General features: G+C 66.1%; 59 protein-coding genes (1 of these 59 cut by a window edge). 23 read left to right on the top strand and 36 right to left on the bottom strand.

Annotated elements, in window-relative coordinates:
• On the top strand, positions 1-1,016 hold the 3' portion of the coding sequence (locus METUNV1_RS10325) for an HD domain-containing phosphohydrolase (RefSeq protein ID WP_008061450.1). 22 nt of this gene lie to the left of the window's left edge; 1,016 of the gene's 1,038 nt are visible here — the last part of the coding sequence; its start codon lies off the left edge, out of view; the stop codon is at positions 1,014-1,016.
• 3 nt (positions 1,017-1,019) lie between these two features.
• Positions 1,020-4,148 carry a hybrid sensor histidine kinase/response regulator gene (locus METUNV1_RS10320; RefSeq protein WP_008061447.1) on the top strand — a complete coding sequence of 1,043 codons (3,129 nt, stop codon included), beginning with the start codon at positions 1,020-1,022 and terminating at the stop codon, positions 4,146-4,148.
• On the opposite strand, the gene METUNV1_RS10315 is transcribed toward METUNV1_RS10320, so the two are convergent.
• The 14 genes from METUNV1_RS10315 to METUNV1_RS10250 all read right to left on the bottom strand — a co-directional run bounded on the left by METUNV1_RS10315 (position 4,149) and on the right by METUNV1_RS10250 (position 16,554).
• Positions 4,149-4,805 (bottom strand): laminin B domain-containing protein, encoded by a 657-nt coding sequence (locus tag METUNV1_RS10315; protein ID WP_008061445.1) that lies wholly within the window; start codon positions 4,803-4,805, stop codon positions 4,149-4,151.
• A gap of 98 nt (positions 4,806-4,903) precedes the next feature.
• The gene (gene gloA, locus METUNV1_RS10310) at positions 4,904-5,302 is read right to left on the bottom strand and encodes a lactoylglutathione lyase (protein ID WP_008061439.1); all 399 of its coding nucleotides are present in this window, start codon (positions 5,300-5,302) and stop codon (positions 4,904-4,906) included.
• A 14-nt stretch (positions 5,303-5,316) separates the two neighbouring features.
• Positions 5,317-6,093 (bottom strand): M48 family metallopeptidase, encoded by a 777-nt coding sequence (locus tag METUNV1_RS10305; protein WP_008061437.1) that lies wholly within the window; start codon positions 6,091-6,093, stop codon positions 5,317-5,319.
• Entirely contained in the window at positions 6,062-6,805 is a 744-nt protein-coding gene (locus tag METUNV1_RS10300) for a lysophospholipid acyltransferase family protein (protein WP_008061435.1), read from the bottom strand. The genes METUNV1_RS10305 and METUNV1_RS10300 overlap by 32 nt, the downstream gene beginning before the upstream one ends.
• Positions 6,805-7,347 carry a D-glycero-beta-D-manno-heptose 1,7-bisphosphate 7-phosphatase gene (gmhB, locus tag METUNV1_RS10295; RefSeq protein WP_043359667.1) on the bottom strand — a complete coding sequence of 181 codons (543 nt, stop codon included), beginning with the start codon at positions 7,345-7,347 and terminating at the stop codon, positions 6,805-6,807. Before gmhB ends, METUNV1_RS10300 begins: the two co-directional genes overlap by 1 nt.
• A 22-nt stretch (positions 7,348-7,369) precedes the next feature.
• Entirely contained in the window at positions 7,370-9,475 is a 2,106-nt protein-coding gene (gene glyS, locus METUNV1_RS10290) for a glycine--tRNA ligase subunit beta (protein WP_043359665.1), read from the bottom strand.
• A 70-nt stretch (positions 9,476-9,545) separates the two neighbouring features.
• Positions 9,546-10,496 (bottom strand): glycine--tRNA ligase subunit alpha, encoded by a 951-nt coding sequence (glyQ, locus tag METUNV1_RS10285; protein ID WP_008061432.1) that lies wholly within the window; start codon positions 10,494-10,496, stop codon positions 9,546-9,548.
• Between the two features lie 38 nt (positions 10,497-10,534).
• Positions 10,535-11,995, bottom strand: coding sequence for an apolipoprotein N-acyltransferase (gene lnt / locus METUNV1_RS10280; RefSeq protein ID WP_008061431.1), 1,461 nt, complete (start codon positions 11,993-11,995; stop codon positions 10,535-10,537).
• Positions 11,992-12,849 carry an HlyC/CorC family transporter gene (locus METUNV1_RS10275; protein WP_043359663.1) on the bottom strand — a complete coding sequence of 286 codons (858 nt, stop codon included), beginning with the start codon at positions 12,847-12,849 and terminating at the stop codon, positions 11,992-11,994. Before METUNV1_RS10275 ends, lnt begins: the two co-directional genes overlap by 4 nt.
• A 91-nt stretch (positions 12,850-12,940) precedes the next feature.
• Positions 12,941-13,423: an OmpA family protein gene (locus tag METUNV1_RS10270; RefSeq protein ID WP_043359660.1), complete on the bottom strand. Its 483-nt coding sequence runs from the start codon at positions 13,421-13,423 to the stop codon at positions 12,941-12,943.
• 1 nt (position 13,424) lies between these two features.
• The gene (gene ybeY / locus METUNV1_RS10265; protein WP_008061428.1) at positions 13,425-13,898 is read right to left on the bottom strand and encodes an rRNA maturation RNase YbeY; all 474 of its coding nucleotides are present in this window, start codon (positions 13,896-13,898) and stop codon (positions 13,425-13,427) included.
• Positions 13,898-14,881, bottom strand: a complete 984-nt coding sequence (locus METUNV1_RS10260; protein ID WP_008061427.1) for a PhoH family protein — start codon at positions 14,879-14,881, stop codon at positions 13,898-13,900. The genes ybeY and METUNV1_RS10260 overlap by 1 nt, the downstream gene beginning before the upstream one ends.
• Entirely contained in the window at positions 14,878-16,227 is a 1,350-nt protein-coding gene (gene miaB, locus METUNV1_RS10255; RefSeq protein WP_008061426.1) for a tRNA (N6-isopentenyl adenosine(37)-C2)-methylthiotransferase MiaB, read from the bottom strand. The genes METUNV1_RS10260 and miaB overlap by 4 nt, the downstream gene beginning before the upstream one ends.
• A gap of 15 nt (positions 16,228-16,242) precedes the next feature.
• Positions 16,243-16,554 (bottom strand): hypothetical protein, encoded by a 312-nt coding sequence (locus tag METUNV1_RS10250; protein ID WP_008061424.1) that lies wholly within the window; start codon positions 16,552-16,554, stop codon positions 16,243-16,245.
• A gap of 229 nt (positions 16,555-16,783) precedes the next feature.
• On the opposite strand from METUNV1_RS10250, the gene METUNV1_RS10245 reads away from it, so the two are divergent.
• Positions 16,784-17,839, top strand: a complete 1,056-nt coding sequence (locus METUNV1_RS10245) for an NAD(P)-dependent alcohol dehydrogenase (RefSeq protein WP_008061423.1) — start codon at positions 16,784-16,786, stop codon at positions 17,837-17,839.
• Between the two features lie 118 nt (positions 17,840-17,957).
• Positions 17,958-18,845, top strand: a complete 888-nt coding sequence (gene rpoH, locus METUNV1_RS10240; RefSeq protein WP_008061421.1) for an RNA polymerase sigma factor RpoH — start codon at positions 17,958-17,960, stop codon at positions 18,843-18,845.
• 68 nt (positions 18,846-18,913) lie between these two features.
• Here rpoH and METUNV1_RS10235 read toward each other — a convergent pair whose 3' ends face one another.
• The 5 genes from METUNV1_RS10235 to METUNV1_RS10215 are packed head-to-tail and all read right to left on the bottom strand — an operon-like array spanning position 18,914 to position 22,679.
• Positions 18,914-19,510 (bottom strand): SCO family protein, encoded by a 597-nt coding sequence (locus METUNV1_RS10235; RefSeq protein WP_008061419.1) that lies wholly within the window; start codon positions 19,508-19,510, stop codon positions 18,914-18,916.
• Entirely contained in the window at positions 19,507-20,406 is a 900-nt protein-coding gene (gene cyoE / locus METUNV1_RS10230; protein WP_008061417.1) for a heme o synthase, read from the bottom strand. The genes METUNV1_RS10235 and cyoE overlap by 4 nt, the downstream gene beginning before the upstream one ends.
• Before the next feature lie 16 nt (positions 20,407-20,422).
• Positions 20,423-21,403: a COX15/CtaA family protein gene (locus METUNV1_RS10225; protein ID WP_008061415.1), complete on the bottom strand. Its 981-nt coding sequence runs from the start codon at positions 21,401-21,403 to the stop codon at positions 20,423-20,425.
• A complete protein-coding gene (locus METUNV1_RS10220) occupies positions 21,403-21,960 on the bottom strand; it encodes an SCO family protein (protein ID WP_008061414.1) in 558 nt (185 codons plus the stop codon). Before METUNV1_RS10220 ends, METUNV1_RS10225 begins: the two co-directional genes overlap by 1 nt.
• The gene (locus METUNV1_RS10215) at positions 21,957-22,679 is read right to left on the bottom strand and encodes an SURF1 family protein (RefSeq protein ID WP_008061412.1); all 723 of its coding nucleotides are present in this window, start codon (positions 22,677-22,679) and stop codon (positions 21,957-21,959) included. Before METUNV1_RS10215 ends, METUNV1_RS10220 begins: the two co-directional genes overlap by 4 nt.
• Positions 22,680-22,732: 53 nt before the next feature.
• Between METUNV1_RS10215 and METUNV1_RS10210 the strand changes: the two genes are divergently transcribed.
• Positions 22,733-22,927, top strand: coding sequence for a twin transmembrane helix small protein (locus METUNV1_RS10210; protein WP_008061410.1), 195 nt, complete (start codon positions 22,733-22,735; stop codon positions 22,925-22,927).
• Between the two features lie 256 nt (positions 22,928-23,183).
• Here METUNV1_RS10210 and METUNV1_RS10205 read toward each other — a convergent pair whose 3' ends face one another.
• From METUNV1_RS10205 to mpl, 8 genes are all read right to left on the bottom strand, one after another.
• Positions 23,184-24,053 carry a cytochrome c oxidase subunit 3 gene (locus METUNV1_RS10205; protein ID WP_008061407.1) on the bottom strand — a complete coding sequence of 290 codons (870 nt, stop codon included), beginning with the start codon at positions 24,051-24,053 and terminating at the stop codon, positions 23,184-23,186.
• Positions 24,054-24,078: 25 nt separating this feature from the next.
• Positions 24,079-24,267 (bottom strand): DUF2970 domain-containing protein, encoded by a 189-nt coding sequence (locus tag METUNV1_RS10200; RefSeq protein ID WP_043359658.1) that lies wholly within the window; start codon positions 24,265-24,267, stop codon positions 24,079-24,081.
• Positions 24,268-24,270: 3 nt separating this feature from the next.
• Positions 24,271-24,855 carry a cytochrome c oxidase assembly protein gene (locus tag METUNV1_RS10195; RefSeq protein ID WP_008061406.1) on the bottom strand — a complete coding sequence of 195 codons (585 nt, stop codon included), beginning with the start codon at positions 24,853-24,855 and terminating at the stop codon, positions 24,271-24,273.
• On the bottom strand, positions 24,852-24,962 hold the full coding sequence (locus tag METUNV1_RS19975; RefSeq protein WP_008061405.1) for a cytochrome oxidase small assembly protein: 111 nt from the start codon (positions 24,960-24,962) through the stop codon (positions 24,852-24,854). The genes METUNV1_RS10195 and METUNV1_RS19975 overlap by 4 nt, the downstream gene beginning before the upstream one ends.
• 17 nt (positions 24,963-24,979) lie before the next feature.
• Positions 24,980-26,569, bottom strand: coding sequence for a cytochrome c oxidase subunit I (gene ctaD, locus METUNV1_RS10190; RefSeq protein WP_008061404.1), 1,590 nt, complete (start codon positions 26,567-26,569; stop codon positions 24,980-24,982).
• 48 nt (positions 26,570-26,617) lie between these two features.
• On the bottom strand, positions 26,618-27,670 hold the full coding sequence (coxB, locus tag METUNV1_RS10185; RefSeq protein WP_008061403.1) for a cytochrome c oxidase subunit II: 1,053 nt from the start codon (positions 27,668-27,670) through the stop codon (positions 26,618-26,620).
• A gap of 136 nt (positions 27,671-27,806) precedes the next feature.
• Entirely contained in the window at positions 27,807-28,277 is a 471-nt protein-coding gene (locus METUNV1_RS10180) for a DUF2244 domain-containing protein (protein ID WP_232416328.1), read from the bottom strand.
• A 118-nt stretch (positions 28,278-28,395) separates the two neighbouring features.
• Entirely contained in the window at positions 28,396-29,745 is a 1,350-nt protein-coding gene (gene mpl / locus METUNV1_RS10175) for a UDP-N-acetylmuramate:L-alanyl-gamma-D-glutamyl-meso-diaminopimelate ligase (RefSeq protein ID WP_008061401.1), read from the bottom strand.
• Between the two features lie 19 nt (positions 29,746-29,764).
• On the opposite strand from mpl, the gene METUNV1_RS10170 reads away from it, so the two are divergent.
• The 11 genes from METUNV1_RS10170 (at position 29,765) to METUNV1_RS10120 (ending at position 39,051) form a co-directional block, all read left to right on the top strand.
• On the top strand, positions 29,765-30,388 hold the full coding sequence (locus tag METUNV1_RS10170) for a hypothetical protein (RefSeq protein ID WP_008061400.1): 624 nt from the start codon (positions 29,765-29,767) through the stop codon (positions 30,386-30,388).
• Positions 30,385-30,921: a TlpA family protein disulfide reductase gene (locus tag METUNV1_RS10165; RefSeq protein ID WP_008061399.1), complete on the top strand. Its 537-nt coding sequence runs from the start codon at positions 30,385-30,387 to the stop codon at positions 30,919-30,921. Before METUNV1_RS10170 ends, METUNV1_RS10165 begins: the two co-directional genes overlap by 4 nt.
• Positions 30,922-31,078: 157 nt before the next feature.
• On the top strand, positions 31,079-31,597 hold the full coding sequence (gene aroQ, locus METUNV1_RS10160) for a type II 3-dehydroquinate dehydratase (RefSeq protein ID WP_008061393.1): 519 nt from the start codon (positions 31,079-31,081) through the stop codon (positions 31,595-31,597).
• Positions 31,598-31,640: 43 nt separating this feature from the next.
• On the top strand, positions 31,641-32,096 hold the full coding sequence (gene accB, locus METUNV1_RS10155; RefSeq protein WP_008061392.1) for an acetyl-CoA carboxylase biotin carboxyl carrier protein: 456 nt from the start codon (positions 31,641-31,643) through the stop codon (positions 32,094-32,096).
• A gap of 11 nt (positions 32,097-32,107) precedes the next feature.
• A complete protein-coding gene (gene accC / locus METUNV1_RS10150; RefSeq protein ID WP_008061391.1) occupies positions 32,108-33,469 on the top strand; it encodes an acetyl-CoA carboxylase biotin carboxylase subunit in 1,362 nt (453 codons plus the stop codon).
• Between the two features lie 21 nt (positions 33,470-33,490).
• Positions 33,491-34,405 (top strand): 50S ribosomal protein L11 methyltransferase, encoded by a 915-nt coding sequence (prmA, locus tag METUNV1_RS10145; RefSeq protein ID WP_008061389.1) that lies wholly within the window; start codon positions 33,491-33,493, stop codon positions 34,403-34,405.
• The gene (locus tag METUNV1_RS10140; protein WP_008061387.1) at positions 34,405-35,739 is read left to right on the top strand and encodes a DUF3426 domain-containing protein; all 1,335 of its coding nucleotides are present in this window, start codon (positions 34,405-34,407) and stop codon (positions 35,737-35,739) included. Before prmA ends, METUNV1_RS10140 begins: the two co-directional genes overlap by 1 nt.
• A 71-nt stretch (positions 35,740-35,810) precedes the next feature.
• A complete protein-coding gene (gene tpx / locus METUNV1_RS10135) occupies positions 35,811-36,314 on the top strand; it encodes a thiol peroxidase (RefSeq protein WP_008061385.1) in 504 nt (167 codons plus the stop codon).
• A gap of 58 nt (positions 36,315-36,372) precedes the next feature.
• Complete coding sequence (locus METUNV1_RS10130) at positions 36,373-36,750, top strand: diacylglycerol kinase (RefSeq protein ID WP_008061383.1); 378 nt, start codon at positions 36,373-36,375, stop codon at positions 36,748-36,750.
• A gap of 257 nt (positions 36,751-37,007) precedes the next feature.
• Complete coding sequence (locus METUNV1_RS10125; RefSeq protein WP_232416327.1) at positions 37,008-38,420, top strand: PAS domain S-box protein; 1,413 nt, start codon at positions 37,008-37,010, stop codon at positions 38,418-38,420.
• Positions 38,421-38,433: 13 nt separating this feature from the next.
• Positions 38,434-39,051, top strand: a complete 618-nt coding sequence (locus METUNV1_RS10120) for an ANTAR domain-containing response regulator (RefSeq protein ID WP_008061379.1) — start codon at positions 38,434-38,436, stop codon at positions 39,049-39,051.
• 429 nt (positions 39,052-39,480) lie between these two features.
• Here METUNV1_RS10120 and METUNV1_RS10115 read toward each other — a convergent pair whose 3' ends face one another.
• Both METUNV1_RS10115 and METUNV1_RS10110 read right to left on the bottom strand, forming a co-directional pair.
• Positions 39,481-41,187: an APC family permease gene (locus tag METUNV1_RS10115; protein ID WP_008061377.1), complete on the bottom strand. Its 1,707-nt coding sequence runs from the start codon at positions 41,185-41,187 to the stop codon at positions 39,481-39,483.
• Positions 41,188-41,243: 56 nt separating this feature from the next.
• The gene (locus METUNV1_RS10110) at positions 41,244-42,005 is read right to left on the bottom strand and encodes a TorF family putative porin (RefSeq protein WP_332309051.1); all 762 of its coding nucleotides are present in this window, start codon (positions 42,003-42,005) and stop codon (positions 41,244-41,246) included.
• 734 nt (positions 42,006-42,739) lie between these two features.
• On the opposite strand from METUNV1_RS10110, the gene METUNV1_RS10105 reads away from it, so the two are divergent.
• Together METUNV1_RS10105 and METUNV1_RS10100 are read left to right on the top strand one after the other, a co-directional pair.
• The gene (locus METUNV1_RS10105; protein WP_008061373.1) at positions 42,740-44,101 is read left to right on the top strand and encodes a flavin-containing monooxygenase; all 1,362 of its coding nucleotides are present in this window, start codon (positions 42,740-42,742) and stop codon (positions 44,099-44,101) included.
• Between the two features lie 110 nt (positions 44,102-44,211).
• Positions 44,212-46,500, top strand: coding sequence for a trimethylamine N-oxide demethylase (locus METUNV1_RS10100; RefSeq protein ID WP_008061365.1), 2,289 nt, complete (start codon positions 44,212-44,214; stop codon positions 46,498-46,500).
• 116 nt (positions 46,501-46,616) lie between these two features.
• Here the strand turns inward: METUNV1_RS10100 and METUNV1_RS10095 are convergent, their stop codons facing one another.
• Complete coding sequence (locus METUNV1_RS10095) at positions 46,617-47,015, bottom strand: GFA family protein (RefSeq protein WP_043359653.1); 399 nt, start codon at positions 47,013-47,015, stop codon at positions 46,617-46,619.
• 171 nt (positions 47,016-47,186) lie between these two features.
• On the opposite strand from METUNV1_RS10095, the gene METUNV1_RS10090 reads away from it, so the two are divergent.
• From METUNV1_RS10090 to METUNV1_RS10070, 5 genes are all read left to right on the top strand, one after another.
• On the top strand, positions 47,187-48,305 hold the full coding sequence (locus METUNV1_RS10090) for an aminomethyl transferase family protein (RefSeq protein WP_008061353.1): 1,119 nt from the start codon (positions 47,187-47,189) through the stop codon (positions 48,303-48,305).
• Between the two features lie 73 nt (positions 48,306-48,378).
• Positions 48,379-48,972: a C1 domain-containing protein gene (locus METUNV1_RS10085; protein ID WP_008061352.1), complete on the top strand. Its 594-nt coding sequence runs from the start codon at positions 48,379-48,381 to the stop codon at positions 48,970-48,972.
• Positions 48,969-49,928, top strand: coding sequence for a PDR/VanB family oxidoreductase (locus METUNV1_RS10080; protein ID WP_008061351.1), 960 nt, complete (start codon positions 48,969-48,971; stop codon positions 49,926-49,928). The genes METUNV1_RS10085 and METUNV1_RS10080 overlap by 4 nt, the downstream gene beginning before the upstream one ends.
• A 13-nt stretch (positions 49,929-49,941) precedes the next feature.
• Positions 49,942-50,985, top strand: a complete 1,044-nt coding sequence (locus METUNV1_RS10075) for a heme-dependent oxidative N-demethylase family protein (RefSeq protein ID WP_008061350.1) — start codon at positions 49,942-49,944, stop codon at positions 50,983-50,985.
• A gap of 291 nt (positions 50,986-51,276) precedes the next feature.
• Complete coding sequence (locus METUNV1_RS10070) at positions 51,277-52,251, top strand: PEPxxWA-CTERM sorting domain-containing protein (protein WP_008061349.1); 975 nt, start codon at positions 51,277-51,279, stop codon at positions 52,249-52,251.
• A 22-nt stretch (positions 52,252-52,273) separates the two neighbouring features.
• Here METUNV1_RS10070 and msrA read toward each other — a convergent pair whose 3' ends face one another.
• The 6 genes from msrA to METUNV1_RS10040 form a co-directional block, all read right to left on the bottom strand.
• Entirely contained in the window at positions 52,274-52,783 is a 510-nt protein-coding gene (gene msrA / locus METUNV1_RS10065; protein ID WP_008061348.1) for a peptide-methionine (S)-S-oxide reductase MsrA, read from the bottom strand.
• Positions 52,780-53,229 (bottom strand): peptide-methionine (R)-S-oxide reductase MsrB, encoded by a 450-nt coding sequence (gene msrB, locus METUNV1_RS10060; protein WP_008061347.1) that lies wholly within the window; start codon positions 53,227-53,229, stop codon positions 52,780-52,782. The genes msrA and msrB overlap by 4 nt, the downstream gene beginning before the upstream one ends.
• A gap of 150 nt (positions 53,230-53,379) precedes the next feature.
• Entirely contained in the window at positions 53,380-53,790 is a 411-nt protein-coding gene (locus METUNV1_RS10055; protein WP_008061346.1) for a low affinity iron permease family protein, read from the bottom strand.
• Between the two features lie 113 nt (positions 53,791-53,903).
• On the bottom strand, positions 53,904-54,428 hold the full coding sequence (locus METUNV1_RS10050) for a GNAT family N-acetyltransferase (RefSeq protein ID WP_232416326.1): 525 nt from the start codon (positions 54,426-54,428) through the stop codon (positions 53,904-53,906).
• A gap of 277 nt (positions 54,429-54,705) precedes the next feature.
• Complete coding sequence (locus tag METUNV1_RS10045; protein WP_008061344.1) at positions 54,706-54,951, bottom strand: hypothetical protein; 246 nt, start codon at positions 54,949-54,951, stop codon at positions 54,706-54,708.
• A 187-nt stretch (positions 54,952-55,138) separates the two neighbouring features.
• Positions 55,139-55,576, bottom strand: a 438-nt coding sequence (locus METUNV1_RS10040; RefSeq protein WP_193374309.1) for a transposase, incomplete at its 5' end; no start/stop codon positions are given.

Below are 55,576 nucleotides of genomic sequence, written 5' to 3'. Positions count from 1 at the left end.
ACGCGCAGGTCAATCTGGTACTGATGTCGGCCCTGCTCGGCAAGCTCCCGGACGTGGACTCGACCACTTTCCAGGTGCCGGCCGAAGCGCTGGAGCACTGCATCCGCACCGATCCGGATCTGGTCATCGTCGATTACATGATGCCGGACATGGACGGCATCGAATTCATCCGCCGCTTCCGCGCCCATCCGGCGCGCGCACAGACACCGCTGCTCATGGTGACCGCCGACCACGAGAAGGAAGTGCGCTACCGCGCGCTTGAATCGGGCGCCAACGATTTCCTGACCAAGCCGGTCGACCGCATCGAATTCACCTCGCGCGTACGCAACATGCTGTCGCTGCGCGCCGGTCAGGTCGCGCTGTCCAATCACGCGCGCACCCTCGCCGCCGAAGTGCGGCGTGCGACCGCCGAAATTTTCGAACGCGAACGGGAAACGCTGAACAAGCTGGCGCGCGCCGCCGAATTCCGCGACCCGGAAACCGGCGCCCATATCCTGCGCATGGCCCACTTCTCGGCACTGATCGCCAACCGGATGGGCCTGGACGCCGACACCCAGGAATCGCTGCTGATCGCCGCCCCGATGCACGACGTGGGCAAGCTGGGCACACCGGATCACATCCTGCTCAAGCCGGGGAAGCTCACGCCGGAAGAGTTCGACATCATGAAGCAGCACGCATCCATCGGTTACGAAATCCTCAAGGGCTCGGCTTCGCCCTACATGCAGCTGGCGGCGACCATCGCGCTCAGCCACCACGAGAAGTTCGACGGCAGCGGCTATCCCAAAGGTCTGGCCGGCGAGGACATTCCGCTGTTCGGCCGCATCGTGGCGGTGGCCGACGTGTTCGACGCGCTCACCTCGGCCCGGCCCTACAAGCCGGCCTGGGAACTGGAGCGTGCGCGCCAGTTCCTGGCGGACGGCCGCGGCAGCCATTTCGATCCGCTGTGCGCCGACGCGCTGCTGGACAGCTGGAACGACGTTCTCGACATCCGCGCCACCTATCGCGACGAAAGCTGAGCGATGCAGCTTCCATTCCCTCGTCCGCGCCGGCTGCTGCACCGGATCACGCTGCTGTTCGCGCTGGTGTTCGGCGTAGGCGCAGCCGGGAATGCGCTGTACACGGCACAGGAGCAGGCCGAGGAAACCCTGCAGCTGCTGGAACGGGTCAGCCTTGCCGAGACGCGCAGCATCGCCACCGGCCTGATGAGCGATGTGGCGCACGACAGCGACGCGGTACTCAGCCTGCGCGCCCGGCTGCCGGAAAACATCGAGTTGCAGGCGGCGGCGCTGATCGATCCGGACGGACGCATCCTGTCGGCACTGGAACATGACGCCAGCGGCCGCTGGCTCACCGCACGCCGCCTGCCGTCAGACCTGCCGCCCGCCGCACTGATCGGACGCGCGCGCGCCGGCTCCACCGGCCCGGACGGGCGGCGCATCATCGTCAGCTGGGTCCCGATCACCGGTGGCGACCGGATCACCTGGCTGCGGACCGAACACGACACGCCGGAAACGCGCGAGGTGCACGCGCACATCCTGGAAGACAGCCTGCTGCACGGGCTGATCGCGCTGCTGCTGGGCGTCGCGCTGCTGTACGGGCTGCTGCGGCGCCCGCTGGCCGCGCTCAATGAATGCACCGACTTCGCCGAGCGGCTCGACCACTCGATGGGCGACACCCTGCCCGCCACCACCAGCGCCCATGAAACCGACCGTCTGGCGCAGGCGCTGAACTGGGCCTCGCTGAGCCTGTACAACCAGCGCAGCGCGCTGGAGGAAAGCGAAGCACGCACCGGTGCCATCCTCGGCGCGGCGCTGGATGCGGTGATCACTTTCGACAGCTTCGGCAACGTGATCGAGTACAACCCGGCGGCCGAGCGCATGCTGGGCTGGACACAGGCCGAAGCGATGCAGCATCCGGTGATCGAGCTGCTGGTGCATGCGGACGAGCGCCAGCCGGGCGAACACGACCTACTGCAGTGGCTGGGCCGCCGCTACGACGCGGTGATCGGCCACCATCTCGACCTCCAGGTGAGCACCCGCAGCGGTCGGCGCTTCCCGGCCCAGATCGCGATCACCTCCACCCACATGAAGGGGCGGGCGCTGTTCACCGCCTTCCTGTCGGACATCGGCGAGCGCAAGGCGGCGGAAGAACAGATGATGGCCGCGCGCGACGCGGCCGAAGCGGCCAACCGGGCAAAGAGCGACTTCCTGGCGAACATGAGCCACGAAATCCGCACCCCGATGAACGCCATCATGGGCATGACCGAACTGGCACTGGACACCGACCTGAGTGCGGAGCAGCGCGAATATCTGTCGCTGGTGAAACAGTCGTCGGAAGCACTGCTGACGCTGATCGACGAGATTCTCGATTTCTCCAAGATCGAGGCCGGACGGCTGGATTTCGAACACATTCCGTTCAGCCTGCGCGACGTGGTCGGCGCCATCGTGCGTACGCTGGCGCCCAAGCCAGGCAAGCCGGTTCAGCTGGGTTGCCGCATCGATCCGTCGGTGGCCGACGGCGTGATCGGCGACCCCACGCGCATCCGTCAGGTGCTGACCAATCTGATCGGCAACGCGCTCAAGTTCACCGAGCGCGGCAATGTCGATGTGACCGTCACGCTCGAGCACAGCGACGAGGACACCCAGCAGCTGAGGTTCGCGGTGCGCGACACCGGCATCGGCATTCCGGAGGACAAGCAGGGCCTCATCTTCGAAGCCTTCTCGCAGGCCGACAGTTCCACCACCCGCAAATTCGGCGGCACCGGTCTGGGTCTGGCCATCTGCACCCGGCTGGTCCGCCGCATGGGCGGCACGCTGGGCGTGACCAGCCGCCTGGGTCACGGCGCCACCTTCCATTTCAGCGTACCGCTGACGCGCGCCCGCGGCGGCGCCCTGACCACGATGTCACCCAGCACGCTGGAAGGACTGCCCCTGCTGGTGATCGAACCGGACAGCACATCTCGCCAGCAGATCGCGGCCCAGCTCGCGCAGTGGCAGGTGAATGCACGGCTGTGTGCCGACCTCGACGAAGGCATCGGCGCCATCGTGTCGGCGGAGGCCGAGGCGCAGTGCTTCCGGGCGCTGCTGGTGGCCGAGGATCTGGCAGCCCGCGACGGCTGGGCGCTGGTGCATACGCTGGCCGGACAGAGCGCGGCGGAACTGCCCATCATCCTTCTGCACGACGGCGCGGCGCCCACCGTCGGCCTGCCGCCTTCGATCAACGGCGTGGTGGCGCGGCCGGTCCAGACCGCGCCGCTGCTGGACGCGCTGATCACCGCCACCGGGGCGGGCAGCGCGCGCTGCGCGTCCGGCGCGTCCGCCCTGTCGCCCAGCGAGCACCGCCCGCTGACGCTGCTGCTGGCCGAGGACAACCCGGTCAATCAGACACTGGCGGTGCGACTGCTGGAACGGCTGGGGCACCGGGTGGACGTGGTCGACAACGGCCTGTCGGCCGTATCGAAAGCGGCCGAACAGCGTTACGACGCCATCCTGATGGATCTGCAGATGCCACAGATGGGCGGCTTCGAAGCCACCCGCCACATCCGCGCGCAGGACGGCGAACGGCACACGCCCATCATCGCGATGACCGCCCATGCGATGGCCGGTGACCGGGAAAAGTGCTTCGCCGCCGGCATGGACGCCTATGTATCCAAGCCGGTGCAGGTGGCTGCGCTGATCCGGGCGCTGGAGGAGGCGCTGAAACCGTCGCCTGCACCGCAGGCAGGCAGCGCCGCGGAAGCGGACCGCCCGGCGCTCCCCGCCGAAAGCCGGGCTGCCGCACCCGCACCGGACAACCGGCCGCTGTTCGACCGCAATTTCACTCTCGGCAATCTGGGCGGCGACGAAACCCTGATGCGCGACATCATCGTGCTGTTCCTGCGCGACTACCGCGGCATGCTGGCGCAACTGCGCACCGCCGCCGCCGGATCGCGCGAAGCGCTGGCCGAACAGGCGCATGCGGTGAAGGGCACGGTGCGCAATTTCGGCGCCAGCCACGCGGCGGGTCTGGCCGGGCGGCTGGAGCGCACCGGCGACAGGGCACCGGACGAAGCCACCGTCGCTGCGCTGCTCGACCAGCTCGACGCCGCGCTGGAAAGTCTGGCCGACGAGCTGCGCAGCGAAATGAAGGCGAACCGGGTCGCCGCCTGATCAGGCGCGACGCCGGCGCACTCTCGCCGACAGCAGGCCGGCGCCGGCCAGCATGAAGGCCCACGAGGCCGGTTCCGGCACCGCGCTGATCGACACATTGTCGAGCGCGGTGGTTTCGATCACGCCGGATATGTACTCCCCGCGAATGCGCAGCCGCTGCAGATCGCCGAGCACCGCCTGCATCTGCGCGGCGGTGGCGAAACTGCCGTCCAGCGTGCCGACACGCCAGCCCCCCGCGCTCAGCGACACCTCGAAACCGGTCCAGTCCGTGCCCGGCTGATTGACGTTCTGATAGACCAGCACCAGCCCGCTGCCATTGACCAGCACCACGTCCGGATCGTCACGCCAGGGCGGCGTCTGCACCGACAGCGTCTGGCTGTAGCGCAGCACGCCGCCGTAATAGGCGGACAGGTCGCCGAGGAAGGATTCCGGCGCCTCGAAGAAGAAGCTCATCGACGACGGATCGGTAAAGCGGATGAACTGCCCCGCCTCGTCATAGTCCGGCGTGAACGAGCCGCCGAAGGAATCGAAGGGCTGGTTGGTGTCGGACACCGTCCAGCCGTCGTTGCCGGCATCGAAGGTGCTCGACGGTGCGGCCTGCACGACCTGGACGGCGCCCAGTGTCAGCAGTGCCAGTGCGATGAGGGATGAACGCATGGGCCGGCCTCCTTGCGGATGATGGAAGCTGGCAACGTAATCCTGCAGGGCGCGCACGCCACGTGAATATCTCACGGACGTGCGCGGCAGACCGCGGCTCAGCCGGCCATCTGGGTACCGCGCTGGATGAACTCGATCTTGTAGCCGTCCGGGTCCTCGACGAAGGCAATCACGGTCGAGCCGTGCTTCATCGGGCCCGCTTCACGCACCACCTTGCCGCCGCGCGCCTTCACCTGTTCACAGGTGGCGTAGGCGTCGTCCACTTCGAGCGCGATGTGGCCGTAGGCATTGCCCAGGTCGTACTTCTCGGTGCCCCAGTTGTAGGTCAGTTCCAGCACCGCCCCGTCGGCTTCGTCCTGATAGCCGACGAAAGCCAGCGTGAACTGGCCGTCCGGATAGTCCTTGCGGCGCAGTTCGCGCATGCCGAGAACCTGGGTGTAGAAATCGATCGAGCGGTCGAGATTGCCGACACGCAGCATGGTGTGGAGGATGCGCATGGAATGTCCTTTCGTCAGGGGGCAACGATGCGGCCCGGATGGTAGGCGCGCAGTTCACGGCGGGCGTCCTCGAAGCCGGGCAGGATGGCCGCCACGGTGTCCCAGAACGCGCGGGAATGATTCAGTTCCTTCAGGTGCGCCAGTTCGTGCGCGATCACGTAGTCGATCACCGCGGGCGAGAAATGGATGAGCCGCCAGTTCAGCCGGATCACGCCCTGCGCGGTGCACGAACCCCACAGCGTGCTGGCCGAACTGAGCACCACGCGCGAGGGCGCCACGTCGATGGCAGCCGCCAGTTCGCCTGCGCGTCGGGTGAACAGCGCCAGCGCCTCCTGCTGCAGGAAGCCGGATACCGCATCGCGGATGCGGTCGTGATCGGCGTCCGCCGGCAGCGGCAGACGCAGTGCGTCGGCCTCGACCAGCGGCCGGGCGCAGGTGTCGCCCAGGCGCAGCGTGACCGGATGGCCGAGGTAGGGAATGCGGGCGCCATCGCGCCAGTCGGTGCGCACCGGCGCGCGCCGCGCGCGCACCTCGCCCAGCTTGGTGAATATCCAGCGCTGCTTCTCGCGCAGCGCCTCCTCGATCTGCGGCAGCGTCACCCAGTGCGGCGCGGTCACGCGCAGGCCGGATTCGCCGATCGAGAAGCCGATGGAATTGCGGCGGCTGCGGCGCAGCGCGTACTCGACGATCTGCTGGCCGAGCACGATATGGCGTCCGCGCACCGGCGGCGGTGCGTTGTCAGGCACGTCGAGTGCCAATTCAAGCTGCTGCGGGCACGGGGGCGTTTTCATAGTGGTGCGGGAACAGCCTGCGCATTTCGCTTTCGATCCATTCCTGAGCCTGCCGGTTGATCTGTTCCGCCGTCAAGCCCCGGGTGTCGATCGCCGGGCCGATGCTCACCGTGATCTCGCCCGCCTGCTTCAGGAAGGCATTGCGCTTCCAGAAGTCGCCGGCGTTGTGCGCGATCGGAATCACCGGCGCGCCGGTCACTTCGGCCAGCCGCGCGCCACCGATCTTGTAGCGCCGGGTCTGGCCCGGCGGCATGCGCGTACCCTCCGGGAACACGGTGACCCAGAAGCCGAGATCGAGCAGCCGTGCGCCCTGTTCCTCGACCTGGCTCAGCGCGTCCTTGCCGGCGCCGCGGTCGATCGCGATCATCGGCATGCAGCCCAGACCCCAGCCGAAGAAGGGAATGCGCAGCAGCTCGCGCTTGAACACGAAGGCCACCGGCGGAAGGATGACCTGCAGCGCCAGCGTTTCCCAGGCAGACTGGTGCTTGCACAGCACCACCGCCTTGCCCTGGGGCAGATTCTCGCGGCCGATCACGCGATGGCGCAGTCCGACCACCCAGTACAGCGCCCACATCACCATGTGGGTCCAGAACCCGATCACCCGGTAGCGCACGCGCGCCGGCAGCGGACGCGCCAGGATGGCGAGCAGCGAGTACGGCGGCGTGAGGACGAACAGGATCGAGAAGAACAGCAGCGAACGGATGAAGGTCATCAGTCGGTATTCACCGTGAGCGCGCGCACATAGGCGGCGAGATTGTCGTGGATGGGCGTGCCCGGCGGCAGCTCCGGATCGAGCGCGGTCTTCTCGCCCTTGCCGGTGCGCACCAGCACCGGCTGCGCGCCGGCGCTCACTGCCGACTGCAGGTCGCGCAGGCTGTCGCCGACCACCGGCACATCTTCCAGATCGACATTGAAGCGCTCGGCGATCTCCAGCAGCATGCCCGGCTTGGGCTTGCGGCAGGCGCACTTGGAATCGGCCGCGTGCGGGCAGAAGAAGATGGCGTCGATGCGGCCGCCGGCCTGCGCCACCGTGCGGTGCATCTTGTCGTGGATGGCCGCCAGCGTGTCCATGTCGAACAGGCCGCGGCCGACGCCGGACTGGTTGGTCGCCACCACCACGCGCCAGCCCCACTGATTCAGCTGCGCGATCGCTTCCATCGAACCTTCGATCGGCCGCCACTCCTGCGGCGACTTGATGAACTGGTCGGAGTCATAGTTGATGACGCCGTCACGGTCCAGAATGATGAGCTTCATGAGCTTCACGCGCGGTCCGTCCTCAGTCCTTCAGTTCGAGGCGCGAAATGTCCGCCACCGCATTCATCGCCGCGGCCAGCTGACCGAGCAGCGCGAGCCGGTTGGCGCGCACCGCGGCATCGTCGGCATTCACCATCACGTCGTCGAAGAAGCGGTCCACCGGCGCGCGCAGCTTCGCCAGCGCGGTCAGCGCTTCGGCATAACGGCCGGCAGCGAGATCGGCCTCCAGCGTCGGCTGCACCGCGGTCAGCGCGGCATGCAGTTCGCGCTCGGCCGCTTCGGCGAACAGCGCGGTATCTACCGTGCCGCCGACCGATTCGGCCTTCTTCAGGATGTTCACGATGCGCTTGTTGGCGGCGGCCAGCGACTGCGCCTCCGGCAGCGCCGAGAAGGCGACCACCGCGGCCAGCTTGGCCGGCACGCGGTCGATGCGGGTCGGACGCTGCGCCAGCACGGCGTCGATCGCACGCGCGTCGTGGCCAGCGTCGCGCAGCAGATTGCGCAGGCGCTCGATCATGAAATCCAGCAGCTGGCTTTCGAAATTCGCGGCCTCGCCCTCGCCCACCTGGCCGGCACGGAAGCCACCGCGCGCGGCGGCGATCAGTTCGGCGAGGTCCAGCGGCAGCGGCGCTTCCATCAGGATGCGCAGCACGCCCAGCGCGGCACGGCGCAGCGCGAACGGGTCCTTGTCGCCGGTCGGGATCTGGCCGATACCGAAGAAACCGGCCAGCGCGTCGACCTTGTCGGCGACCGACACCGCGCAGGCGATCGGGCCTTCCGGCAGCGCGTCGCCGGCAAAACGCGGGCGGTAGTGCTGATCGACAGCCTGCGCCACCACTTCGGCCTCGCCGTCGTGCTGCGCGTAGTAGCGGCCCATCACGCCCTGCAGTTCGGGGAATTCGCCCACCATGTCGGTCATCAGGTCGGCCTTGGCCAGCAGGCCTGCGCGCGCCGCCTGCATCACGTCGGCGCTGAGGCGGGCGGCGATGTCGGTGGCCAGCCGCTGGATGCGCATGACGCGGTCCATCTGGCTGCCCAGGCGGTTGTGATAGACCACCGCCTCCATCTTCGTGATGCGCGAAGCCAGCGGCGCCTTCTTGTCCTGCTCGAAGAAGAAGCGCGCGTCCGACAGCCGCGCACGCACCACGCGCTCGTTGCCGGACACGATGTTGTGCGGGTCGTCCACCTTCATGTTGGACACCACCAGGAAGCGGTTCAGAAGCTTGCCGCCGGCATCGAGCAGCGGGAAGTACTTCTGGTTGGCCTTCATCGTCAGGATGAGGCACTCCTGCGGCACGGCGAGGAATTCCGGTTCGAACTGCGCGACATACACGTTCGGGTTCTCGACCAGCGCGGTCACTTCGTCGATCAGCGCCGCGTCGTCGACATGCTGCACGCCGTCGCCCAGCACGCGGCACGCTTCGGCCAGACGCTGCACGATGAGCGCGCGGCGCGCGTCGAAGGACGCCATCACCGCGCCGCGCTCGTACAGCGCGCGGGCGTATTCGTCGGCATTCGCCAGCGTCACCTCGCCCTCGCCCATGAAGCGGTGGCCGCGGGTGCTGCGGCCGGCGGCGTGACCGAAGGCCTGTCCAGGCACAACGCGGTCGCCGTGCAACAGCACCAGACCGTGCACCGGGCGCACGAACTGGTAGTCGCAGTCGGCCCAGCGCATGAGTTTCGGAATCGGCAGCTTCTTCAGCGCGTCGAGCACGATGCCGGCGAGCACGTCGTCGAGCGCCGCGCCCGGCACCGTCATCGCGTAGAACAGCGTTTCGCTCTTGCCGTCCATGCGGCGCGTGAACTGCGGCAGCGCCTCGACCGGAATGCCCTTGGCCTGCAGCTTCTTCAGCAGTGCGGCGGTCGGTTTGCCCTCGGCATCGAGCGCCACCGCGACCGGCATGAGCTTCTCATCGACCACCGCATCGGGGGCGCGGTCGGCCACGCCCTGCACGGTCAGCGCCAGGCGGCGCGGACTGGCATAGCGGTCCATGCGCGCGTCGGCGGCGACCAGCTTGCGCTCGACCAGCGCCTTGAACACCGCGTCGGCAAACACCTCGCCCAGACGCGACAGCGCCCTGGGCGGCAATTCTTCGGTCAGCAGTTCGACCAGCAATGTGGCTTGCATAGCTCTTCCAGACAGGCCGCCGCAGCGGCCTCAAAACGGTTCGGTCGGATCAGGACGGACGCATGGCCCCTCAGGCCGCGCGCAGTGCCTCGATGCGCTGGCACTCTTCCTCGCCCAGCAGCGCACGCAGGCGCGGGCTGCTCAGGTCGGCCATCGGGAAGCCGCGCTGCTCGCGCGACGCGTAGTAGGCCTGCGCCACCAGTCGCGCCAGCGCGCGCACGCGGCCGATGTAGGCGGCACGCTCGGTCACCGAGATCGCACCGCGCGCATCCAGCAGGTTGAAGCTGTGCGAGGCCTTCATGACCATCTCATAGCCGGGCAGCGGCAGGCCGGCCTCGATCAGGCGCTTCGCTTCCGACTCGTAGTCGCCGAACTGGCGGAACAGCCACTCGACGTTCGAATGCTCGAAGTTGTAGGTCGACTGTTCGACCTCGTTCTGGTGATACACGTCGCCGTAGCGGATGCCCGGTGCCCACACCAGGTCGTACACGTTCTCGACGCCCTGCAGATACATCGCCAGCCGCTCGGCGCCATACGTGATCTCGCCCAGCACCGGCTTGCACGGAATCGAACCCACTTCCTGGAAATAGGTGAACTGGGTCACTTCCATGCCATCCAGCCACACTTCCCAGCCCAGACCCCAGGCGCCCAGCGTCGGCGATTCCCAGTCGTCCTCGACGAAGCGGATGTCATGCTTCGTCGGGTCGAGACCGAGCGCGCGCAGGCTGTCGATGTACAGCTCCTGGATGTTGGGCGGCGACGGCTTCAGCGCGACCTGGAACTGGTAGTAGTGCTGCAGGCGGTTCGGGTTCTCGCCATAGCGGCCATCCTTCGGGCGGCGCGAGGGCTGCACGTAGGCGGCACGCCAGGGCTCGGGGCCGATGGCGCGCAGGAAGGTGGCGGTGTGGAAGGTGCCGGCACCGACTTCGATGTCATAGGGTTGAAGCAGCGCGCAGTTCTGGTCGCCCCAGAAGCGGGACAGACGCAGCAGCACTTCCTGGAATGTGGGTGCAGCGGACATGGAGCCAGACCGTGAGGGAAAGGCGGGATTTTACCGGCTCAGCCCTTTTTGCGCTGCACCGCGGCAACGATGAGGACTGCGAGCGACAGCAGCAGCACCGGCGCATTGCCCCAGCGCAGGAAAGGCGTCAGTCCCTGGTAGCCCTGAAGCTCGACCCGCAGCCCCGCCCGGCTGAAGGGCGGCAGTGCCGCGATCACCCGGCCGTCCGGCTGGATGGCGGCCGTCATGCCGGTATTGGTGGCGCGGAGCATGGGCCGCCCCAGTTCAAGCGCACGCAGCTGCGCGATCTGCAGATGCTGCGGCTGCGCCCAGGAATCGCCGAACCAGGCGGTGTTCGACACATTGACCAGCAGCGTCGCCTCGCGCGCACCGGCGATCAGCTCTTCGCCGAACACGTCCTCGTAGCAGATGTTCACCGCCACCTTCTCGCCCGCCAGTTCCAGCGGCGGCTGCACCGCGGCGCCGCGTCCGAAATCGGACATCGGAATCGACAGCAGCTTCAGCGTCCAGGCGAACAGCGGCGGCGTGAATTCGCCGAAGGGCACCAGATGGGCCTTGCTGTACTGCGCATCGTCACGGCCCAGCGCGCGCGCGCTGTTGAAATAGCGGGCGCGACCGTCGACCTCGCCGACGGTGACCGCGCCCATCAGCACGTCGCGTCCGGTGGCGCGCACCGCCTCCAGCCAGCGCGGATCGATCTCGTCGTAGGGCAGCGGCACCGCGGTTTCCGGCAGCACCACCAGATCGGCCGGCCAGGCGCGGGCCAGATCGAGATAGGCGTTCATCGACTCGGGCAGGCGCTCCGGCACCCACTTCATGCTCTGTTCGATATTCCCCTGCAGCAGGCTCACGGTCAGCGTGCGTCCGGTCGGCGTGGTCCAGCTCACCGCACCGAGCAGTGCGCCGCCCGCCAGCAGGGCGACCAGCGACAGCAGCACCTGGCGCAGCGCCAGGCGCTGCGTGACGAAAGCGGCCAGCAGGCCGGCCATCAGCGCGGCCACGAAACCGGCGCCATGCACGCCGAACACCGGCACATAGCCGGCGAGCGGACTGGGCGCTGCGTGCGCGTAGCCGCTGGCCAGCCAGGGGAAGCCGGTGAACAGCGTGCCCCGCAGCCATTCGCCCAGCACCCACAGGGCGGCGAACAGCACTGGCGCCAGACGCGGCGACGGCGCGAGCGCGCGCAGCGCAGCCAGCGCGGCGGCCGGAAACAGCGCGAGATAGGCGCAGAACAGGAAGGTGGCCAGCAGCGACAGCGGCAGCGGCATGCCGCCGAACTGGCTCAGGCTCACATTGACCCAGGACACGCCGGCCAGAAACCAGCCCAGGCCGAACACATAGCCGGTCAGCGCGGCCGGTCGCGGCGACAGTCCGTCAACCAGCCACAGCAGGGTGGCCAGCGTGAGCACCGGCAGCACGAACACGCCGAAGGGCGCGAAGCCGGCGACGCTCAGCGCGCCGGCGACAAAGGCCGTGGTCAGCCGCAGCGCCGGCTTCATTCGCCGGCGGCGGGCGCTGCCGGCTGCGGGAGGCGGTCCACCATCAGCGCATGCACCCGGCGGCTGTCGGCACGCAGCACGGTGAAGCGCAGCGCGTCGATCTGCACCACCTCGCCACGCTTGGGCAGGCGCCCGAGCTGGTGGATGACCAGACCGCCGACCGTGTCGTAGTCGTCGTCCTCGAAGGCGGTGCCGAACACCTCGTTGAAATCCTCGATCTCGGTCGCCGCCTTCACCCGGTAGCGGCCGGTCTGGTCGGCGCGGATGTTGTCGGCCGACTCGTCGAAGTCGTACTCGTCCTCGATGTCGCCGACGATCTGTTCCAGCACGTCCTCGATGGTGACCAGCCCGGCGACACCGCCGTACTCATCGACCACGATGGCCATGTGGTTGCGGCTGGCGCGGAACTCGCGCAGCAGCACGTTCAGACGCTTGGATTCGGGAATGAATACCGCCGGCCGCAGCATGTCACGCAGGCTGTCGTCATCGCCGGACATCAGGCGCAGCAGATCCTTGGCGAGCAGGATGCCGATCACGTCGTCGCGGTTCTCGCCGATCACCGGGAAGCGCGAGTGCGCGGTACGCAGCGCGGTCTGCACGATCTTTTCGAGCGGATCGTCGATGTCGATCACGTCCATCTGTGCGCGCGGAATCATCACTTCGCGCACCGGCATGTCGGAAACCTGGAGGGCGCCTTCGATGATGGACAGCGCGTCGGCGTCCAGCAGATTGCGTTCGAAGGCGGAGTGCAGCAGCGCCAGCAGTTGTTCGCGATCCTCCGGCTCGCGCATCAGCAGATGCGAAAGCCGTTCGAGAAAACCGGGGCGCTGCGAAGGAGAGGAACTACTGTCCATGCGGACCAAGGGTGACGAACATGCCCCCAGTGTAACCCGGGGAGCGTGTCCGTTTCGAGTCAGCCTCCTGCGGCGAGGGCCCGCCGCGCCCTTACTGGACGCGAATCTCCACCCGGCGCGCCTCTTCCGGCGGGCCGTCGGCGGCGGTCACTTCCGGCTTGCGCAGGTGGATGCGGCCTTCCGCCACACCGGCCGCAACCAGCGCGTCGCGCACCGCCAGAGCGCGTGCCTTGGCCAGTTCCGCGTTCTGCGCGGCATCGCCCGACGGATCGTGGAAACCGGACAGCAGCACGATGGCATCGGGCGCTGCGCCCAGTGCCGCCTGCACCCGCGCGATCGCGTCCGCGGCCTCTGCGGCGAGTTGGGCCTGGCCAATCTCGAAATACAGGCGGGCGAGCGCCTCGCCCACCGGCTCCGGCACCTCGATCTCGACCGCCACCACCTCGGCCACCGGCGCTGCGGCCGGCTTGCCGGCCAGCGACACCGCATAACCCACCACCGCGGCGACCACCGCGGTCACGATGACCGCCACCACCTTCAGGCCGACATCGCTGTCGTCACTCTGATCCGACATTTCAAACCTCCGTTGATTGAATCGAGTAGTCGCCGGCGTAGGGGTCGGCGACCCCGAGGCCAGCGAGGATATGACGTTCTTCGTCTTCCATCGCGTCGGCATCCTCGTCCGACGTTTCGTGGTCCCAGCCCTGCAGGTGCAGCGTACCGTGCACGATCAGGTGGGCTGCGTGGTCGGCGAAGGCCTTGCCCTGCTCCGCCGCCTCACGCACCAGCACCGGCTGACACACCACCAGATCGCCGGCCAGGTGCGCGCCCTGTTCGTACGGGAAGGACAGCACATTGGTCGCATAGTCGCGGCCGCGGTATTCGAGGTTGAGCGCCTGTCCCTCGTCCGCCTCGACAAAACGCACCGTGATGTCGGCGCGCTCGATCACGTCCGGATCGAGCGCGGCACGTACCCAGCGCTTCACGTCCTCGCGCGGCGGGCAGGCCTCGCGCGCGCAGGCGTACTGCACCGACAGATTGAGCCGCATCAGCCGCGCGGTCCCTTGCGCATCGCGTCCTCGGCGTCGCGCTGCGCCTCGAAACGCTCGTAGGCCGACACGATGCGCGCGACCAGCGGATGGCGCACCACGTCTTCGGCGAGGAATTCGGTCATCGCGATGCCGCGCACGTCGGCCAGCACCTTGCGCGCCTCGGCCAGCCCGCTCTTGTGGCCGCGCGGCAGGTCGATCTGCGTGAGGTCGCCGGTGATGACCGCCTTCGAACCGATGCCCATGCGGGTCAGGAACATCTTCATCTGTTCCGGCGTGGTGTTCTGCGCCTCGTCGAGAATGATGAAGGCGTTGTTCAGCGTGCGGCCGCGCATGTAGGCCAGCGGCGCGATCTCGATCACCTGCCGCTCGAAGGCGCGGGCCACGCGCTCGAAGCCCATCAGGTCGTACAGCGCGTCGTACAGCGGCCGCAGATAGGGGTCGACCTTCTGCGCCAGATCGCCCGGCAGGAAGCCGAGCCGCTCGCCGGCCTCCACCGCAGGCCGGGTCAGCACGATGCGGGCGACCGTTTCGCGCTCCAGCGCGTCGACCGCGCTGGCCACCGCCAGATAGGTCTTGCCGGTACCGGCCGGGCCGATGCCGAAGGTGATGTCGTGTTCCTGGATCTGCCTCAGGTACTGCGTCTGGCGCGGCGTGCGGCCGTGCAGATTGGTCTTGCGGGTATGCAGCACCGGCGCGGCCGGCTCGGCCGCCTGCCGGTTGGACAGTTCGATCAGCCCGAGCTGTATGGCATCGATGCTCAGATGCGCGTCGGCCACGCTGTAGAAGTGGCGCAACGCCGCCGCCGCACGCTGCGACTGGCCGGGTTCGCCACTGACGCGGAAGCGCTCGCCGCGGCGGGCGATCTCGACATCGTAGGCGGTTTCGAGCTGGCGCAGGTTCTCGTCGAGCACGCCACAGAGGTTGGCCAGCCGCGTGTTGTCCAGCGGCTCCAGCACCAGTTCGAGCGGACGGGTCTTCAAGCGCTGACCGCCTCGCGGGTGACCACTTCGCCGCGCAGGCTGTGCGGCAGCGCGCTGGTGATGCGCACGTCGATGAACTGGTTGATCAGGCGCGCCGCGCCCGGGAAATTCACCACCCGGTTGTTGTCGGTGCGGCCGGCCAGTTCGGTCGCGTCCTTGCGGGCATGGCCTTCGACCAGGATGCGCTGCACCGTGCCCACCATGGTCTGGCTCACCGCCTGTGCCTGCTCGTCGATGCGCTTCTGCAGTCGCGCCAGCCGTGCAAGCTTCACCTCCTGCGGCGTGTCGTCGGCCAGATCGGCGGCCGGCGTGCCCGGACGGGCGCTGTACACGAAGCTGAAGCTGCCGTCGAAGCCGACGTCGTCGATCAGCTTCATCGTCTTTTCGAAATCCTCTTCGGTCTCACCCGGGAAGCCGACGATGAAATCCGAGGTCAGCGACAGGTCGGGGCGCGCGGCGCGCAGCTTGCGCACCACCGCCTTGTATTCGAGCGCGGTGTAGCCGCGCTTCATCGCCGCCAGCACGCGGTCGGAGCCGGACTGCACCGGCAGGTGCAGCTGCGACACCAGCTTGGGCAGCTTCGCGTAGGCGTCGATCACCCGCTGCGTCATTTCACGCGGATGCGAAGTGGTGTAGCGGATGCGCTCGATGCCCGGTACCTCATGCACGCATTCGAGCAGGAAGGCGAAGTCGCCGATGTCGTCCGAGTCACGGCTGATCGGTGCACGCCAGGCATTCACGTTCTGGCCGAGCAGCGTCACTTCCTTCACGCCCTGCCCGACCAGCGTGGCGATCTCGGTCAGGATGTCGTCCAGCGGGCGCGACACTTCCTCGCCGCGCGTGTAGGGCACGACGCAGAAGGTGCAGTACTTCGAACAGCCTTCCATGATGGACACGAAGGCGGTCGCGCCCTCGACCCGCGCCGGCGGCATGTGGTCGAACTTCTCGATTTCCGGGAAGCTGATGTCCACCTGCGGGCGGCCGCTGGCGCGGCGCTTCGAAATGAGGTCGGGCAGCCGGTGCAGTGTCTGCGGGCCGAACACCAGATCGACGTAGGGCGCACGCTCGACGATGGCCGCACCCTCCTGGCTGGCGACACAGCCGCCGACGCCGATGATGAGGTTGGGGTTCTCTCGCTTCAGGTGCTTCACCCGGCCAAGGTCATGGAACACCTTTTCCTGCGCCTTCTCGCGCACCGAACAGGTATTGAACAGGATGACGTCGGCCTCTTCGGGGCGGTCGGTCTTTTCCAGACCTTCGGCGTCGCCGAGCACGTCGGCCATCTTGTCCGAGTCGTACTCGTTCATCTGGCAGCCGAAGGTCTTGATGTAAATCTTGCGGGTCATCGGGGAACGGGAAAATTACTGTTTGGGCGCCGGCAGGTCGATCTCGTCCGGCGACAGCACCCAGACGCGGAACAGCTGCCCCTGGGCGTCGAGCTGGTAACGCACCACCTGCTCGCTGCCTATCATCACCGGCAGCATGATGCGATTGTCGGTCGAACGGATCTGCGCACCGGGCGCCAGCTTGAATGTGTATTTGCCGACTTCGGCCACGCCGTTCTGGGGCGGTTTCATCTTGGCCTTGATCGCGTCCGGCGGAATCGAACGCAGCTGCGCCGACGCGAGCAGCGGCAGGCACAGCAGCAGGAAGCTTGCGACGGAACGGAACATGGTTGGCGGAAGTCGGCCCATGGATGTCCCGGATTGTAGCGCGCGCCGCCGGACCGGCCCAGAACCGTCCGGCAGCCGCCTGCAGGGGCGGCCTCCCGATTGAGAAGCGAGGCTTCACAGGGCTTGCTGAAACCTACGCGCCCCGGTGGCATTCCACATCCTAGACTTGAGGGCATCAGCGGCCGCATTCCGTGGCCGGCCGATCGCACGCTTCATCCGGAGACCGCCCATGAAGACCTACGCCTACGCCGCCCGTTCCGCCACCACGCCGCTTGCACCCTTCTCATTCGAGCGGCGCAGCCCCGGCACGCAGGACGTCGCGATCGACATCCTGTACTGCGGCGTCTGCCATTCCGACCTGCACACCACGCGCGGCGAATGGCCGGGCACGATCTACCCCTGCGTACCGGGCCATGAAATCGTCGGCCGGGTGAGCGCGGTCGGCGCCGGGGTGACCAAGGTGAAGGTGGGCGATCTGGTCGGCGTCGGCTGCATGGTCGACAGCTGCCGCAACTGCCCGTCCTGCGGCGAGGGCCTGGAACAGTACTGCGAGCACGGCTTCACCGCGACCTACAACGGCCCGGTGTACGGCGGCGGCGAGAACACCTATGGCGGCTACTCGACCGCCATCGTGGTGACCGAACACTTCGTGCTGCGCATCAATCACGGCGAACAGGATCTGGCCGGCGTAGCGCCGCTGCTGTGCGCCGGCATCACCACCTGGTCGCCGCTGCGGCACTGGAAAGTGGGCCCGGGCAGCAAGGTGGGCGTGGTCGGCATCGGCGGACTCGGCCACATGGGGATCAAGCTTGCGCATGCGCTGGGCGCCCACGTGGTCGCCTTCACCACCTCGCCCTCGAAGCGCGACGACGCGCGGGCGCTCGGCGCCGACGAAGTGGTGGTGTCGAAGAACGCGGACGAAATGGCCGCCCACGCCGGCAGCTTCGATTTCATCCTGAACACGGTGGCCGCGCCGCACGACCTCGATGCCTTCGTGACGCTGCTCAGGCGCGACGGCACGCTCACGCTGGTCGGCGTTCCGGCCGAGCCGCATCCGTCGCCCTCGGTCGGCAATCTCATCTTCGGACGCCGCCGGATCGCCGGCTCGCTGATCGGCGGCATCGCGGAAACCCAGGAAATGCTGGATTTCTGTGCGGAGAAAGGCATCACCGCCGACATCGAGATGATTCCGATGCAGGCGATCGAGGACGCCTACGGCCGCATGCTGAAAAGCGACGTGAAGTACCGCTTCGTGATCGACATGCAGACGCTGAAGGACGCCTGAAGACCGGCCGGCGGCGCAGCGGAGCCCGGCTCAAGTTTTGATACGAACTTGCCCGAACGCACTGTTAGCACTCCCTGTCAGAGAGTGCTAATGTTGACCCTCAAGGGAGGAATGAATCATGACCCATGCTCTGATGGTTCCGAATCTGCCGGCGCCCGGCGCGCTGGGCAATATCGACAGCTACATCCAGGCGGCCAGCCGCGTTCCGCTGCTCACCGAAGAGCAGGAACAGTCGCTCGCCCGCCGTTTCCGTGACGACGAAGACCTCGATGCAGCGCGCACCCTGGTCATGTCCCACCTGCGTCTGGTGATTGCGATCGCGCGCGGCTATCTGGGCTACGGCCTGCCGCACGCCGACCTGATCCAGGAAGGCAATATCGGTCTGATGAAGGCGGTGAAACGCTTCGACCCGGACCGCGGCGTGCGTCTGGTGTCCTTCGCCATCCACTGGATCAAGGCGGAAATCCACGAGTACATCCTGCGCAACTGGCGCCTGGTCAAGGTCGCCACCACCAAGGCGCAGCGCAAGCTGTTCTTCAATCTGCGCAGCCTCAAGCACAGCAGCAACACGCTGAATCCGGCCGAAGTGCAGGAAGTGGCGAAGACGCTGGGCGTGAAGCCGGAAGAAGTGGTGGAGATGGAAACCCGCCTGTCCGGTCAGGATGTCGCGCTCGAAGGCAGCAGCGAGGACGACGACCGCGACAGCGCCCGTCTGGCGCCCATCCACTGGCTGGCCGATTCGGCCGCCGAACCGCTGGACGTGATGGAAGCGGCGCAGAACGTCCGTCTGCAGGAAGACGGTCTGCACTCGGCGCTGGCCGCGCTGGACGACCGCAGCCGTGCCATCGTGCAGCGGCGCTGGCTGGTGCAGGACGGCGAAGCGGCCACGCTGCACGAACTGGCTGCCGAGTACGGCGTGTCGGCCGAGCGCATCCGCCAGATCGAAGCCAAGGCCATGCAGAAGATGAAGGCGTCGATGCAGAAGATGCTGGGCATGGCGGCCTGAGTCTCCGGACGCCCAAACAAAAAAGCGACCTCCGGGTCGCTTTTTTGTTGTCCTCGTTCGCCTCCGGCTCAGCCCTGGGCGAGCAGCGCCTTCAGATCGTCGGCGATCTTCTGCGGTGTTTCGCCATGGCGGATGAACAGCCGGACATGGCCCTGCGCATCGTGCACATAGGTGCCTGCGGAGTGGTCCAGCGTATAGCTGTCCGGGGTCTTGCCCGCCACCTTCTGGTAGAAGATCTTGTATTCCTTGGCCGCTGCCGCAGTGGCGGCCGCGTCGCCGCGCAGGCCCACGAAGGACGGGTCGAACTGCGGCACATAGGCCGCCAGCAGTTCGCCGGTATCGCGTTCGGGGTCCAGCGTGATGAACAGCACCTGCACCCGCGCGGCGTCCGGCCCAAGCAGCGTGAGCGCCTGCTTCATGGTGGCCAGACTGGTCGGACACACGTCCGGGCAGTGGGTGAAACCGAAAAACACGGTCACCACCTTGCCCTTGTAGTCGGCCAGAGTACGGGCAGCACCGGTGTGGTCGGTCAGCGAGAAGCCCTTGGCGTACTCGGCACCGGTGATGTCCACGCTGTGGAAGCGCGGCCCGGACCGGCCACAGCCGCCCAGCGCAAACGCCATCGCCCCTGCCAGCAGCGTGGCGATGAAGGAGCGGCGCTTCACAGCTTCACGTAGTGGTCGACCAGCAGCGCTGCGAACAGCAGCGACAGGTGCCACAGCGAGAAGCGGAAGGTTTTCTTCGCCAGTTCGTCCGAGTAGTTCCGCATCAGCCGCCAGGCGTAGACGATGAACATGCCGGACAGCACGGCCGCGGACACCAGGTAGATCCAGCCGCTCATGCGCGACGCGAAGGGCAGCACGGTGACCGCGAACAGGATGAGGGTGTACAGGAAGACCTGCAGGCGGGTGTATTCCGCGCCGTGGGTCACCGGCAGCATGGGCAGACCGGCCTTGGCGTATTCCTGGGTGCGGTAGAGCGCAAGTGCCCAGAAGTGCGGCGGCGTCCACGCGAAGATGATCAGGAACAGCAGCAGCGCGTCCGCGGACACCTCGCCGGTCACCGCGGCCCAGCCCAGCACCGGCGGCATCGCGCCGGAGGCGCCGCCGATCACGATGTTCTGCGGCGTGGCCGGCTTCAGGAACACGGTGTAGATGATGGCGTAACCGATGAAGGTGCCCAGCGTGAGCCACATGGTGAGCGGGTTCACCCAGTGGTAGAGCATGGACAGGCCGACACCGCCGACCACGCCGGAAAAGGCCAGCGTTTCGAAGGAATTCACTTCGCCACGCGGCAGCGGACGGGCGCGGGTGCGCGCCATCACCGCGTCGATCTTCTGTTCCACCAGACAGTTCACCGCGGCGGCAGCGCCCGCCACCAGCGCGATGCCCACGGTGGCCGCCAGCACCACGCCCATGTCGGGCAGGCCGGACGGCACCGCGAGGAACATGCCGATCACGGCACAGAAGACGATGAGCGAAACGACCCGCGGCTTGGTGAGTTGCAGGTAATTGGACAGTTTCAGCTGGAAGGGCTGTCGATCAAGCCGCAGGGCTTTCATGCAGGGCTCCGGGTGTTCAGTACTGCGCGTTTGCGCGAACTCGATAGTTTATCAGCACCATCAGGATCACCAATGCTGCAGCGCCACCATTGTGCGCGGCGGCCAGCGGCAGCGGCAGGCTGAGCCAGACGTTGGCCACACCGAGCGACACCTGCAGCACGAGTACCGCCAGCAGCGCATTGCCCAGCGTGCGGTGCTGGTTGGCGCGCAGCGCGAACGCCAGTGCACCGATCACCAGCGCGGCGATCACTGCGCCCAGCCGGTGCATCCAGTGGATGGCGGTGAGCGCGTCCATGGTGAGCGTTTCGCCATCCGCACTCTGACCCAGCTCGCGCACGATGTGGAAGCCGTTACGGATGTCCATCTGCGGCACCCATTCACCATGGCAGGTCGGCAGATCGGTACAGGCCAGCGCCGCGTAGTTGGTGCTCACCCACCCGCCGAGCGAAATCTGCGCCGCCAGCACGACGAAAGCGAGCGCGGCGAAGGTGCGCAGCCCCGGTCTGGCCGGGCGCCCGCCGGCGCCACGCGCCCGGGCGTACAGCCACACCAGCAGCGTGAGCACGGTGAGGCCACCGATCAGATGGCCGGTCACGATGGCCGGCTTCAGCAGCATGGTGACCGTCCATTTGCCGAACAGCGCCTGCAGCACCAGCACGCCGATCAGGACGGTGGCCAGTACAGGCGACGCGCCCCGCTCGCGACGGTTCCGCCAGGCCAGCACCGCGATGGCGACGATGCACAGGCCGACGATGCCTGCGAAGTAGCGGTGGATCATTTCCTTCCACGCCTTGGCGAAGGACACCGGGCCGTCCGGGTTGGCGGCCTGCGCGGCGGAAATGTGTTCGGATGCGTGGATCACGGTCGGATGCCCGTAACAGCCGGGCCAGTCCGGACAGCCCAGGCCGGCGTCGGACAGCCGCACATAGGCGCCGAGCACGATCAGCGCGAAGGTCATGACTACGGTGGTCAGCAGCAGCGTGCGATAGGTCTTCATCAGCCCAGCCTCGAGTACTTCATCAGTCGTTGGAAATCCTTGATCATCTTCTTGGGGTCCGGATCATCCGGGTAGCGCATCATGACCTGCCCCAGCGGATCGACCAGATGGATGGCGCGCGGATGCGCCGGATCGGTGGCGAAGGCGGCGAGCGTCGCGCTGCCGGCGGCGCGCACCACGTGCATGCCTTCGATCGCCGACAGCAGCTCCGGTTTGGGCTGCGCTCCGTCGGTCAGCAGCCACACGCGCTCGATGCGGTCCTGGTGTTCGCCCTGCGCCTTGCGCACCTGCCGGATGAAGTACAGAAGTTCTTCACACTTGGCGTCACAGGCAGCGCCGTCGGCCAGTACCAGGGTCCAACGTCCCTTCACCGCGGAAAACGCAAAGGACTTGCCGTCCACCGCGGTCAGCGTTTCGCTGGGCAGGGGGCGTGGCGACAGCAGCTGGCCGTAATTGACCGTGCTGTCCGGCCGCCAGAAGAAATACATCGCGTAGGACGCGAGCAGCGGCAGTACGCAGACCGCCGCCAGAATGATCAGAATCTTCCTGCCCTTCAAGACTTGTCTCCAGTTTTTCTCATCGCCGCATACAGACCGGACACCAGGGTGACCAGCGCAAAGCCGTACCACTGGGCGGCGTACATCCAGTGCTTGTTGATGCCGAAATCAGGGCGCACCGCGTCACGGCGCAGTCCGTCGTCCGCGCCTCCGCCCTGAACAAGAATGAAGGGCGCAAGTTCCAACCCGAACGCGCGGCTTGCCCGGTCCACCGTCACGTTCTGCCACACCCGGCCCTGCACCGCGTCGTCCGACAGTTCGACGAAACGGCCGGCGGGCGCGGTCACGACGCCCTCCACCTGCTGATCGCCCTGCGGCGTGCTCACCGTGGGCAGGCGGTCGCGCCGGCCGCCGTGGCCCACCCAGCCGCGCGCCACCAGCACGCAGCGGGTCGCGGTCTGACAGAGCGGCATGTAGACGCCGTACCCTGCCTGTCCGTCCTTCACCTGGTTGTCGGCGAAGATGAGCGCATCAGTCCGCCAGGTGCCCTTGACCGACGCCCGGATGTAGTCGGGCGGCGCATCTGCACCCCATGCGGTCAGTTCGAGCGGCGGCTGCGCCTGCGCCAGCACGTAGGCGTCTTCGAGCGACTGCTTGTAATGCGCCCGCGCTGTCTGCCAGCGTGCCGCCATCAGCGTGAGGGCGATCACCAGCAGACAGGCCACCGCAGGCCAGAAGCGAATGCGGAACGAACGTCCCGCCAAAGTGAACTCAAGCATTGCCGTTGCTCTCCCGGCGAGTAAACTGACTCACCGAGACAAGGATTCCTCTGATGCGCTACCTCGTGATCTTCATGCTGCTGACCGTGCTCGCAAGCCTCGGTTCAGCCCTCTTTTTCCTGTTCCGCGACACCGGCAACTCGACCCGCATGCTGCGTTCGCTGGCAATACGGGTGGGCCTGTCGATGACGCTGTTCATCCTGCTGATGGCCGGCTACCGCTTCGGTTTCATCACCGGCAAGCTCTGACGCCCTCGGCGCCGGCGCTCGCCGGCCGCCCCCGCCCTGTCCGCACCTTCTGCCCTGCCGCATCACCCGGCAGGCGCCTCCTCCCGCCCACACGCCTCAACCGACGACGTGGGCAACGGGACACCGGAATCATTCCCGGCACGAAACCTAGGCACGAAAAAAAGCGCCGCACGATGTGCGGCGCCGAGCGTTTATTTTATAAGGGCTCTTCTTTGCTTACCGGCCCACTCTCCTCCTCGCAGATCCCGATTTGACGTCAGATCCAATACACGACGACGAAAAGCAGCAGCCAGACGACGTCGACAAAATGCCAGTACCACGCAACCGCTTCGAAGCCGAAGTGGTTTTCCGGGCTGAAGTGGCCCGCAAGGACGCGGCACAGTATCACGATCAGCATGGTTGCACCAACAGTCACGTGAAAACCGTGGAAGCCGGTGAGCATGTAGAACACGGAACCGAACACGCCGGTGGTCATCTTGACGTTCAGTTCGGAGTACGCGTGGGCGTATTCGTAGCCCTGCAGGAACAGGAAGACGGCGCCGAGAGCGATGGTCAGGAACAGACCCAGCTTCAGCTGGCCACGGTTGTTGTGCAGCAGGCCGTGGTGAGCCCAGGTCAGCGTGACACCCGAGGTCAGCAGCAGCAGCGTGTTGATGGCCGGAATGCCCCATGCGCCCATAGGCGTGAAGGGACCACCGTCATAGGCCGGACCGGCGTTCGGCCACAGGGCCTTGGCGTCCGGCCACAGCAGCGCCTGATGCTCGAGGCTGGCGAGATCCGGCATGGCCAGCACGCGAGCGTAGAACAGCGCGCCGAAGAACGCGGCGAAGAACATCACTTCCGAGAAGATGAACCAGCCCATCGCCCAGCGGAAGGACACGCCCACGCGCTTGCTGTACAGACCGCCTTCGGACTCCTGGGCGACTTTGCCGAACCAGATGTACATCATGTAGAACAGCACCAGCAGGCCGGCGCCGAGCACGAAGCCGCCACCGCTGATCTTGTTCATGGTCAGCACAGAACCCAGTGCGAACAGGAACAGGGCGATCGACCCGGTGATCGGGTAGGTCGAGGGTGCAGGCACGTAGTAGTACGGGGCCTGCTGTGGCGTATGCGAGCTGCTCATTTGTCTTTTTCCTTCCCGGTTTCTCTCAAGCGATGCTTATCAGAATTCTTACACCCAAGATCACTGCAATCACGAACAGCGCGGCTGCAACCACACCCGTGACTATAACCTGCAGCGGTGTCAGCGAGGCCGCCGCCTCGTCGTGATCGCCCTTACGGCGGATTCCGACGAAGGCGGACAACACCGTCACCACATTTTTCACCAGCCCGGCCAAGCGTCAGCCCCCGGCCTTTTCACTCTGCACGTTCGCCGCGTTTGCGCCCGGCACCTCGAAGAAGGTGTAGGAGAGCGTGATCGTGTTGATGTCCTTGGGCAGGGACGGCGACACGAGGAAGGCGATCGGCATGCGCCGCGTCTCCCCCGCTGCCAGCGTCTGCTGCTTGAAACAGAAGCAGTCGAGCTTCTGGAAATACTGCATTGCCGCGGACGGCGTGTAACTCGGAATGGCCTGACCGGTCACCGCGTTTTCGCGATTGTTCGACACCTCGTACTCGACCGTCACGATCTCGCCCGGATGAACCACCAGCGAACCGGTCACCGGCTTGAAATTCCACGGCAGCCGGTGAAGGTTGGCGTCGAACTCAACGGTGACGCTGCGCGACCGGTCCACCTGGGTGTTCAGCGGCAGCGCATTGTCCTGCTTGTTCAGGTTGTTCACGTCGAGCACCTGGCACAGCTTCTCGTAGAACGGCACCAGCGCGTAGCCGAAGCCGAACATCAGAAAGGCGGACACCACCAGGCGGATCAGTGTGGAGCGGTTGCGGCCGGTGGCCTCTTCCGCTCCTGACCTCGGTTCGGTCATTGGGACGACATTCCGTAACGCACGATGAACATCACGAACACGGCGATCGCGGTCGCCGCCAGCCACAACGCGGTACGCACGTTGCGGCGGCGGAGTTCTTCATCCATTCCGGTCACCTGATTGCTCACTTGACGACCGGCGGCACTTCGAAGGTGTGGTGCGGCGCCGGCGACGGCACGGTCCATTCCAGACCTTCAGCACCGTCCCACGGCTTGGCCGAGGCCTTTTCGCCACCCTTCAGGCACTTCAGCACCACGACCAGGAACACCAGCTGCGACAGGCCGAAACCGAAGGCGCCGATCGACGAGATCTTGTTGAATTCGGCGAACTGCAGCGAGTAGTCCGGGATGCGGCGCGGCATGCCGGCCAGACCCAGGAAGTGCTGCACGAAGAAGGTCATGTTGAAGAAAATCAGCGAGAGCCAGAAGTGCAGCTTGCCGAGCTTCTCGTCGTACATGTGACCGGTCCACTTCGGCAGCCAGTAGTAGGCGCCGGCGTAGGCCGAGAACAGCGCACCCGCCACCATCACGTAGTGGAAGTGAGCCACCACGTAGTAGCTGTCATGCAGCTGCACGTCCACCGCGGTCATCGACAGCACCAGACCGGAGAAGCCACCCAGCGTGAAGAGGAACAGGAAGCCGATCGAGAACAGCATCGGGGTTTCGAAGGTCAGCGAGCCGCGCCACATGGTGGCCACCCAGTTGAACACCTTCACGCCGGTCGGCACCGCGATCAGCATGGTGGCAAACATGAAGTACAGCTGACCGGCCACCGGCATGCCCACCGTGTACATGTGGTGCGCCCACACGATGAAGGACAGGATGGCGATCGACGAGGTCGCGTACACCATGGAGGCGTAGCCGAACAGCGGCTTGCGCGAGAAGGCCGGGATCACCTGCGACACGACGCCGAAGGCCGGGATCGCGATGATGTACACCTCGGGGTGACCGAAGAACCAGAAGATGTGCTGGTACAGGACCGGGTCACCGCCACCGGCAGCGTTGAAGAAGCTGGTACCGAAGTGACGGTCGGTCAGGATCATGGTGACCGCACCGGCCAGAACCGGCATCACGGCGATAACGAGGTAGGCGGTGATGAGCCAGGTCCAGCAGAACAGCGGCATCTTCATCAGCGTCATGCCCGGGGCGCGCATGTTCAGGATCGTGGTCACGATGTTGATCGAGCCCATGATCGAGGAGATGCCCAGGATGTGCACCGCGAAGATCGCCATGTCCATGCCGATGCCCATTTGCACGGTCAGCGGCGGATACAGCGTCCAGCCCGAAGCGGCGGCACCACCCGGCACCAGCAGCGAGCCGGTCAGCAGGATGGCGGCCGGCGGCAGCAGCCAGAACGACCAGTTGTTCATGCGCGCGAACGCCATGTCGGAGGCGCCGATCATGAGCGGCAGCATCCAGTTCGCGAAGCCGACGAAGGCCGGCATGATGGCGCCGAACACCATGATGAGACCGTGCAGCGTGGTCATCTGGTTGAAGCGGTCAGGATCGACCACCTGCAGGCCCGGCTGGAACAGCTCGGCGCGGATAACCAGCGCCATGATGCCGCCGACGATGAACATTGCGAACGAGAACCACAGGTACATCGAGCCGATGTCCTTGTGATTGGTCGTGGTGACCCAGCGCATCAGTCCGCTGGGGTGGTGATCATGCGAATGATCGTGCGAGTGGTCGGCACCGCCCGGAATCGCAGCCATGTATGTCTCCCGAAATCTAGAAATTGACTGAACGTTCAGAGAGGCCGCTTACTCGCGCGCCATCTTGATGTCCGACGGTTGGACCACTTCGCCGGTCTTGTTGCTCCAGCTGTTCCGCGTGTAGGTGATCACGGCGGCGATGTCGGTGTCGCTCATGTGCTTGAACGACGCCATCGCGGTACCCTGACGACCATGCAGCAGCACGTCGATCTGACCGTCCTGCGGACCGAGGACGACCTTGGAACCATCCAGTGCCGGGAAGGCCGGCGGAAGGCCCTGGCCATTGGCCTGATGACAGGCGGCGCAGTTGGCTGCAAAGATCTTCTCGCCGCGCGGAGCCAGTTCTTCAACGGTGTACATCTTGTTCGGATCGTCCGCGGCGGCAGCCTGCTCGGCCTTCTTCTTCTCGGTCCAGGCTGCGTATTCCTCTTCGGTCACGACCTTGACGACGATGGGCATGTAGCCGTGGTCCTTGCCGCACAGCTCTGCGCACTGACCGCGGAAGGTGCCGGTCTTCTCGGCACGGAACCAGGTGTCGCGGATGAAGCCGGGAATCGCATCCTGCTTGACCGCCAGCGCCGGCACCCACCAAGCGTGGATCACGTCGTTGGCGGTGGTCAGGATGCGCACCTTCTTGCCGACCGGCACGACCAGCTCGTTGTCGACTTCGAGCAGATAATCGGTGCCCTTGGCGGCTTCGTTGCGGATCTGCGGCTGCGGGGTCGACAGGTTGCTGGTGAAGCTGATGCCTTCGCCGGCGCCCTTCAGATAGTCATAGCCCCACTTCCACTGGTAGCCGGTGGCCTTGATGGTGATGTCGGGGTTGCTGGTGTCGCGCATCGCCAGGATGGTCTTGGTCGCCGGCCAGGCCATGCCCAGCAGGATGAAGACCGGAACGATGGTCCAGAGGATTTCGACCGTGGTGCTTTCATGGAAGGTGGCGGCCTTGTGACCCGCCGACTTGCGGTGCACGAACACCGACCAAAACATCACGCCGAAAACGGCGACGAAAATGACGCCACAGACGATGGTCATCAGCAGGTGCAGGTCATACACCTTGTGACCCAGTTCGGTGATCGGCTCCTGCAGGTTGAGCCTCATTTCCGCCTGGGCAAGCCCAGCCAGCAGAAACAACCCCATCCCGGCCCATGCCCGACGGGCGATGGACGAGCCACCTCTTGATAGCGCCATATTGCAACCCCAGATATATGTTGTGATTGATTCTGAAACCGCGGTCTTAAAACCGTTTTTCCCGCAATCTAGCCGACAGCTCCCGCGCCAGCAACTCGCGGCCTCCCTCGTCCAGATAGCGCCCCACCACGATCTGGTGATCGCGGCAGCGCACGACAACTTCGGAGCCCAGGCCTACCCTCCGTGTCTCCACCCGGGCCCATGCGGGCACAAATTCATGCCTGCAGACGCGATCCCTCTCGCACAGCTCCACCACGAGACGTTCGTCGTCGAGATGGATGCGCTCGAAGTCACCCACGCGCCTGCCGAACGCGATGAAGGCAATACCCAGCGCACCGATTTCGATTCCCGCGAACGGGAACACCCACCAGACGCCGGCCATTGCCCACGCTGTCGCGATCGTGAGGGACAACACCGCCGTAACGAGGAAGAAAGCCAGAAGCGCACGCGGCGACAACGAACAGTTGCGTCGCGCAACAATGCTGAAACCGTTTGATTGGCTGAACACCGCGGACACTGCACACCGCCCCGAAAGTGTTATCTCCCTTGATACGGCTTCTGCTGGCCGCATAACAGGCATAAGCTAACACGGGTATTGATCCTTATCAATATTGCCCCGCACCATGTCAGTGCCGTCAACGGGTCTGGGCGAGCGCCTGGAGCAGCCTGCCGTGAATGCCGCCGAAGCCGCCGTTGCTCATCACCAGCACATGGTCTCCAGGCCGGGCATCCTGCGCGATCCATGACACCAGCTCATCGACCGAGCTACCCACCTTCGCCCGCTCGCCCAGCGGCGACAGGGCTTCCGCCGCATCCCAGCCGAGCGCACTGCCACCCAGGCAGTAACAGACATCCGCCTTTTCGAGCGCTGCCGGCAGGCGCGCTTTCATGACACCGAGCTTCATCGTATTGGAGCGCGGTTCGATCACCGCAAGGATGCGCGACCGGCCGACAACCGAACGCAGCGCGGCCAGCGTTTCGTCGATTGCGGTCGGGTGGTGGGCGAAATCGTCGTAGACGGTCACACCGGCGGCCTCACCCACCCGCTCCAGCCGGCGACGTATGCCGCCGAACCCGGACAGCGACGCAAGCGCGTGCTCCGGCCGAACGCCTGCGTGGCGCGCGGCCAGCATGGCGGCCAGCGCGTTGTTCGCGTTGTGGCGGCCCGGCATCGCAAGACGTCCGGTCACCCGTTCACCCGCCGGGCCGACCACCGCCAGCTCATCGCCGGTCGATTCGACCTGCCAGCCCGCCGCACCATTGAACCACTCGATTTCGCTCCAAAGCCCGCGCGCGATCACGCGTTTCAGGGCGTCTTCACCGCCATTCGCCACCACCAGGCCAAGCCGAGGCATGGTGCGCACGAGATGATGAAACTGCGTTTCGATCGCGGCAAGATCCGGAAAGATGTCTGCATGATCGAACTCAAGGTTGTTGAGGATGGCGGTGCGCGGGCGGTAGTGCACGAACTTGGAGCGCTTGTCGCAGAAAGCGGTGTCGTACTCGTCGGCCTCGATCACGAAGAAGGGTGCATCACCCAGCCGGGCCGACACGCCGAAGTTCTGCGGCACGCCGCCGATCAGGAAACCGGGCTTCAGACCCGCGGCCTCCAGCATCCACGCCAGCATGGACGTGGTGGTGGTCTTGCCGTGCGTGCCGGCCACCGCGAGTACCCAGCGACCGGCAAGCACGTGTTCGGCCAGCCACTGCGGCCCCGAAACATAGGGCAGGCCGCGATCGAGAATTTCCTCGAGCAGCGGATTGCCGCGCGACACCGCGTTCCCGACCACGAACACGTCCGGCGCCAGACCGATCTGGCCGAGGTCGTAGCCCTCGATCAGTTCGATGCCCAGGCTTTCCAGCTGGGTACTCATCGGCGGATAGACATTGGCGTCACAGCCGGTGACGCGATGCCCCGCCTCCCGCGCCAGCGCGGCAATGCCGCCCATGAAGGTGCCGCAGATGCCGAGGATGTGAATGTGCATGGTGGAGCGATGTGACAGAATGGCCGAGGATTCTACCAACCCGCTTCACCTTTCCCTGCTGCACCCGACCATGCGCCCCAGCAACATCCGACGCCAGATCGCCAGTGCCGCAGCGCGCCTGATCGCGGAAGAAGGCATGCGCGACTACGGCATGGCCAAGCGCAAGGCCGCCCGCCAGCTCGGCATCGGCCCGAACGAGGAATTGCCCACCAACGCCGAAATCGAGGAGGCGGTGCGGGACTACCAGGCCATCTACTTCGCCGACGAGCAGCCTGAACAGCTGCGCACGCTGCGCAGCGCGACGCTCGAACTGATGGTCGAGCTGGATCGTTTCAAGCCGTACGCGACTGGCGGCGTGGTGGACGGCACCGCCGGCCGTTTCTCGGCGATCGAACTGCAGGTATTCGCCGACAGCGCCAAGGAAGTCGAAGTCTTCCTGTTGAACAACGGCGTCGATTTCGACAGCCGCGACCCGCGCCGGCCCGATCGCAACAGCCCGGAAACGACCCTGCTGTTCGACTGGGACGATCTGCCGGTCGAACTTTCGGTCTTCCCGGCCGGTCTGGAGCGTTCGCGCAGCCGCGAACGGATGCGCGCGGAATCGCTGCGCGCACTGCTCGACAAGGAAGAGGAAACCGAATGAACAGATGGACGCGCCGCGGCCTGATCGCCGCGGTGATCGCCGGGGCCGGCGTCGCCGGCATCTGGTTCGGAAAGAGTCGCCTGCCGGCGCTGTCCCCGGCCACCGCTGGCGACGCGGAACGGCTGGAAGCAATGAAACTGGCGGATGCCGAGGGCCGGCCCATGCCCTTCTCCGCCTGGCGCGACAAGGTGCGGGTCGTCAATTTCTGGGCGACCTGGTGCGCACCGTGCCGGGAAGAAATGCCGGCCTTCTCGCGACTGTCCGAGAAGTACGCGTCGCGTGGCGTTCAATTTGTAGGCATCAGCATCGACAATGCAGACAACGTGCGGCGTTACCTGCAGGAAGAAAAGATCGCCTATCCGCTGCTGATCGGCGGCGCCGACGCGATACAGCTGTCGTCGGACCTGGGCAATGCACAGCAGGCGATGCCTTTTACCGTCATCTTCTCGCGCGACGGACAGATCGTCGAACGCAAGCTCGGCGCCTACAAGGAAGCCGAACTGGACGCCATCCTGCAGGCGCGGGCCCGGTAGCGGTCCACCCTGGCGCAGGGCATCAGCCGGCCCGGGATCGCCTCCGCCCCAAGCGTTCCGGAACCGGACAAGGAGCGGCGGTGCCCGCGCGGCGTCGCGGCCCCGGTCGAATACCCTTGCTGGACAATCTGACGCGAATTCCGGCAAACTTGCCGGCATGCAGCCCACAACGCGCCGCAAGGCGACCAAACCTGCCACGCAGCCGGACGCCGCGGAAAGCGGTGCCGGCGCCCGTCGCATCCTCGTACTGCACGGCCCCAACCTGAATCTGCTGGGCACTCGCGAACCCGAAATCTACGGTCATCTGACGCTCGCCGACATCGACGCGAAGCTCAAGGTGGTCGCGCTCGGTGCGGGTGTCACGCTGGAATGCTTCCAGAGCAATCACGAAGGCGATCTGGTCAGCCGGATACAGGCCGCACGCGGCGAGGGCGTGAATTTCATCGTGATCAATCCGGCGGCCTACACGCACACCAGCGTGGCCATCCGTGACGCGCTGGCCGCGGTCGCCATTCCGTTCGTCGAGGTGCATCTGTCGAACGTGCATGCGCGGGAAGCCTTCCGCCATCACTCCTATCTGTCGGACATCGCGGTCGGCGTCGTGTGCGGTCTGGGCGCCTACGGTTACGAAGCGGCGCTCGAGTTCGCGCTGCGGCGTCTCGGCAGCAAACAATAAACACTCGCCGGTCCGACGAGGCCGGCTCACGCGGGGAAACATCATGGATTTGCGCAAACTCAAGAAACTGATCGACCTGGTGCAGGAATCGGGCATTTCCGAACTGGAAGTGACCGAAGGCGAAGAGAAGGTCCGGATCGCCAAGCACCTGCCGGCGCAGGTCGGTCAGACCACTTATGTCGCCGCACCCGCGCCGGTCGCTGCCGCTGCACCGGCCCCGGTAGCCGCCGCCCCGGCCGCACCCGCCGAAAGCGCGCTGCCCGAAGGGCATGTCGTGAAGTCGCCGATGGTGGGCAGCTTCTATCGTTCCGCCACGCCGGGCGGCAAGGCCTTCGTCGATGTCGGCCAGACCGTGTCGATCGGCGAAACGCTGTGCATCATCGAAGCGATGAAGCTGATGAACGAGATCGAGTCCGACGCGGCTGGCGTCGTGAAGGCCATCCTGGTCGAGAACGGCCAGCCGGTCGAATACGGCCAGCCGCTGTTCGTCATCGGCTGAGCGACCGCCCCATGTTCGGAAAGATACTGATCGCGAACCGCGGCGAAATCGCGCTGCGCATCCTGCGCGCCTGCCGCGAACTGGGCATCCGCACGGTGGCGGTGCACTCCGAAGCCGACACCGAAGCCAAATACGTCAAGCTGGCCGACGAATCGGTCTGCATCGGGCCGGCACCGTCCGGCCAGTCCTACCTGAACATTCCGGCCATCATTTCGGCCGCTGAAGTCACCGACGCCGAAGCCATCCATCCGGGCTACGGCTTCCTGTCGGAGAACGCGGACTTCGCCGAGCGCGTCGAACGCAGCGGCTTCGTGTTCATCGGCCCGCGTCCGGAAACGATCACGCTGATGGGCGACAAGGTGTCGGCCAAGGACGCGATGAAGGCGGCCGGCGTGCCATGCGTGCCCGGCTCAGATGGCGCGCTCGGCGACGACCCGAAAGAGATCGTGCGCATCGCGCGCGGCATCGGCTACCCGGTCATCATCAAGGCGGCCGGCGGCGGCGGCGGTCGCGGCATGCGCACCGTGCATACCGAGGCCGCGCTGATCAATGCGGTGCAGATGACCCGCACCGAAGCCGGCGCGGCCTTCAACAACCCGTCGGTCTACATGGAGAAGTTCCTCGAGAACCCGCGCCATGTGGAAATCCAGGTGCTGGCCGATGCGCACGGCAATGCGGTCTATCTGGGTGAACGCGACTGCTCGATGCAGCGCCGCCACCAGAAGATCATCGAGGAAGCGCCGGCCCCCGGCATTCCGGCCCGCCTGATCCAGCGCGTGGGCGAGCGCTGCGCCGAAGCCTGCCGTCGCATCAAGTACCGCGGCGCCGGCACCTTCGAATTCCTGTACGAGAACGGCGAGTTCTATTTCATCGAAATGAACACCCGCATCCAGGTCGAACATCCGGTGACCGAACTGATCACCGGCATCGATCTGGTGCAGGAGCAGATCCGCGTCGCGGCCGGCGAGAAGCTGCGTTTCAAGCAGCGCGACATCAAGCTGACCGGTCATGCGGTCGAGTGCCGCATCAACGCAGAAGACCCGTACAAGTTCACGCCCAGCCCGGGCAAGATCACCGGCTACCATCCGCCGGGCGGCCCGGGCGTGCGTGTCGACTCGCATGTCTATCAGGGCTACACGGTGCCGCCGCACTACGATTCGATGATCGGCAAGGTGATCACCTACGGCGACACCCGCGAGCAGGCGATCCGCCGCATGCGCATCGCGCTGTCGGAAATGATCGTCAGCGGCATCAAGACCAACATCCCGCTGCACCAGGAACTGATGCATGACAGCCGCTTCATGGACGGCGGCACCAGCATCCACTATCTGGAACAGAAGCTCGCGGCTCAGGAAGCCGCCAAGGCGAAGTAAGTGGCGGACGAAAATGCGGGCATGAGCGACGCTCAACAGGGCAGCGGCTGGATCACGGTCACGCTGCTGGCCGATTCCGGCAACGCCGAGGCGCTGTCGGACGCGCTGCTCGAAGCGGGTGCGCTGTCGGTGGACATCGAGGACGCCGACGCCGGCACGCCGGACGAAAAGCCGCAGTTCGGCGAGCCGGGCATGCCGGTGGCGGTCGAACTGTGGCCGCACTCGCGGCTACACGCGCTGTTCGACCGCGACGCCGACTACGCGACCGCGATGGCCGAAGCGGCGGAAGCCGCCGGCCTGACCGCCCCGCCGCCCTACACCACCGCGCCGCTGGACGAGCAGAACTGGGTGCGCATCACGCAGGCGCAGTTCGAACCGATTCCGGTATCGAAGCGGCTCTGGATCGTGCCGTCGTGGCACGCGCAGCCGGACCCGGCCGCGATCAACATCACGCTGGACCCGGGCATGGCTTTCGGCACCGGCTCGCACCCGACCACGCGGCTGTGCCTGGAGTGGCTGGACAGCGTGATCCGCGGCGGCGAAACCGTCATCGACTACGGCTGCGGCTCGGGCATCCTGGCGCTCGCCGCGGCCAAGCTGGGCGCGGCGCGGGTGACCGGCACCGACATCGATCCGCACGCGATGGATGCCGCCCGCTACAACGCCGAACGCAACGGCGCCACGCTCGAACTGCTGCACTCGCGCGAAAACATCGACCACACCGCCGACGTGGTGGTCGCCAACATCCTGGCCAACCCGCTCACCGTGCTGGCGCCGCTGCTGTGCGGGCTCACCCGCAGCGGCGGACGCATCGCGCTGTCCGGCATCCTGGCCGCGCAGACCGACATGGTACGCGCCGCCTACCGCCCGGCTTTCGAACTGGAGGTGGCCGGTGAGCGCGAGGGCTGGGTGCTGCTGACCGGGACCCGCGCCTGATGCTCACCCGCTGCCCGGCCTGCGCCACCGTGTTCCGGCTGGACACGGTTCAGCTCCGGGCACGCGAAGGCCGGGTACGCTGCGGCCGCTGTCATACGGTGTTCGACGCCGTGGACGCCATGGTCGAGCTGCCGCTGCCGCGCAGCGCCGTTGCAGCCCCGCAGGCCGACAGCCATCAGGCCGCCGATGCACCGCCTCCGGAGCACAGTCACGCCACGCTGAGCGTGCTCACCGCCCCGGCCATTGAAACGCCGGCGCAGTCACCCGCCGACATCATCACCGACTGGCCGCCTGAAGACGCGCCGGAAGGCAGCACGGCGGACGCCGGCGAACTGCCGGCTCCCCAGGCGGGCGAAAGCGTTGAATGCCTGGTCGAACGCACCACCGATTACTGGGCGACCCAGGGCGCCAATGAAGCCGTCGAGCCGGACCTGACGGATACGCCGGTCACCACGCAGGACACGCCGCGCGACGACGACCTGGACGACGCCATCGCGATCGACCTGGGCGCGCCGCTGGACGAAGCAGCAGACTCATCACCGCCGGCGGCGGATCCGGACATCACGCAGCCGGTGCCGGTGGTCGACATGCTGGCGGAACTGGAAGCGACCGACGACCGCTACCGCGATCCCGATGCATCGGCACACGACGCCCCGGACACCGCCGCCGACGTTCCACCGGCCGACGCAGCGCCGCTGGCGGACAACACGATTGCAGCGACGCCGGTCGGCACGCTGCAGCCGGCCGAACCCGACCCGCTGCTGGACGTGCCGGCGCGGCTGGAGCCGGTGCGCGACCCAGCAGTCCAGCGCATCCGCCGTGAGCTGTATGGCGACGCGGCCCCGGCCGGCCGCAGCCTGATCGCCACCGTGCTGTGGACCACCGGCTGCACGCTGCTCGCGCTGGCCGCCGTCGCCCAGCTCATCTACGTGTTCCGCACCGAACTGGCGGTCGCCCAGCCGGCGCTCAAGCCGGTGCTGGAGCGCGCCTGCGAACGCCTGGGCTGCAGCGTGCCCGCACCGCGCCGCGCCGACCTGATCAGCATCGAATCGTCGGAACTGAACCCGGACCGTGAGCGCGCGCCGCTGCTCAGGCTGAACGCACTGCTGCGCAATGGCGCCGCCTTCCCGCAGACCTGGCCACATCTGGAACTGACGCTGACCGACACCGCCGACCGGCCGGTGCTGCGCCGGGTGATCGCCCCGGAAGACTACCTGCCGGCGGCGGACCGTCCCGAAACCTTCACCGGAAACTCGGAACATGCGGTCAGCCTGCTGGTCGATCCGGGCGCGACATCGGCCGGCGGCTACCGGCTCTACGTATTCCACCCCTGACCCTCGGGATCAGGGCATACCGCAGTCCGCACGCCGTTCAGGTGCGATCACACCACGCAGGAGGAAAAGACATGACCCAGACCATCACGCTCGGCGGCAACCCCGTCCATCTCGCCGGCCACTTCCCGGCCAAGGGCAGCAAGGCACCGGCGTTCTCACTGGTCGGCACCGACCTGTCCGACGTGTCGCTCGCCAGCCTGGCCGGCAAGCGCAAGGTGCTCAACATCGTGCCCAGCCTGGACACGCCGGTGTGCCAGACCTCCACCCGCAAGTTCAACGAACAGGCGGGCGGCATCGCCAATACCGTGGTGCTGGTCATTTCGGCCGACCTGCCGTTCGCGATGAAGCGCTTCTGCGAAACCGAAGGCCTGCAGAACGTGCAGTCGCTCTCCACGCTGCGCGGCCGCGAATTCATGGCCAACTACGGCGTGGAAATCATCGATGGCCCGCTGGCCGGTCTGACCGCGCGCGCGGTGCTGGTGCTGGATGCCGACGACACCGTGCTGCACGCCGAGCTGGTGCCGGAAATCAAGCAGGAACCGGACTACGCCGCCGCGCTGGCCGCACTCCGCTGAGCCGCTTCCGCCGGGCGGGCCCCTGCGGCGCGCCCGGCTTCACAGGAACACCGAATCCATGCAGGAAAGTCCGTTCAAGGGCAAGACCGGGCTGCGCCGGCTGATCAATGCCGCCGGCTATTCGGCGGCCGGCCTGCGTGCCGCCTTCCGCCACGAGGACGCCTTCCGCCAGGAAGTCGTGGCCGCGGTGGTGCTCATCCCGCTGGCCCTCTGGCTGGGCAACTCCGGCAGCGAGCGCGCGCTGCTGTGCTTCAGCGTGCTGGCGGTCCTCATCGTCGAACTGGTCAATTCGGCGATCGAAGCGACGGTGGACCGCATTTCGCTCGAAAACCACCAGCTCGCCAAGCGGGCCAAGGACATCGGCTCGGCCGCGGTCATGGTGGCGCTGTTCAATGCCCTGCTGGTGTGGGTGCTGGTGCTCGCCGAGCATTTTTGAACAGGCGTTCACCTTTGCGCTCGCAAGAGTAGAACCATGCGATAAAATCATCCGTTAACGAAGCGAGCCGGACGTCAGATCCGGTCCGAACGCATCGCCATCGTGCCGCGCCTGACCCCCGCGCGACATCAGCGACGTCGGAGCTTCCGCACAACGGCATACAGGGGGCGCCACGCATGGCCCGCAGCACACCTATTCCGGTTGCATCCCGGCACGTAGGGCCGGGGGCGACAGGCACCGATTCGGTGCAGGGCGAGGTGCAGCTCGGCCCTCACTATCCCAAGGACATAATCCGGCCCGGCTGGCAGACGCTTTTCGACGGCGTGCCGGACGCGCTGTTCCTGGTGTCTCTCGACGGCGAAATGCTGGACGCCAATGCGGCGGCCGAAGCCCTGCTGGGCTATCGGCGTGACGAACTGAGCGGGCGTCCGGTGTCGCACTTCCATCCTGCCAGCGAAACCGCGCGCATCGCCGACGCCTTCGACCTGCTGCGCACGACCGGCAGCGCCCGCTACGACGACGGCCTCATCGTGGCCCGTGACGGCGAAATCATTCCGGTGGATGTCAGTGGCGCCCGCATCCGTCTCGACGGCGCCGACCATGTGATCGCGGTGGTTCGCGACATCCGCGCACGCAAGCAGGCCGAGGCCGAAATGCAGGCGGCGCAGGAGCGCTTCTACCTGCTGGCCGAGCACATCCGCGAAATCTTCTGGGTCAGCAATCCGCAGACCGGCCGCATCCACTACGCAAGCCCGGCCTTTTCCGAACTGACCGCGCTGTCCGGCCTGCCCGGACAGGATGACATCGCGCTCTGGCGCACCCTGATCGCGCCACCGGACCGGACCCGCTTCGACGCCTTCCTGGCCGCCCAGTCGCGGGGGGAAAGCGCTCAGATCGAGGTCAGGATGGCGGCGCCCGACGGACAGATCCTGTGGCTGCACTGCCGCGCCTTCCCTTGGCAGCCGCAAGGCGGTCAGGTGCAGGTGGCCGGCGTGGCGGAAGACATCACGGTGCGCAAGCGGGCGGAAGCCCAGATGCTTGCGCAGGCGGAACGACAGTCGGAAACGCTGGTACGCGAAGCGCATCACCGGATGAAGAACAGCCTGCAGGGCGTGGTCGGCCTGCTGCGACGCTGCGCTGGACAGCATCCGGGCCTGGCGAGCGCGCTGACCGGCGCCATCAGCCAGGTCCGCTCGATCGCGGTCATCCACGAGCTGCAGGGCAGTCACCCGGGCGAACCGCTGGTACTGGGCGAACTGCTGCGCATGATCGCCGGGAGCATAGAGGGGCTGTTCCAGTCGTCGGTGCAGCTGGAGGTGAATGACCGCAGTGGCGACACGCGCATTCTCGCCGACGCCGAAACGGTGCCGCTGGCCATCGTGCTGAACGAACTGCTGATGAACGCGGTCAAGCACCACCGCGGCGACGACCATGATCCGGAGGGCATCCGCATCGACCTCTCGCTGTGCGGCGAAGGCGCTCTCATCGTCATCGGCAACCACGGACATCTGCCCGATGGCTTCGATTTCCAGGCCCGCTGTCACCTGGGTCAGGGCCTGGAACTGCTGGCGGCGCTGCTGCCGCCCGAACACACGGAGCTGACCTACCGTCAGCACGCCGACAGGGTGCAGGCCCACCTGCTTCTGCGCCCGCCCATCATCACGCTTTGAAGAGAATCCGAACATGAGTACCCCTCAGGACGATGAACCGGACCAGCGCCCGCACCTGCTGCTGGTCGAAGATGACAGACTGATTTCCGCCACGCTGTCCGCCGGCCTGCGCGAACACGGCTATCAGGTCAGCACCAGCCGATCGGCGGAAGAGGCCCTGCCGCTGATCGCCGACAGCACCTTCGACCTGGCCATCCTGGACGAACAGCTGCCGGGCATGTCCGGACTCGAATTTGCCGCGCTGCTCAACGAACAGCTGTCGCTGCCGGTCATCTTCCTGACCGCCTTCGGCGATCCGGGCCGGGTACGCAGCGCGGTGGAGCGCGGTGCGCTGGGCTATCTGGTCAAACCGATCGACGTCGAACAGCTGCTGCCCACGCTGCGTACCGCGCTCGCCCGGTCGGAAGACCTGCGCCGGCTGCACCGCAACGGCCAGAACCTGCAGCGTGCGCTCGACGAGCGGCGGGAAATCAGCATCGCGGTCGGCATCCTGATGGAACGGCTGCGCATCGAACGGCAGCCGGCTTTTGAAATGCTGCGCAAGACCGCGCGCACGCAGCGGCGCAAGATCGAGGACGTGGCACGGGATCTGTTGCAGGCACCGGCCGAAAATCTGGCCAAGATGCGCTGAACAAAAAAAGACGCCGGCAGCGCATATCAGGAGGAGCTGATGTCGCATGCCGGCCCAAGGTGAGGAGAGCCGAGGGCTCCCGGAGTCCCCCGTGTGCGCCGGCCGGATGAAGCGCTGAAGCAGACACGTCTGCCCGGCCTGCCGGGACAGGCCTGCACCGGCCAGGTGCATGAGAAACATTATTGCGAACGCGGCAGTGGCTCACAATTCTCAAGAGGGAGTAAGCCATTGGAGGTAGAAGCGTTCTAAATCACCATGACATCCGGATGACCGCAGCGCGCGGGCCAGCGACGTCTTTCCATCCCGCTTCCCCGGGGCATCCGATCCGCCGCAGGCCGGGCGCCCGCAAAGCAGAAGGCCGTCCGGATTCACATCCGGACGGCCTTCTGTCGTGTCACCTGCGGCGGACCGCAGGCGGCTTCACGCGCTTCAGTACACCGCGAGGTTGTGCGCGACGATCACCACCACCACGCCAGCGGCCAGCGTGACATAGGGCAGGATGCCGGCACGCTTGCCACCCTTGGGCAGCGCATCACCCAGGTGCATGTCTTCGAGCATCGCATCCGGGAACTGGCCCTTGTCCTGCACGTAGTGGCGGTACAGGAACACCGGGATGATGAGCGAGGCGAACACCAGGCCGGCGGTCAGCGTGCCGGCGCCGTAGATGTCGGCACCCAGGCCCATCAGCGACAGGTTCACGAAGCCCAGGATGACGCCCAGTCCGAGCACGATCTTCGGTGCCTTGAAGGGACGTTCCCAGTCCGGACGGTCGATGCGGTGGATCCAGCCGGAGTTCAGGTTCAGGAAGTTGAACATGATGTAGCCGACGTTGGAGCAGGCCAGCACGAACACGTAGTCCGACATCAGCAGCAGGATGAGGTTGAAGCCGAGGTCGGTCCACATCGCGTGGGTCGGCGCACCGTGCTCATTCACGTGCGAGAGGTAGCGCGGCAGCCAGCCATCGACCGACGCCTGGTACAGCGTGCGCGACGAACCGGCCATCGAGGTCATGATGGACAGCAGCACCGCCAGCACCAGCATCACCACCAGCACGTTGGCGACGAACTCACCGCCACCCACCATGTGCGACATCACGTTGGCCACGCCCATGCCGCTGTAGATTTCCGGCGCCAGCATGCCGCTGTAGACCGCGGGGGTCGACACCGTGCCATCCGCTTCCACCACCGGCGGGGTCACCACTTCACCCAGGCCCAGATGACCCTGGAAGGCCAGCGGAACCAGCGTGAACACCACGATGCACAGCAGGCCGGAGTAGAAGATGGCCTTGAAGGTGTCCTTCTTCGGATCCTTGAACTCGCGGGTGTAGCAGACCGCGGTCTCGAAACCGTAGGTGGACCACGCGGCGATGAACAGGCCGCCCGCCATCAGCGTGATGCCGGCCATGTCCCAGGCACCGTCGATCACCAGGCCCTGTGCGTCGCGTGCGATCGGCAGCATCGGCGAGAAGTGCGACGACGGCAGGTCACCGGTCAGCAGCGGCACCAGCGCGATCAGCATCAGCGGGATCAGTGCGACCACACCCAGCACCATGGTGGTCCGTGCCGAACGCAGGATGCCGCCGTGCTGGATGGCGAACACCGCCAGCAGGATGACCACGCCGACCAGGAAGGTCGCGTTGATCCGCAGCGACAGACCGGCCTTGATCGAACTCAGATCGACCAGCGTGAGCTGCCAGGTATTGATCGCGGCATCGGCCGGGAACAGCGCACCGAGAATGTAGCCCGCGGCCAGCCCTGAACCGATGGCCAGCACCGGTGACCAGGCGAACCAGTTGCACCATACCGATACCGGTGCGATCAGCTTGCTGTAGCGCACCCACGCAACGGCGCCGTACACCGACGCGCCACCCGACTTGTGCGGAAACAGGCCGGCGATTTCAGCGTACGTGAAGGCCTGGATGAAACCAAAGCCGATCGACAGCGTCCACACCAGCCAGGACGGCTTGCCCACGGTCGCCGCGATGGCACCGATCGAAAACAGCACCAGCGCGGGTACACCGCTGGCCACCCAGAACGCACCGGTCCAGTCGATCTTCCGGTGCAGCGCGGCATTTTCGGCCCGGCTGGCCGAAGCCCCGCCGGACACGCTGCCGATTACATCTGCATTGCTGCTCATGGTCATTTCCCTCGATACGAAAAGGGCGCCGGCTCAGGCGGGCGCCCAGGGATTCATCAGAAGGTGCGCTTGATGTAGGCCAGCCACTTGCTGTCGCCGGTGTCCTTGCAGCGGATGCCGTTGTCGCAGATGGTGTACAGCGTCTTGTCGGCATTGGTGTCGATGTAGGCCACCGCAGCCTGCCAGCCGCCGTCGAAGCTCTTCGTCACGCCCACCTTCCAGTCGGTGAAGTTGTATTCCTCGTAGTTCTTCACCTTCTGGTGACCCACGTGCAGGTTCAGCTGCCACGTCGGCAGGAACTCGTAGTTCGCGTTCGCTTCCAGATAGTGCGAACCGTCCGAGTCGCCACGACCCAGACCGAAGGTCTTGTCGTTGAAACCGAAGTAGTCGGTCACCGCGTGCGAGTACTTCAGCTGGATGAACTTCCAGGTCACGGCGGCGTTCAGTTCCAGCGTGTTCAGGCTTTCGCCGGACGGATCATACTTGCCGCCCGGGAAAATGAACTGCAGGAAGCCGACGTCGAAGGTCCAGTCGCCGTAGGTCTTCGCGAAACCGCCGTACACGTCGATCTCGCCGGTCGCGTTCGACAGCGCCAGATCGCTCACATTGGTACCCCAGATGCCCAGATAGGCGCCGCTCTCGTGCGCGAAATCGAAGCCGCCCTGCACCGCCGGGTTTTCCTGCGTGTACGAAATGCCGCGGAAGATGTACTGCGAGAACACGCCGATGTTGGACGTGATGGTGTACGAAGGGGCCGGAGCCTCTTCCGCCTGCGCACAGAACGGAAAGGCGAACAGCGCAAGAATGGCTGCGCTCAGGGTGCTGCGATGACGTCGATGATTTGACACGGAGTTCTCCCTCTGTTGATCCACGGTTTCGGGCGATTGGAGAAACGGAAGGCCTGCCCATAGCCAACCGGTTATGAGTCGGTCCGCGACCCGACGGCGCTGTCGGATGCGAACCTCGATACTCGGGAACGGGTGAAGCGAAGATGCCTCCGGGTGCGTCGATGCAGCCGGCAGACAGGAAAGGGCGGGCGGAGCGGACGCCGCGAGGCAGTCCGGCGAGCGGTGGTACGAATGGCAGTGGCGCTGCGTCACACTGATCTCCCCGCACTTCGCGACCGGCAGGAGTGCGCGGTGTTGCGATGTCGGGCCGATTATTGGAAGCGCACAGTTGTCGGAACAATTCTCACAAGGGATTACCCACAAAGGGGTAAGCACCTGCCCGGTTTGCCCCTCTGCTGCGATGCCCGGCGCCGCATTTCCATGCAAAAGGAATGGCATGGGGACCGGCAAGCGCGTCAGCGCTTGAAATCCGCACCTTGGCAACTCACGCGACGCGCGTGCGTCACCCCTTCATGCCGCAGCGCGGCAAAGCCCCTTACCCATTTGGGGGTAATCCCTCTTGAGAATTGTGGGGGTCGATCCGCCTTCGCATCATTCGCCGCACCTGAGACGCGGCGACAGTCCTGCGTCCAGCAAGCGACCGCGCGGACAGGAACATGCCGCGGTCGTATCCACACATGGACCACAGAAGAGGGATACAGATCATGAAGAAGCGCGTTGCCATCATCGGTGCCGGCCCCAGCGGCCTTGCCCAGCTCCGGGCCTTCCAGTCAGCCCAGGCCAAGGGTGCCGATATTCCCGAAATCGTCTGCTACGAGAAGCAGTCGGACTGGGGCGGCATGTGGAACTACACCTGGCGCACCGGCCTGGACGAGCATGGCGAGCCGGTGCACGGCAGCATGTATCGCTATCTGTGGTCCAACGGTCCGAAGGAATGTCTGGAATTCGCCGACTACACCTTCGACGAGCACTTCGGTCGCCCGATGGGCTCCTACCCTCCGCGTGAAGTCCTGTGGGACTACATCAAGGGCCGCGTGGAAAAGGCCGGCGTGCGCAAGTACATCCGCTTCAACACCGCCGCCCGCAACGTCACCTTCGACGACGCGACCAAGAAGTTCACCGTCACCGTTCACAACTACGACCAGGACGTGACCTACTCGGAAGAGTTCGACTACGTCGTCGTCGCCAGCGGCCACTTCTCGACCCCGAACGTGCCCTACTTCCCGGGCTTCGAAACCTTCGGCGGCCGCGTGCTGCACGCCCACGACTTCCGCGACGCGCTGGAATTCAAGGACAAGGACGTGCTCATCGTCGGCGCCAGCTACTCGGCGGAAGACATCGGCTCGCAGTGCTACAAGTACGGCGCCCGTTCGATCACCAGCTGCTACCGCACCAACCCGATGGGCTACAAGTGGCCCTCGAACTGGGAAGAGAAGCCGCAGCTGCTGCGCGTCGACGGCAAGATGGCCCACTTCGCCGACGGCACCAGCAAGCATGTTGATGCCATCATCCTGTGCACCGGCTACAAGCACCACTTCCCCTTCCTGTCGGAAGAGCTGCGCCTGAAGACCGACAACCGCCTGTGGCCGCTCAACCTGTACAAGGGCATCATGTGGGAGGACAACCCGCAGCTGATGTACCTCGGCATGCAGGATCAGTGGTACAGCTTCAACATGTTCGACGCCCAGGCCTGGTACGCCCGCGACGTCATCCTCGGCCGCCTGCCGGTGCCGTCGTACGAAGAGATGCACGCCGAGGACATGAAGTGGCGCGAAGAGGAACTGACGCTGGAAGACGCCCAGCAGATGTTCGAATTCCAGGGCAAGTACATCCAGCACCTGATCGATGCCACCGACTATCCGAGCTTCCCGATCCCCGAAGTGAACCGCACCTTCCTGGAATGGAAGCAGGACAAGTACGAAGACATCATGGGCTACCGCAACAAGTGCTACCGCTCGCTGATGACCGGCACCATGGCCACGCCGCACCACACCTCGTGGCTGGAAGCGCTGGACGATTCGCTCGAGGCCTACCTGAACGAGCCGGCATCGACCGAACAGGCCTGACGCGGCGAGGCCAGACGTGTTCGCGTCCGGCCTGCTGATCGATCCATCCTGACGCGACCCGGTCTGTCCGACCTCCCTCGGACACGCCGGGTCGCAGGTGCTTCCAAGACATGAACACGATCGTCGAACCTACGCTGAATCCGGCGACTGCCGCGCGAACGCGTGCACGCCATGTCCGCCACGTCGCCGCCGGCGGCGGCTCGGTCTCCTTCGACCTGGCAGCGGGCGACCGCGTCACGCTGACCGACCCGGAAGGCCTGCAGCCCGGCCACCTCTACGTCGCCGGCCCGGCCGGCGCAGCCCAGGCCCTGCTGCCGGGCTTTGCCGTCGAAGCCGTGAACACCGCATCCGCCCCTGCATTTGCGCAGGCCCTGCTGGCCGCAGCCCCGGCCGGCTGGACGCTGGCGCGCGCAGAGGTGTTCGGTGCCGAAGGCCTGCCCGGCGCGCAGGTGGACCTGAACGCGCCGCGCGCGCTGCGCTGCGCGCTGCACGCACCGGGCGAAGACATGCAGCCGGACGCGCAGAACGCGCCCACCGAGCTGATCGCCGACATCGAGTGCGCCGAACCGGTGGCCGGCATCGCGCCGCCGCCGCTGGCACCGCCGGTGCTCGACCTGCGCATCGGCGCAGGCACCGCACAGGCCTACCGCGTGAAAGCCGGTGACTACATACAGGTGATCGACGTCGACGGCCGCCAGTGCTCCGACTTCCTCGCCTTCGACGCCGCCGCGCTGGCGCAGGGTCAGGAGTACGACCTCGACCCGACCACCACGCGCACGCTGATGGGTTCGGCCAGCCCCGGCCCCGGCCTGCTGAACAAGTACTACGACGAGCGCCAGGTGCCGCTGGTCGAGGTGATCCGCGACACCGTGGGCCGCCACGACACCTTCATGCTGGCGTGCAGCGCGAAGTACTACGACGACATGGGTTACCCCGGTCACGCCAACTGCAGCGACAACTTCAACAACGCGCTCGAACCGCACGGCGTGGCGCGTCGCGCAGGCTGGCCGGCGATCAACTTCTTCTACAACACCATCGTCAATCACGACGACAGCATCAGCCTGGACGAACCGTGGTCGCGCGCCGGCGACTACGTGCTGCTGCGCGCGATGACCGATCTGGTCTGCGCCTCCTCGTCCTGCACCGACGACATCGACCCGGCCAACGGCTGGAACCCCACCGACATCCACGTCCGGGTCTATGACGCCTCGAACAACTTCTCCAAAGGGATCGCACACCGCATGACGCCCGACGCCGCCCCCAAGCTGACCCGCGAGACCGGCTTCCACGCCCGCACCTCCGCGCTCACCCGCCGCATGGTCGAGTACCGCGGCTTCTGGCTGCAGGATTCGTTCTCGTCCAACGGCCCGATCGACGAATACTGGGCCTGCCGCGAACGCGCGGTGATGATCGATCTGTCCGCGCTGCGCAAGTTCGAGATCACCGGCCCGGACGCAGAAGCCCTGCTGCAGCTGGCCACCACCCGCAACATCCGCAAGCTGGCGGTCGGCCAGATCGTCTACACCGCGCTCTGCTACGAGCACGGCGGCATGATCGACGACGGCACCGTGTTCCGCCTGTGCCAGAACAATTTCCGTCTGGTGTGCGGCGACGACTACTGCGGCGTGTGGCTGCGCGAACTGGCGGCCAAGCACAACCTGCGCGTATGGGTGAAGTCCTCCACCGACCAGCTGCACAACCTGTCGGTGCAGGGCCCGAAGTCGCGCGACATCCTGCGCGAGATCGTGGTCACGCCGCCGGGCAATGCGTCGATGGACGAACTGAAGTGGTTCCGCCTGACCGTGGGCAAGATCGACGGCCTGCCGGTCGTCGTGTCGCGCACCGGCTACACCGGCGAACTGGGCTACGAAGTGTGGTGCCACCCGAAGCACGCGGTGCAGGTGTGGGACGCCATCGCCAAGGCGGGCGAGCCGCACGGCATCGCGCCGATGGGCCTGGCCGCGCTCGACATGCTGCGCATTGAAGCCGCGCTCATCTTTGCCGAGTACGACTTCTGCGACCAGACCGACCCGTTCGAGGCCGGCATCGGCTTCGCGGTGGCGGCCGACAAGGAGGATGACTACGTCGGCAAGGCCGCACTGGAGCGCCGCAAGGCCCACCCGGCGCGCGTCATGGTCGGGCTCGACATCGAAGGCACCGAACTGGTGGCGCACGGCGACCCGATCTACAACGGTCGCGCGCAGATCGGCCAGATCACCAGCACCACCCGCTCGCCCATCCTCGGCAAGACCATCGCGCTGGCGCGACTGGACGTGTCGGCGGTCGAACTGGGCGCCACGGTGGAAATCGGCAAGCTCGACGGCCACCAGAAGCGCATCAAGGCTGTTCAGGTGAAGACCTCGCACTACGACCCGACCAAGGCACGCGTGCGCGCCTGATCGAAGACGCAGTCCGCAGGCAGCGGGGCGCGGAGCGGCGAAAGCCGTTCCGCGCCCTTTTTCATTCCGGTGATCGAAATCCGCGCTGCCCTGGCAGACGCACTGACCGCCTGCCCCTACCAGGCGTCGCTGCGCGGCAGATCGTCGTCGATGTCGTAGTAGTCGGCGCGCGAGCCGGCGAAGATGTGGGCCGACAGCCTGAGCCCGGTGGGCCGGTCCAGCGTGCCGGCGGTCACATAGGTCACCTCGCCGCTCGCGTCCTTCCAGAACAGGTTGCCGCCGCACCGTTCGCAGAAGCCGCGCTTCACGTTCGCCGACGAGGCGTACCAGCGCAGGGTATCGGCTGCCGTGATGTCCAGGTCCCGGTCCGCACAGCAGGCCATCACCGCATGGTGACCGCTGGTGCGGGCGCACTGGCTGCAGTGACAGGCGACCGGCGCATCGAGCGTGCCCCTGATCGCGTAGCGCACCCCGCCGCACAGGCACGCCCCCGTGTAACCGCCCGTCCTCGCCATCCTGCGTCTCCGCCATCTTGATGCGTACAGCGTACGCAGCCCATGCGGCGGCGCACATACCACCTAGGGGGTAACCCCTCTTGAGAATTGTCCGCCCCTGCCCCCGGCAACAGAATCAGCCTCAGATCGCACGCGCTGCGCGGCGACACCTCAGACAAGGAGAACCGGGAAATGCAAAGGAATTCGATTCTGAACGAGCGTCACCGTCAGCTCGGCTCGAAGCTGGATGGCGATACGTGGAACAACATGCCGATCCCGTGGAGCTACAACAGCTGCCCGCACGATGAAGTGATTGCCACCCGCTCGCGCGCCGGCCTGTACGACGTGTCCGCGCTGAACATCGTGAACGTGTCCGGCCCGGACGCCGAAGCCGTGATCGACCGCCTGGTCACCATCGACGTGACCAGGCTGAAGCCGGGCACCGCCCGCCTTGGCGGCGAAGTGAACGAAGCCGGCGCGCTGGTCGATGACATCATGATCATCCGCGATGCCGCCGACAAGTTCCGCATCTCGCACGGCAGCGGCGCCACGCCGAAGACCCTGGCCGAACTGTCGGCCGGCAAGAACGTGAAGATCGAAGCCGACCTCGACGTGCACATCCTGTCGCTGCAGGGCCCGGTTTCGCTCGACGTGCTGGCGCCGCACACCCCGGCCAACCTGGCTGCGCTGCCCTACTTCAACCACGTCGAAACCACGCTGTTCGGCAAGAAGGTGACCCTGGGCCGCGGCGGCTACTCCGGCGAGCGCGGCTACGAGGTGTACTGCACCGCCGCCGACGCCGTGTTCCTGTGGGACGCCATCCTCGAAGCCGGCAAGCCGAAGGGCGTCATCCCCTGCTCCTGGACCGCGCTGGACCTGACCCGCGTCGAAGGCGGCCTGCTGTTCTTCCCGTTCGAAATGCCGGAAGGCGACACCACGCCGTGGGAAGTGAACATGGACTGGGCGGTCGACCTCGACAAGAAGGGCGACTACATCGGCAAGGCCGCGGTGCTGGCACTGAAGGGCCGCGAGCGCGTCAAGCAGGCCGGCATGATCGTGACCCATCACGAAGCGGTCGAAGGCGGCGCCAAGATCTATGACGGCGAGAAGGAAGTCGGCGTGGTCACCTCGGCTTCGTACAGCCGCCTGCTGATGCAGTCGCTGGCCATGGTGCACCTGAAGCCGTCGCATTCGAACCTGGGCACCCGCCTGACCATCGCCAGCAAGGCCGGCAAGCTGGCCGCGCTGGTCGTGCCGACGCCGTTCTACGATCCGCTGCGTCAGCGCACCCATCCGGAAAAGAAGCGCTGATCGCGCTCTGATCCACCGCCGCGCGCGCCTCCCCGCGCGCGGCGCCCCGCAACACCACGCATCGAGACGCAGCATGTCCACTCCAGCGATCAAAAGCCAGCCGATCTACGCCGAGCTCGAATGGGACCGTACCGGCACGCACCACATCCTGTTCGTCAGTGCCGAAGACGCCGCGCTCGCGCAGCGCCTGCTGTCGAACCCGCCCGGCGGAACGCTCACGGTCGTCCATCTGCGCCCGGCTGACGACAGCCGCAGCGCATGGTCGCAGAACCTGCCGGACACCGCGCTCTACCTTGAAACGCACACCCTGGCCGAGGCGCTGGAAGTGCTGCGCGACGCCTTCTATGTGGCGCAGATGGGCACACGCATCTACCTCGCCGGCGCCGAAGACGCGATCTGGCAGGCTTCGCAGCTGGCCGACACTTTCGGCGTGAGCCGCGACGAAATCCGCCACGCACAGCTGGGCACCAAGGCGCGCCCGGTGTTCTGCGTCCATTGCCGCACCATCACCCGCGGTGTGCATACCAATATCGTTTCATGCAGCGGCTGCGGCCGATCGCTGTTCGTGCGCGATCACTTCTCGCGTCGCCTGGGTGCCTACATGGGCTTCCAGATCGATGCCGAAGTGCCGGGCGAAGTGCCTGCTGCGGAGGTGGTCTACCCATGAGCAGCGCATCCCTGAACGTCGAAATCCGCCGCATCCGCGACCTGGCGCCGGGCATCCGCGAATTCAGCCTGTCGCGCACCGACGGCGACGACTTCCCGGTCTATTCCGGCGGCAGCCACATCGTGCTGTCGCTGCCGCTGGGCGAGCGTACGCACCGCAATCCCTATTCGCTGCTGGGCGACCCGACCGACCGCAAGACCTGGCGCGTGGCCGTGCGCAAGCAGGAAGATTCGCGTGGCGGTTCGCGCTGGCTGCACGAGCAGGCGCGCGAAGGCATGCGCATCGACATTGCCGCGCCGGTCAACCTGTTCGCGCTGAACCGCCTCGGCCGCCGTCACATCCTCGTGGCAGGCGGCATCGGCATTACGCCGATTCTTTCGCAGGCACGCGAACTGGCTCGCCTCGGCGCCGACTTCGAAGTGCATTACGCCTACCGCGCGCCGGAGTACGGCGTGTTCGTCGACGAGCTCGAAGCGCTGGCACCGGGTCGCATCCATCACTACGTGCAGTCGCGTCGCGAACAGATCGAGTTCTCGTCGCTGCTGGCCGGCCGCCCGCTCGGCACCCACTTCTACATCTGTGGCCCGGGCGGCATGGTGGCCGCCAGCATGAACGCCGGCAAGGCACTGGGCTGGCCGGAAAGCCATCTGCACAGCGAGCAGTTCCTGGCACCGACCGGCGGTGAGCCGTTCGACGTGAAGCTCACCGCGTCCGGCAAGGCCTTCACCGTGCCGAGCGACCTGTCACTGCTGGAAGCGATCGAACAGCAGGGCGTCGATGCGCCTTACCTCTGTCGTGGCGGCGCCTGCGGCCAGTGCGAACTGGAAGTGGTCGATGCCAGCGGCGAACTGATCCATCACGACCTGTACCTGAGCGCCGAAGAGCGCGCCTCGGGCAAGAAGATCATGCCCTGCGTCTCCCGCCTGAAGGGCGGCTGCCTGACGCTGAACCTGTGAGGAGGAGCACATCATGACCATCGCATTCAAGCCGGACGAAACCTTCCGCGGTACCTACACCTACCGCAACTCGCCGAAGGGCATCCGCCGCTTCCCCTTCCCCTTCCATCAGGACCAGTACATGTACTCGGTCAATATGGAGCCGCACACCAAGGGGCCGGAAGGTTCGGTGTTCGAGAACGCCTTCGACATCGACGAGCACTACATCGCCGAAATGCGCGACCGCGCGATCACGCTGGAGCGCGACCCGGGCCGCTGCGTGTCGCTGCCGCACATGATGGACGCCGAGTGGGACACGCTGGAACTGATCATGGAGTCGCTGTCGCGCGACTACCCGGAGCTGTTCACGCTGACCAAGGACGGTGACCGCTGGCACTGGGTGAACAAGCCGCTGGGCATCGACCAGACCTTCACCTTCGGTAACGCCGCAACGCTGCCCTGCCCGCCGTTCGAGTACATCACGCGCCAGACCCAGGGTGACTTCGTCATCATGGACCAGCGTGACAACAACCTGTTTGCCGACTCCGGCATGATCACCTCGCAGGCCGACTGGTCGCTCATGTTCGATGCCGGCATGAGCTTCATGGAATGGCACGGCCCGGTGCCGCTGGCCCACGAACTGGGCGTGTTCGAGCGCGCGCTGAAATACCTGCTCATGCTGCAGCAGGGTCGCCCGGTGCGCCGCCTGAACTGGACCATGACCATCAACCCGCGCCTCGACACCTCGCCGGAAACCTACCCCGAATGGGGTCCGGACCGCGCCAGCGTCACGCCGGACAATGTCGGCGACAAGGTGCATCTGCGGGTCGAACTACAGGCCCTGTTCCGTCTGCCGCGCAGCAACGGCATGCTGTTCTCGATCCGTGGCTACCTCGCCAGCATGAACGAACTGGCCACCTACCCGCGCTGGGCCAAGCGTCTGCATCGTGTGCTGAGCACGCTGCCGAACGAACTGGCCGAGTACAAGGGCCTGGTGCGCTACAAGCCCACCACCCTCGAGTGGCTGTCGAAGTTCGACGACGGAGAAGTGCTGCCGGCCGGCACGCAGCCCGAGTAAGCAGCGCCGCACTGCGGCAGCTCACGGCGGACATGGGGGGTGCCCATGTCCGCCGTTTTCGTTCACCGCTGCTGTCGCCACCGGCCGGCCGCAATGACGCGGCCACCGGCCGGAATGCGTCGGGCATCGTGGCAGCGTCACTGTCGGCCTGCCTTACAGCCGCCGCACCGTACACTTCGCTTCGTACGCAAACCATTGATTCGTATGCGAAGGGTTCGCGGCTGGTGTGCATCTTGCTGCGGGGCACGGGCTGTTTCCGTCGGTCCATGTCCCGCCAGGAGGAACCTGCCCATGCACCCCACGTATGCCCTCATCCCGTCACGTCCGCTGATCGCCGCCGCACTGCTTGCCAGCCTCGCCCTGCCGGCCGGCGCGAGCACCCAGGTGCAGATCTCCACGCCGCCCGGTACCGGCCAGATTGCGCTGGGAAGCGGTCAGCAGTCGCTCAACCTCGCCGAAACGCCCTATGTATCGGCAGGCGGCGTATCAGTAGTGTCCAAGGCCCAGGCCAGCGACGACAGCGGCGTGATCCGCGTCTACAGCGCGATCGACACCCGCGGTGTCGGCGGCATTCCGGACCTGATGCTGGCCACCGCCAACGGACAGACCCTCAGCCAGGGCACGGTGGTGGCGGCGCCGGGCAGCAATCCGCTGATCGATGTCACTTTCGTATTCACCTTCGACGGTGCCTTCCACACCTGGGGCGGCAACGTGTTCCACCAGCTCGGCGCCTCGCTCACGCTGTCGCTGCCGTCGGCCACGGTGCCCTTCACCCAGGTCAATTACGGATCGTCGCTCACCTTCAGCAGCTATCTGCTCGACGACACCGTGGTCAATACGACGAGCAAAGCCAACGTCACCTACTTCGAACCCGGCTTCATCTACCGAGATGTGGCCTACGCCGGCGCCACGCATGCGGTGATCAGCGACGACATGGACAATCTGATCGGCGAAATACGGCTCACCGTGTCGATGGCGGCCGGACAATCGTTCTCGCTGATCTCCAGCATGCACACCCAGGTCAATACCGAGCCGCTCATCCCCATCGTCGGCGCCCAGGACTACAGCCAGTCCTGGGGCGCGGCGGACGGCTTCAACACCGGCCGCCTGAGCATCCTGCTGCCCGAAGGCTATGCACTGCAGGGCGACACCGGCCTGCTGACCGCCACCGTGGTCGCGCCGCCGGTACCGGAGCCGGCCACCTGGGGTCTGATGCTCGCCGGCTTCGCGCTGCTGGGTGTAGCCACCCGCAGACGCACCGCCTGAGCCGCCTGCGCGGCGTCACCGCTCAGGCGGCGGCGTCGCGCTTCGGCAGCACCCAGTTCGGCCGCGGAAAGTGGCAGGTGTAGCCGTTCGGGAAGTGCTCCAGATAGTCCTGGTGCTCCGCTTCGGCTTCCCAGAAATCGCCCACCGGCTCGACTTCGGTCACCACCTTGCCTGGCCACAGGCCGGAGGCATCGACGTCGGCGATGGTGCGCAGCGCCTCTTCGCGCTGCGCTTCGCTGCACCAGTAGATTGCCGACCGGTAGGAGGGCCCGCGGTCGTTGCCCTGACGGTTGGGGGTGGTCGGGTCGTGAATCTGGAAGAAGAATTCCAGCAGCCGGCGGTAGCTCAGCACCGCCGGGTCGAACACCACTTCGATCGCCTCGGCGTGCATGCCGTGGTTGCGGTAGGTCGCGTTCGGCACGTCACCGCCGCTGTAGCCCACCCGGCTCGACAGCACGCCGGGCAGACGACGAATCAGCTGCTGCATGCCCCAGAAACAGCCGCCGGCCAGCACTGCGCGTTCGCTGCTCATCGCACGTCCTCCACCTGGTCGAGATAGTCGCCATAGCCCTCGACCACCATGTCGTCACGGTGGATGAAGCGCAGCGACGCCGAGTTGATGCAGTAGCGCAAACCGCCACGGTCGCGCGGGCCGTCCGGAAACACGTGGCCGAGGTGGCTGTCGCCGTGCTTCGAGCGCACTTCGGTGCGGATCATGCCGAGCGAGGAGTCGCGCAGTTCCACCACGTGCGCCGGTTCGATCGGCTTGGTGAAGCTGGGCCAGCCGCAGCCGGACTCGAACTTGTCGCCCGACGCGAACAGCGGCTCGCCGGACACGATATCCACGTAAATGCCCGGTTCGTGGTTGTGCAGGTATTCGCCGGTGCCCGGGTATTCGGTGCCGTTCTGCTGGGTCACGCGGTACTGCTCGGGGTCGAGGCGGGCGATTGCCTCGGGTGACTTCGAATAGGTTTTCATGCGTCCTCCTGTGGCGGCGTAGACCGCGCAGGTCTGCGCGCGTTCGACGCCTTGGATGATCGGCGACGATAGCGCGAACCACCGGCCGGCGCGCATCTGGCCGCACCGAAATCCGGCAGCCAGATGGTCCGCAGGCATAACAGCGGCCGATCAGGCTTCGGGCGTGCCGGTGTCCTGGAAGCCGCGTCCCATCTCCGCCCGCGCATGGGTGGCGAGCAGCTGATAGCGCTTGCGGAAGGCCTCCAGCGTTTCGTCCTCCAGCTCTTCGAGATCGAGCAGCGCGTTGTGGGCACCGCGGGTCGCGCGTATCAGCTCGTCGAGCTTCACCTGTATCGCCTCGGTGTCGCGGTTCTGCGTGTTCTGGATCAGGAACACCATCAGGAAGGTGACGATGGTGGTGCCGGTATTGATCACCAGCTGCCAGGTGTCGCTGTAGTCGAAGATCGGCCCGGTAACCAGCCAGACCACGATGACCAGCAGCGCCAGAACAAACGTCCGGGGCCGCCCGCAGAAACGCGCGGTCGCCTTCGCGAAATTCGAATACCAGCTGCTTGTGCGCATGAATGCATTCCGGAACAGGCCCGCCGGGAATGAAGATCGCCCGCAGCGCCGGCGGATCGCCGGGCGACGGACGATCATAGCAATGCGAGGTCGTGGGCCGCGCTCTCCGCCGATCAAGCGTCGGGCAAGCGCAAGTCGCCGGTCATCCGGAATCGGCGCAGCGCCACGCCCTGCCGCAGCACCTCCTCTTCACCAACCACCGTCAAACCCTGCCGCTCGAAGAAGGGCCGGGCGGCCAGACTCGCTTCAGTGCTCAGACGCTGCGCACCCGCCCGGCGCATGTCCGCGCAGGCCGCACCGAACAGCGCCGTCGCCACCCCTCGGCGGGCGAACGGTGGCGCGGTGAACAGCAGATCGACATGCCCGCTCCGCGCGTAGCCGATGAAACCCGCCAACTGCTCACCTTCGCAGGCGAGCATCACCTTCAACCCGGACAGCCGGCTGCGCCAGCCCTCCGCATCCGGCGGAATCGGTGCCCACGCGTGGCACTGTTCCGCGGTGTAGGCGCCGCCGGCGAGCGCGTGCACCGCAGTGGTGAACACCACCACCAGCGCTTCAAGATCGGATTCGAGGGCTTGGCGTTTAAGCATTGAAAAATCGTCTGAGAAGGGCACGTACTTCCCGCCACGGGATGGCATGAATCACATCGCCCATCAGGGCCGACTGGGTCACACCCTCAGGACCGCATGCCGACAACCCTTCCGTCAGCGAAACGCGTGCCGCTTGTATCGATTGGCGATCGCCGCGCAGATTCGGTGTCGGCACGGGTCACTCAGAACGTACTACGGATGCCGGATAGATGACTGCAAGTGATCTATCCGGGAAAACCAGACTGTCGGTCAGTCTTGATTTTGGGGGGAGTCCATATACGAGGTGTTAGGCAGCCATCCTGATGAGCACGAAATGTCGTAGTGATCACTGTGGCGCCCTCTGCATTAACTCGACGCCGTCATCGGTGAGATCACTCTCGGCCGGATAGTGGACCAAACCACCGAAATCGGTGTCGATCATCGCGCCGGTCTGGAGATAGCCCCACTGCTCGGCGCTATGAGGGGGCAGATACAAGCCCTCGGCAACGCACGCAACCACCTTACCGCTATGGCGTGTGTTGATCTGGACCGTATCGCCAGGAAGAACTTCTTGACCGGATGGGTATCGCACGTCAGATGCCTAACGACGCTGTAGAAATACCCCGTTCCGGGGCAAGCGGTTGCATCCGGCCTTGGCCGGTCCGAAGTCGTTCATCCTCATTTCAGCCCCGCGATCTTCGTTTCATCGTCGTCTCCTGACTTCAGCCCATGCCCGTGACCGGCGCGATGCCGTCGTCGTGGCTCGTTCGCGAGCTTACCTAATTTGCGTAGCCGTGGTGCCCGAGCTTTTCGATGTTGTGCACCAGGCAGTACAGCTTCCATTGCCCATCCACCTTTGTGCGCCCACGCAGCGTGAAGCGGGCGAGCCGCTTGTTGTGCCGCAGGTTGCCGAACACCGGTTCTACCGTGGCGAAGCGGGCGGCGATCATCCGTTTGCCTTCCGTGGAATCGATGCGCCGCTTCATCCGCTCGGTGTGTGATTCGGCGTCGCCTCGCTTGCCGCGGAAGAAGGCGACCTGCCGCACTTTCGTTGTGTCCGGCGTACGCAGGCAGCGGCTGCGCTGATCGCACGGCACGCAGTCGCGTGCGGCGCCGGTGTATTTGGTGGCCGCGTAGCCGTTGATCGTGCATTCGCCGCCGTTGCGATACAGCCGCTTGCCCGCCGGGCAGAGGCAGTGGCTGCGGTCTTCCGCTTC

The sequence above is a fragment of the Methyloversatilis universalis FAM5 genome (genome assembly GCF_000214035.2).
GTDB classification, from domain to species: domain Bacteria; phylum Pseudomonadota; class Gammaproteobacteria; order Burkholderiales; family Rhodocyclaceae; genus Methyloversatilis; species Methyloversatilis universalis.
This window is presented reverse-complemented; position numbering and strand designations above follow the sequence as displayed.

Coding starts and splice junctions, on each gene's coding strand:
- METUNV1_RS10140 (WP_008061387.1), top strand. CDS start 34,405: ATGCTCACCCGCTGCCCGGCCTGCGCCACCGTGTTCCGGCTGGACACG.
- METUNV1_RS10120 (WP_008061379.1), top strand. CDS start 38,434: ATGAGTACCCCTCAGGACGATGAACCGGACCAGCGCCCGCACCTGCTG.
- glyQ (WP_008061432.1), bottom strand. CDS start 10,496: ATGTCCGCTGCACCCACATTCCAGGAAGTGCTGCTGCGTCTGTCCCGC.
- METUNV1_RS10055 (WP_008061346.1), bottom strand. CDS start 53,790: ATGCGCACAAGCAGCTGGTATTCGAATTTCGCGAAGGCGACCGCGCGT.
- METUNV1_RS19975 (WP_008061405.1), bottom strand. CDS start 24,962: ATGGATGAAGAACTCCGCCGCCGCAACGTGCGTACCGCGTTGTGGCTG.
- rpoH (WP_008061421.1), top strand. CDS start 17,958: ATGACCCATGCTCTGATGGTTCCGAATCTGCCGGCGCCCGGCGCGCTG.
- METUNV1_RS10100 (WP_008061365.1), top strand. CDS start 44,212: ATGAACACGATCGTCGAACCTACGCTGAATCCGGCGACTGCCGCGCGA.
- METUNV1_RS10170 (WP_008061400.1), top strand. CDS start 29,765: ATGGCCGAGGATTCTACCAACCCGCTTCACCTTTCCCTGCTGCACCCG.
- METUNV1_RS10270 (WP_043359660.1), bottom strand. CDS start 13,423: ATGTCGGATCAGAGTGACGACAGCGATGTCGGCCTGAAGGTGGTGGCG.
- METUNV1_RS10205 (WP_008061407.1), bottom strand. CDS start 24,053: ATGAGCAGCTCGCATACGCCACAGCAGGCCCCGTACTACTACGTGCCT.
- METUNV1_RS10275 (WP_043359663.1), bottom strand. CDS start 12,849: ATGGACAGTAGTTCCTCTCCTTCGCAGCGCCCCGGTTTTCTCGAACGG.
- METUNV1_RS10225 (WP_008061415.1), bottom strand. CDS start 21,403: ATGAAGACCTATCGCACGCTGCTGCTGACCACCGTAGTCATGACCTTC.
- METUNV1_RS10210 (WP_008061410.1), top strand. CDS start 22,733: ATGCGCTACCTCGTGATCTTCATGCTGCTGACCGTGCTCGCAAGCCTC.
- METUNV1_RS10320 (WP_008061447.1), top strand. CDS start 1,020: ATGCAGCTTCCATTCCCTCGTCCGCGCCGGCTGCTGCACCGGATCACG.
- gloA (WP_008061439.1), bottom strand. CDS start 5,302: ATGCGCATCCTCCACACCATGCTGCGTGTCGGCAATCTCGACCGCTCG.
- ybeY (WP_008061428.1), bottom strand. CDS start 13,898: ATGCGGCTCAATCTGTCGGTGCAGTACGCCTGCGCGCGCGAGGCCTGC.
- METUNV1_RS10095 (WP_043359653.1), bottom strand. CDS start 47,015: ATGGCGAGGACGGGCGGTTACACGGGGGCGTGCCTGTGCGGCGGGGTG.
- METUNV1_RS10215 (WP_008061412.1), bottom strand. CDS start 22,679: ATGCTTGAGTTCACTTTGGCGGGACGTTCGTTCCGCATTCGCTTCTGG.
- lnt (WP_008061431.1), bottom strand. CDS start 11,995: ATGAAGCCGGCGCTGCGGCTGACCACGGCCTTTGTCGCCGGCGCGCTG.
- glyS (WP_043359665.1), bottom strand. CDS start 9,475: ATGCAAGCCACATTGCTGGTCGAACTGCTGACCGAAGAATTGCCGCCC.
- METUNV1_RS10245 (WP_008061423.1), top strand. CDS start 16,784: ATGAAGACCTACGCCTACGCCGCCCGTTCCGCCACCACGCCGCTTGCA.
- miaB (WP_008061426.1), bottom strand. CDS start 16,227: ATGACCCGCAAGATTTACATCAAGACCTTCGGCTGCCAGATGAACGAG.
- METUNV1_RS10080 (WP_008061351.1), top strand. CDS start 48,969: ATGAGCAGCGCATCCCTGAACGTCGAAATCCGCCGCATCCGCGACCTG.
- mpl (WP_008061401.1), bottom strand. CDS start 29,745: ATGCACATTCACATCCTCGGCATCTGCGGCACCTTCATGGGCGGCATT.
- gmhB (WP_043359667.1), bottom strand. CDS start 7,347: ATGAAGCTCATCATTCTGGACCGTGACGGCGTCATCAACTATGACTCC.
- msrA (WP_008061348.1), bottom strand. CDS start 52,783: ATGAGCAGCGAACGCGCAGTGCTGGCCGGCGGCTGTTTCTGGGGCATG.
- ctaD (WP_008061404.1), bottom strand. CDS start 26,569: ATGGCTGCGATTCCGGGCGGTGCCGACCACTCGCACGATCATTCGCAT.
- METUNV1_RS10315 (WP_008061445.1), bottom strand. CDS start 4,805: ATGCGTTCATCCCTCATCGCACTGGCACTGCTGACACTGGGCGCCGTC.
- METUNV1_RS10130 (WP_008061383.1), top strand. CDS start 36,373: ATGCAGGAAAGTCCGTTCAAGGGCAAGACCGGGCTGCGCCGGCTGATC.
- METUNV1_RS10300 (WP_008061435.1), bottom strand. CDS start 6,805: ATGACCTTCATCCGTTCGCTGCTGTTCTTCTCGATCCTGTTCGTCCTC.
- METUNV1_RS10115 (WP_008061377.1), bottom strand. CDS start 41,187: ATGAGCAGCAATGCAGATGTAATCGGCAGCGTGTCCGGCGGGGCTTCG.
- METUNV1_RS10070 (WP_008061349.1), top strand. CDS start 51,277: ATGCACCCCACGTATGCCCTCATCCCGTCACGTCCGCTGATCGCCGCC.
- METUNV1_RS10105 (WP_008061373.1), top strand. CDS start 42,740: ATGAAGAAGCGCGTTGCCATCATCGGTGCCGGCCCCAGCGGCCTTGCC.
- METUNV1_RS10075 (WP_008061350.1), top strand. CDS start 49,942: ATGACCATCGCATTCAAGCCGGACGAAACCTTCCGCGGTACCTACACC.
- METUNV1_RS10250 (WP_008061424.1), bottom strand. CDS start 16,554: ATGTTCCGTTCCGTCGCAAGCTTCCTGCTGCTGTGCCTGCCGCTGCTC.
- METUNV1_RS10050 (WP_232416326.1), bottom strand. CDS start 54,428: ATGCCATCCCGTGGCGGGAAGTACGTGCCCTTCTCAGACGATTTTTCA.
- METUNV1_RS10085 (WP_008061352.1), top strand. CDS start 48,379: ATGTCCACTCCAGCGATCAAAAGCCAGCCGATCTACGCCGAGCTCGAA.
- METUNV1_RS10090 (WP_008061353.1), top strand. CDS start 47,187: ATGCAAAGGAATTCGATTCTGAACGAGCGTCACCGTCAGCTCGGCTCG.
- accC (WP_008061391.1), top strand. CDS start 32,108: ATGTTCGGAAAGATACTGATCGCGAACCGCGGCGAAATCGCGCTGCGC.
- tpx (WP_008061385.1), top strand. CDS start 35,811: ATGACCCAGACCATCACGCTCGGCGGCAACCCCGTCCATCTCGCCGGC.
- msrB (WP_008061347.1), bottom strand. CDS start 53,229: ATGAAAACCTATTCGAAGTCACCCGAGGCAATCGCCCGCCTCGACCCC.
- coxB (WP_008061403.1), bottom strand. CDS start 27,670: ATGAGGCTCAACCTGCAGGAGCCGATCACCGAACTGGGTCACAAGGTG.
- prmA (WP_008061389.1), top strand. CDS start 33,491: ATGAGCGACGCTCAACAGGGCAGCGGCTGGATCACGGTCACGCTGCTG.
- aroQ (WP_008061393.1), top strand. CDS start 31,079: ATGCAGCCCACAACGCGCCGCAAGGCGACCAAACCTGCCACGCAGCCG.
- METUNV1_RS10195 (WP_008061406.1), bottom strand. CDS start 24,855: ATGACCGAACCGAGGTCAGGAGCGGAAGAGGCCACCGGCCGCAACCGC.
- METUNV1_RS10305 (WP_008061437.1), bottom strand. CDS start 6,093: ATGAAAACGCCCCCGTGCCCGCAGCAGCTTGAATTGGCACTCGACGTG.
- METUNV1_RS10165 (WP_008061399.1), top strand. CDS start 30,385: ATGAACAGATGGACGCGCCGCGGCCTGATCGCCGCGGTGATCGCCGGG.
- cyoE (WP_008061417.1), bottom strand. CDS start 20,406: ATGAAAGCCCTGCGGCTTGATCGACAGCCCTTCCAGCTGAAACTGTCC.
- accB (WP_008061392.1), top strand. CDS start 31,641: ATGGATTTGCGCAAACTCAAGAAACTGATCGACCTGGTGCAGGAATCG.